The organism is Priestia sp. FW507-14D1A (genome assembly GCF_058781295.1).
In genome coordinates this window covers 139364-196240 of the sequence record NZ_JBYSWQ010000005.1, presented here as the reverse complement: position 1 = coordinate 196240, position 56877 = coordinate 139364, and the positions used below count along the sequence as shown (strand labels likewise).

Genomic DNA, 56877 nt, shown 5'->3' with positions numbered 1-56877 from the left:
TGATTCAAAATAATAAATTTACAATTTTTTTAGCGCGTTGACTTGTTTTTCTAAAGTGGAAATTAACCATTTTCTTCATAAAAATAGTACTATTTTCAAGAGGAATCTTTTATTTCTCCTGAAGATAGTACTACACTATATTAGATAACCTTTATTTTTGTTTTAGTTTTAATTGTATAATATGTATCTGCTACTAGTCCTACTGCAAGTCCACTAATCATCCCGTATGGTAATACACCTGGTACATTTTGATAAAAAGTGCCGATTAACATCGCAGCTAGGATGCCGAAAAGTACGCCTATCACAATATGCGAACCAAACTTCACCTGTTTTGCGGTATACATTCTTCCTCCTCCTCACTTTTTTTCCATTATATCACAACAGTATCGTTTATTTAATGATAACTGAGCGAGGAATGCGAATGTAATAAAACTGTAACCTTATATAACTATTTTAATACTACTCTTTTGGTGAATAAAATGTCATATGAGGCTTTTCTTCTTGATAATACGCTAAACGGTCTTGGAGCGTACCGGTGTGAAATTCAAATTTATGACCGTCCGGATCCGTAAAATAAATAGATTGTTTGTCTCTTTCGTCGTGGTTTCTTCCCGGTAAGATGGTTACATTATGCTGTTTTAACAGTTCTCTTGCTTCGTCAAAGTTTTTAATAGAAATAGAAAACGCTAAATGAGTATACGAATACTGAATGTCTGATCTAGGAATATTTTTTTCTTCATTTAACGCCAGCCACAATCCATTCAGACTAAAGTAAGCGGTGGATTTTCCTTTCACTAAAAGTTCTGCTCCTAGCACTTTCTGGTAAAATATGATAGATTGTTCTAAATTTGACACAGAAAAGCACATGTGATTAATTCCTTGAATCATCTTTACCCCTCGCTTTCTAGAAAAAAGTATTACATAACTTTCCTTTTAGCACCTATTCTACTGAAAAAACATACTTTTTGCCATGTAAAGAGCTACTCCCCAAATCATACATGCAGAAGCCTTATTGACCCAAATCATTATTTTTCCATTTGAATCCATTCTCCCTACTGCTTTTCCTGCAAAAGCTAAGGATAAAAACCATATCCATGAAACGGATATTGTCACCAGCGTAAAAACCCATTTTTCTTTTCCGCTGTACAGTAGAGAATTTGTTCCAATCACGCCCATAATATCCATCAGCGCGTGGGGATTTAGCAAAGATACAGAAGCAGCAAATAAAACTTGCGCTTTTACCGTCATCCCTTCCTTTAATGACGTTTTTGAAGGTTCGCTCTTCCACGTCACAAAGCCCATATACGCTAAGAAAAGAAGACCTATTCCAAAAATAAGCGTTTGAAAAAATGAAAAAGCAGCGGCTGCTGCTGAAACTCCCAGCACTGCTACTAGAATTAAAATCGTATCACAAACAGAAGCCGTTACCACTACGGGAAGCGCCTGTTTGATCGTTCGTTGATTGGCTCCTTGATTAAAAACAAACACATTTTGTACCCCTAAAGGTAAAATCAAACCGAATGCTAACAACAAAGCATGTATAACCACTGTAAACATGTTGCTCTCTCCTTTCTCTTTTATCCTACAATTGACATCCCCTGTTGTCTCCATCCAAATTTTGATTTATAATACCAACCAAATTATAAAAAGGTGGTCTCACATGAACTGGACTCCAGATCCGGCTGATAAAAAGCCAATGCACAAACAAATTCAAGAGTATATGAAAGAGAAAATCATAAATGGAGAGTGGCCTATTGGAACTAAAATTCCTTCGCAGCGCCATTTAGCTGCTAGCTTTTCTGTAAATAGAAGCACGGTGGTGACAGCAACTGAAAACTTAATTGCTGAAGGACTGCTCAGCGGAAACAAAGGCGGTGGCACCAAGGTCATTAACAATACGTGGAGCTTACTAGCATCAGGTTCTCACATGAACTGGAATTCATATGTAGAAGCAGGAATATACCAACCAAATTCCCCGACTATCCGCCATATTAACGAAGCTGAATTTCAACCGGGCATTATTCGTTTAGGAACTGGAGAGTTAGCACCTGACCTGCTTCCTTCCTACCAGCTTTCGGAACTATTTAGCGGAATTAATCATAGAAGCGTACACTTGGGCTACGAGCACCCGAGAGGAAATGATGAACTCCGACAAGAGTTAGTGAAGCATGTAAAAAAACGAGGCATTGAAACTTCTCCTTCATCTATTTTAATTGTATCCGGTTCACTTCAAGCCCTTCAGTTAATTTCAATCGGCCTGCTGCCTCCAGGTGCCAATATATTAGCTGAAAAGCCTTCTTATCTTTATTCTCTACCGTTATTTCAGTCCGCACAAATGAAAATAACGGGCGTTTCGTTAGACGAAGAAGGAATGCATTTAGCTTCATTAAAAGACCAGCATGTAAAAGAAAAAGGCACAGCTTTATATACAATACCGAACTTTCATAACCCTACCAATGTAACGATGAGTGAACAAAGGCGCCAAGCACTGCTTCGCCAGTGTGAAAGAATGCATTTGCCCATTATTGAAGATGATGCTTACGGAGAGCTTTGGTTCCATTCACCGCCTCCACTTTCATTAAAAGCTCAAGATAAAAATGGAATGGTTCTTTATTTAGGAACGTTCTCTAAAACATTCAGTCCAGGATTTCGAATTGGATGGATTGTAGGGCCTGAACATGTAATTGAGCGATTAGCTGATCTTAAAATGCAAGTTGACTACGGAGCCAGTTCCTTATCTCAATGGGCCGCTGCTGAAGCTCTCAAAACCGGACTCTATGACAAGCATGTGGCCAGCGTACGCTATAAATTAAAAGAAAAATCTCAGCAAACACTGGCTATTCTAGAGAAGTATTTGAAGAATCTCGCTGTGTGGAATGCTCCGAGCGGTGGTTTTTATTTTTGGCTTACGCTGCATAAGCCTGTTTCGATGCGGAAGTTATTTAAGCACTGTCTTGACGAAGGAGTTCTTTTAAATCCAGGCGCATTGTATGACCATGAGACTTCACAGCATATCAGAATATCCTTTTCTTATGCGACGCTTGCAGAATTTGAATACGGCATCAAAATAGTCGCAAAAAGCCTTAAGAATCTTTACAAGTGATTCTTAAGGCTTTCTTGTGTTAACGGCAGCTTTATAAAAAAAGTGAGCTTATTATGCTGACGTTCCGCTCGTATCTCTCCTTGATGCAGCTGAATAATTTGTTTTGCAATAGCCAGTCCTAAACCTGAACCATTCGCGTCCGTTCTTGATTCATCACCTCGATAAAATCGATCAAACAACTTTTCTACCTCAATTTTTTCACTGATGTTAATGCTGTTCCTAAAAGAAATAACTATGTAACCCTCGTCAATCTCCTGATTCACCTCTAATACGGAAGGCTTTTTGCTGTATTTCTTGACATTTTCGAGCAAGTTTTGAAATACTCTTACCATTTTTTCTACATCAACAAATGCATTCCATTCACAGGCAAAGTGAGTCTGAACGTCAATGCCTTCTCTTGTTAAAATTGGCTCGTACTCTCCTATTACCTGCTGAAGCAAACGTTTCATATCGACCTCATTTCGTTGAAGCTGAAGATCAGGACTCGTTAATTTTGTATAGTCGAACAATTCTTCTATTAAATCCGTTAAGTATTTTGCTTTTGAATCAACAATATATAAGTAGCTATCTAATGTTTCATCATCCATACTTTCTCTTTTTTTGATTAAATCTAGGTACCCAACGATGGATGTTAACGGCGTACGCAAATCGTGAGATACACTGGATATTAGTTGATTTTTTGCTTGCTCCAGCTCTCGTTCACGATCAAATTTTGTACGAAGTTGCGCAGACATTTTGTTAATGTTTTGACTTAATTCAGCCAGTTCATCTTTTCCTCGTACCTGGATGGTTGCGCCTAAATCTCCATTTGAGATTTTTTGAACTTGTTTAGAGATTTCTTTCAAATAACGAATATGGGAACGAATAAGTGCTAAGAAAACAAAAACAAAGACCACAACGGCGATAAAGAAAAGTCCAAACGCTAATACATTATATGCAGGGACATTCATTTTCTCTTCTTGTATATACCTGCTCAAAACAAGCCTAGCAATTAAAATAAAAATTAAATTGGTAGCCAAAAAACTTATAATGATAGCAAAAAGAAGCTTTACACTTATTCTTCTCATATTCTGTATCCTACGCCCCATATGGTTTTAATATAAATTGGCTTTTTCGGATTATCCTCAATTTTTTCGCGAATCTTTGTAATATGAACCATTACGGTATTATCCGATTTAAACGCATCTTCTTGCCATACGGCTTCATATATTTTCCCCATACTCATCACCGTTCCTTTGTGGCGTACTAGCAGCTCTAAAATATCAAACTCTTTTGGTGTTAAACGAATCTCTTGGCCGCGCACAAAGACAAGCCGGGTGCTGCGGTTAATTTCCAAATCGCCAATTTGAATAATATCGCGCTCAGCACGTTCATTGTATTTTTTATAGCGTCTAATTTGTGATTTTACTCGTGCGATGAGCTCGAGAGGATTAAATGGTTTTGTTAAGTAATCATCTGCGCCTGCTGTTAACCCAGAAATCTTGTCCATATCTTCTGACTTAGCCGACAGCATAATAATGGGCATGTTTTTTTCTTCACGTATTTTAAAAGCAGCATCGATTCCATTCATCTGCGGCATCATAATATCTAATATAATTAAATCTACTTCTTGTTCCTCTAAAAGCGCTAATCCAGATACAGCATTAGAAACTTTCAGCGCTTCAAATCCTTCATTTTCTAAGTAAATAGCAATTAAATTACGAATTTGCTCATCGTCATCTATAATTAAAATTCTGTCTTTCATTTACAAACTCCTTATATCTGATTTTTTTCGCATGTAAAAATATATGCAGGAGGAACATTTCTCCACTCTTTTTCCACTTTAATCTGAGGGAAAAACGAGCGGATCAGCTGTTTTTTAAAATTCGTATACTGAAACGTAATAAATTTCCCTTCCTTCGCTAATACGCTGCGCGTGTTTTGCAAAATACAGTCCGACACTTCAGACGTTAAAGAAGCAAAAGGAAGACCTGATAGTACGTAATCCACTTTTGGAATATCATACTGTATCAAGTACTTTTGAACATGTTCAGCGGATCCGTGTATCACATACACATTTTTTTCATCTCTTACTTGTTCCTTTACTTTTTCGTAAAAATGCCGATTGTATTCGATAAGAAGCAAAGTTGTACAAGCACTTCGTCTTCTTATTAATTCACGGGTAAAAACTCCGGTTCCTGGCCCGTACTCTACTATACAGTCTGCATGTTCAAAATCAATCCCTTTTACCATTTTTTCCGCTAAGTGCGTAGAACTTGGCAAAAGTGCTCCTACCGTTCGCGGCTGGTGAAAATATTGATACATAAAAGCTAAATTCATTTGCTATTCCTTCTTTCTACTCTTTCTTTCTAGAATAGAAAAAAAATCTAAAGAAACGTTAAGTAAATTTCTTAAGAATTCTTAAGAAAACAAAAAGGAGGATGGGACATAACGGAATTAACCCAATCTAAAGACGAACAAATTGGATTAATAAACTCATATGGATTGCTCTTGACACCGCTGTTGATTTCCGTGCAAGACTTCGCTTTCCGCGGGCGGCCGGTAAGCCTTCTCGTCGCTTCCGCTTCTGCGGGGTCTCACCTGTTCCGCTTTTCCCGCAGGAGTCTTCGCCTTGCCCTCCAATCAACAGCTAGAAGCGGTGAAACCAACGTTCATAATAACAGTAAAAAACCCGAATGATCAGTCAACAATATCGATTGATCATTCGAATTTCCCTTTAACTAAAATATTTTTATCCAGCCTCGTTTAAAAGATAATTTATCGTAAATAACATCCGCTATTTAAGTCGAAGGTGGCTCCTGTATAATGTTTTGCTTGAGGGCTCAGTAAAAAAAGAACCGTATCTGCCACATCTTGAGGCGTAACAAAGCTTGGAATCAGCTGATGAGCGATGTATTCATTTTTGCGCCACTCTGGAATATTTTTCATCATATCGGTATTTACCATTGTAGGTGCTACGGCATTCACCCGGATATAAGGAGAAAAATTCATCGCACAGCTCTTGGTTAATCCTAGTATTGCTGCTTTAGACATTCCATATATAGCATCGGAGCTTCCTTCCATTCCTGACACGGACGATATATTAATAATCGCTCCTTCTGTTTCCTTTTTCATTAACAATTCGCCAAAGTACTTGGAAAAATAAACATATCCTTTAATATTAATATCCATCACAAAATCTATTTCGTTTTCTTCATAATCCAATAAATTTTTCCCTAAATACACGCCTGCATTATTAACTAACCCATACAAATTTTTATCTTTTATTTGATAAAAAAGATCTTTTACATCCTTTCCTTTTTTAACATCTACTATGTGTGTTTCAATATGGCCCTTTGTATCTTCAGCCAGCTGTTTCAAAGCTCCATCGTTAATATCACAAGCAATAACTGAATAGCCCTTCGACACACACTCTTTTACAATTTCTTTGCCAATTCCAGAACCTGCACCCGTAACGATTATCCATTTTTCTTTCATCTCGACACCTCTTATTCACTTCTGTTAGACATACTTGTTATGTAAATATTCAAACATTTATTATACCATTTTTTTCTATATAGACATCCCTTTCTTGCGTTCTTTTTTAGCTTGCCTGACAAAGCGCGTATAGTTTTTTATGGGAGTGATAACGATAAGACAGTACATTATTTCAAACAAGAAAGAGATGATAAGACGTGGCAAAAGTACTTTATATTACAGCTCATCCTCACGATGAGTCTCAATCATTCAGTATGGCAACTGGAAAAGCATTTATCGATGCTTACAAAGAGCACAATTCAAGTGACGAAGTTGTACATATTGACCTTTATAAAGAAAATATCCCTCATATTGATGCGGATGTATTTAGCGGATGGGGCAAACTTCAGTCTGGCTCGGAACTTTCTTCTCATGAACAGGAAAAGGTCAATCGCCTTGCAGAATTGAGCGAACAGTTTGTAGCAGCAGACAAATATGTTTTTGTAACGCCTATGTGGAACTTTTCGTTTCCACCCGTTATGAAAGCCTATTTAGACTCTGTAGCCGTAGCGGGTAAGTCATTTAAATACACGGCAGAGGGTCCTGTGGGGCTATTAACGGATAAAAAAGCGCTTCATATTCAAGCGCGCGGAGGCATTTATTCTGAAGGCCCTGCAGCTGATATGGAAATGGGACATCGTTATATTGGGATTATGATGAATTTCTTCGGAGTCCCTTCGTTAGACGGCATTTTTGTGGAAGGGCATAACGCAATGCCAGATAAAGCCCAAGAAATTAAAGAAAAAGGAATAGCAGAAGCAAAAAAACTTGCCCAAACTTTTTAATATAAAGAGGCTGTAACAAAAAAATTTTAATTGAAGGAAGATCCGAACGAGGACTCGAGACTCTTAGTGGAGCATCAACTTTGTTCGGATTTTTCTGTTGGTAAGGTGAACGTAGCTTTCATGCATGGTGGCTGCTTCCAGCAGTTAATTGGAGGGCAAGGCGAAGACTCCTGCGGTAAAAGCGGAATAGATAAGACCCCACAGGTGCGTAAGCGACGAGGAGGCTCATCGGCCGTCCGTGGAAAGCGAAGTCTTGCACGGAAATTAACTTCGATGTAACAAGCCATTCATACTAGACCATTTTCCCCCATTTGTTCATCTTTAGATGGAAGTGATTTTGTTATGTCTAAGTCTCTTTTCTACGCGAAAAAACTTTCTCTTTCCCTTTCGATCCACCTGTCCATTTCTCTATCACTTTTTTCTACAAGTCTGTTAACGAGAATATCATGCCAAATATAATTTTCAAGTAAATTAATGTTGACTGCGTTATTTGTATAGTACGCCATTTCTTTACGACCATAAATCATTTCACTGCTGTCAACAGATATAATAAACCAGTTTTGATTCCCAATGTTTTCGGTATAGCTCGTATGACGGTGCCTGTCAAATTCCTCCATCTCTTCATCTTGTTCAAACACAATTCCTTTTAGTGTGACTCTCTCCCTTAGCTGTAATAAAAGAGGCTTCAACTCATTATAAATATCGGGCCAAAGCGAGATGACAATTTTATTTTTTGCTTTTAACAATAGCGACTCACAAAAAGCAAGAATGGCTGTTTCTCCTTTCATCGTCATAACCCTGCTTTCTTCTATAGACTCTGCAGTTTCAAGACGTTTAAGCGTTGCGCTAACGTCTTCATACGTTTCGTTCCATTTTTTCTGCAGCGAATGTAAAAAAGCATCGACGGGCAATGACGTGTACTGAGTGCCATCATTGCTCTCTTCTTTTAACACCATGCCTTTTTCCTCTAGTGCTTGTAAAATATCGTATACACGTGCTCTTGGCACACCTGAATGTTTACTAATGCTATAAGCAGTGGAAGATCCTTTTTTGACAAGCGTCACGTATACTTTTGATTCATACTGATTAAATCCAAGCGACTGTAGCTGCTGAATAATATTTTCCATAAAGGAAACCTCCCTGTTTTTTAAGTTATTTGAAATTTTCATCATTTACATATTTACAACTGCTTTTTATATAGTTACTATTTAAGTAGTCACTATATATTATGACATGAGGAAGGTGCTTTATGGAAGAATTAAGTTTACAGATTGTTCTTTTGCTTTTACTATTTGGTTTTTTAGCTGCATTCATCGACTCTGTAGTTGGCGGAGGCGGTTTAATTTCAACGCCTGCCCTTTTATTTTTAGGCCTGCCTCCCGCTGCTGCCTTAGCTACAAATAAATTAGCCGGAACGATGGGCGTATTAACGAGTACCATTCGATTTGTCAAATCCGGAAAAGTCGATTTTCGCGTCGTAGGTAAATGGTTTCCTTTTGTATTTATTGGCTCTTTAGGAGGTTCAATCACCGTTCATTTTCTATCCTCTGCTTTTTTGAAACCTGTTATTTTGATTCTCCTTGTTTTAGTTGCTATTTATACAATCTTCAAAAAAAACTGGGGCACCACGTCCACGTATAAGCCGCTGTCTATTAAGAAACTTATTTTCTTTACCGCACTTATTTTTATTATTGGCTTTTATGATGGATTTTTAGGAGCAGGCACAGGTTCATTTATTTTATTTGCTTTTTTATTTATGGGATTTGATTTCCTGCAGTCAGCAGGCAGCGCAAAATTTTTAAATTTCGGCAGTAATTTAGGTGCTTTGCTTGTATTTTTATATTTTGATTCTGTTGTATTTTCTTACGGATTAATTATGGGGTTTGCGATGATTGTGGGTTCTTTCGTTGGATCAAATGTCGCTCTATCAAAAGGCGTGACGTACGTCCGAACGCTTTTTATTCTTGTCACTTTAAGCCTTATTAGCAAAAACATATTTGATTATGTAAATCAGTACAAATAGATCAATAGTTTCTTTAGAACTATAACAATGAACCTATATATCTATTAGATGAATAAAACCACCTCTTACTATTTTCTTATTTTTGGGTAAATGTGTAAAAAAACACTAAAATTGTTGTATACTGGTTCATGTTGTTTTACATAATTTAGAAATATTATACAGAGGTGAACATTTTGTTTAAGAAATTCAGGTTTTTATGGTTTATTTTGCTGATCTTTGCACTTATTTTTGTCAAAAATACGTTCTTTTCTTCTTCAGAGAACGCTGCTGAGACTCTAGCAACGTCAGATGTTCCACAAGCCGCGGCTACTTTCAAAGAGGGAAACAATCAGCAGGACGGAGTCATTATTCAAAAATACCGCAAACAGCTAGATGCAGCGCAGAAAAAAAGCGACGAAAAAGCGACGAAAGAAATACAAGAAAAAATTTATGAAGACGGAAGACAGGCGGCACTAAACTTTTTACCTCGCAATAAATTTCAAAGAACTTTTTCCCAGCCTTCTAAAAAATCGGCCGATGACATTTATAATTTTCTAATTGCCCAAGTGGGGTTTGGAGGATATGATTCTCTTTATCAAGAAGCAATAGCCGCAAAAAAAGAAGCAGCTTCTTCTACTGATGAATTAAATATGAGTGGCATTCAAGCTAAAACCGCTGCACTTACATACGGCACACTAGCACAAAGAGAGCAGCTGCTTGTTACAAGTCTTGCCTATGACTTAAGCAGCGTAGGCGTCATTTCTTCCGATACAGCTAAAGATATTGATAAAAAAGCTACTCATATGCTGGAAATTAGAAAAGAAGGAATAAATGCCGCTATGCAAGAATAGTTTTGCGAAGTGAAAAGCAGCAGGTAAAAACTGCTGTTTTTTTATTCTAACGTTCAGGTATTTCACTATTTTAATAGCCGATCATTTAATAGCACTGGTTAAAGCTTTCATACAATGATATAAAAATGGAGGTAATTTCTATGAAAGAAGCGATTGTTTATCAATACGATGCGTTCAGTACGCGCCCTAATAAAGGAAATCCTGCGGGAATTGTGTTTAACGGAGATGATTTTTCAGCTGAAGAAATGCAGAAAATTGCTTATCAAGCGCAGTTTAACGAAACGGCTTTTATCATGAAGTCTTCCCGGGCTGATTTACGAATTCGATATTTTACACCCGGACAAGAAGCAGATTTGTGCGGTCATGCGACCGTCGCTTCTCTTTATGCTTTACATAGTAAAAACAAACTTCCAAAAACTACATTTACAGTGGAAACAAATGCTGGAATTTTGCCGATGACTGTACAGAATAGAAACGGACGACCTGTTATCACCATGAGTCAAGCTTCTCCGCAGTTTCATCCGTTTTCAGGTTCAAAAGAAAAACTGGCAAAAGCTCTTAATCTTCATATTGACGACCTTGATCAAAGACTTCCTATTGTATATGGAAGCACAGGGAACTGGACGCTTATTGTACCTTTAAAAAATTTAGATGCCTGTAAAAAGATGAAGCCTAATCAAGAAGATTTTCCTCATATTTTAACAGATATGCCAAAAGCATCTATTCATCCCTTTTGTTTTGAAACGATTCACTCAGAAGCTCATATGCACGGAAGACATTTCTCTTCACCATTTTCAGGTACGGTAGAAGACGCCGTAACTGGAACAGCATCAGGCGTAATGGGCGCCTATTATGCGAGATATGTGGACCAGCAAGATAACGAGCGCTGGCAATTTGTGATTGAGCAAGGACAGGAAATAGATAAAGATGGCTTCGTTCATGTAGGAATTAAAAAAAAAGCGAATACGTATGGTGTGGTAATCGCAGGAGAAGCTGCCTATGTAACCAAGCAAATCGTTTCTCTTTCCTAATAAAAACGTGTCCGCCTATTTGGCGAACACGTTTTTTTGTTTAGTAAATAATAGCCTGTACGCTCATTATTGTAACGGTTAAAATAAGAATCACGTTCCCTATAATTAACCACGGCTTTGCGCTTCCCCTTCTACCTTTAATAGCCGTGATTAGTCCAGCAATGGGCAATAAAGCCATAACGATGACCCAAATTTTACGAAGAATGCTGGAATCCAAATAAAAACCAAACTGCATCATCGCAAATAACACGACTGTGATAAGGAAGAAAAGTGTAGGCACAGCTAAATGAATGCCTCTTGGTCTCATTGAGTAGTACACAACATCACTTTCTTTCTATGTAAAATCTTACGTAAAATAACGTTATCATTTACAAAGAGTTTTGACAACTTTTTGAAGGATTTTGTCAACAAATTTTAATAATCCAAAAGAAATTACTTCTCACTCAGCTGTTCGAATACTGCTGGAAGTGCAGAAATAACGTCGCTTGCTAACATATCTATCATTGTATGCCCCTGATCGAGCAGCACATCCGCTGCTTTTCCATGAACATATACCGCATTGCTGATTGCTTCTTGAAGAGAATCATGCTGCATAATAAAAGCGAGGATAATTCCTGTTAACGTGTCACCCGTTCCACCTTTCGCAAGTCCCGCGTTTCCAGTGGTATTTACGTATTGTTTTCCGTCCGGTGTTGTAACAATCGTGTTTGGACCTTTTAATACAAGATACACACCATTTTCCACTGCGTATTGTCTAGCTATTGAAAATCGATTTGCTTCTACTTCGGCGATTGTTGTGTCCACGAGCCTTGCCATTTCTCCCGGATGAGGCGTTAAAATCGTGGCGTGTTCTCTTTCTTTTACTTCTTTGTCTAAATGGGGAAGATGAAAAAGAGCATCGGCGTCCACCACAACAGAAACCGGCTGGTGAAGCACTTGTTCGACGACTTTCTTCGTTTCTTTCGTTCTCCCAAGCCCTGGTCCGACTGCAATTGCATCATACTTACCTTCTTCTAAAGGAATCTCGCCTGCAAAAAATCCTTCTTTGCTTGGACATGGTTTATACATCACTTCCATCATGTGAGCAGCTGCAATCGCATGAATATCGCTCGGAAGCGCAAGCGTTAAAAGTCCCGCTCCGCTTGTGAGCGCTGCTTTTGACGTTAGCATCGGCGCTCCGGGTGTTTGAAGCGAACCTCCTATTACGATTCCTTTTCCATGTGTACCTTTATTGGACGAAGCGTTTCGAATGGGAAAAGATTGTTTAATATGCTGAGTTGACCATACTTCCTTAAGAGATGAACTTTTTTCAATTGCTAGCGGCGGAATACCGATATCTACTACAATCAATTCACCGTAACTTTCTTTACTCGGGTATGTAAATGCCGTGACTTTCGGCTGCTGAAGCGTAATCGTAGCATCTGCACGTACCGTAAGCTCTTGCTTCTGTTCCATTACTCCACTTGGGACATCGATGCTGTATATGTAAGCCTTAGAGTCGTTTATTTTTTTTATAATGTTATCGTAAGGAGATTTGATACTGCCTTTTACGCCTATACCTAATAAACAATCAATAAGAACCGTATACTTTTTCACAGAGAAGTTGTCTCCAGCCGATTGCCACGTGAACCCGGCATTTTCATAGATGATCATGGCTTTTTTAGCCGCGCCTTTTATTTTTTCCCGTGCAGGAACTACCCAGACGTCAACTTCATAGCCTTTTGACTTCAAAGCACGGGCAATAACAAAGCCGTCTCCTCCATTGTTTCCCGTTCCTATAAGCAGCCCTATGTTTTCATGTTTTTTGATTCGCTCACTCAGCGCGTTAGCAGCAGCCTGCCCGGCATTTTCCATAAGGGACTCTTCACTCATCCCAATTGTATTCATCATATAATCATCCACTTGATACATCTCTTGATTCGTTACAATTCTCATTATGCTGCTCCTTACTGAAACGGAAATGGTTCATCTGTATTTACCGTTCCTTTTATTTTCGTTATAGTTAATTGTTCTCCTTTCACCCAATCTTCAAACGAGAAAGTGAGAGGCTTTGCTTTTCGTCCAATCCCCACAATGACTTGCAGCGTCTCCGGTACATATGCTACTGTATGAAGCGTTCCAGCAGAATTCCGGTAATCTTCTTTAAAAATACCGTATTCATCTTCATTAAATAAAGAAAAAGCTTCAAGAGGCGATAGCTTTTTTTCAATATGATCTCGAATATGATCGAGCCTTTCCTTTGACTCTACCAAATGATGACGATTTTCTTCGACCAGCTGATTAAAATGATTCGTACACCCCATCATCGTCCCTCTTTGTACATGAACGCCTCGTCCGGATGCTTCGACTACTGCTCCCTGTCCGCTGCGGTCATAAATGGAATAATTAAACGCATGACGATGCGGTGCTCTTTCTAAAATAGCAACAGCCTCTTCTGTCGTTTCACATGTTTCTAAAATAAACCGAGCGAGCGTACAGCAAATAAATCCGTTTGTTTGACGGCGGCGATTAACAAAATGATAGCCAATTGCAAGTCCTTTTTCATTCATTCCATCCATTCGCCCAATCATTCTCGTTCCAAATCCGACGCTTGCATATCCTTCATTTGGCTGAAAAAGCAAAAATCGGCCTTCGTACGTTTTAGGATGATAATCATAGTTTCGTACATACACGCCGTGCTGCATAAGAGCCGAACATCCCGTTTTTTTCCACTCTTGCTGATATCCGCTGTACTCATGAATAACGTCTTCAAAAGGCCAATCTAAACCTTCTGCTAAGCCCACTAGCTCATCCCACAGTCCCCGAGCAAATAAGTCGTAATAATGACGAGCTTCTTTTGCTATCGTTTGATAGCTTCGTAATGAACGTTTTCTTCTTTTTTGATGATTTTCAAACAGCTTTGTTCCTTTATGTAATTTCCCTTGCATTTCACCAAGCTCTCGGTAAGAGCCTCGTCCTTGAATGACTTCTACCTGTATTTCTTTCACTTCTATCACTCCAATTTTCCAGTACCTTTATTGTGCAGCAAGCGCTCTATTCTTTGCAACTTTCTCCTCTCATAGAACTCTCTTCCTTTGAATACAGTTATAAAGAAACAGGTCGAAAGATTGAAAAGCATTATCATAAGAGGTGATCATATTGCTAAAGGAAGTTCAGCTAGAGATTCAGCGAAGAATCGCCTATCTGCGTCCCACACAAAAAAATGACGGGTCATTTCGCTACTGTTTTGAAACAGGCGTTATGCCTGATGCGTTTTTAATTATGCTTCTTCGCACCTTTGATTTAGATAAAGAAGTGTTGATTAAACAATTAACCGAACGGATCGTTTCCCTTCAAAATCAAGATGGTCTTTGGACGTTGTTTGATGATGAAGAACATAACTTATCCGCCACTATTCAAGCTTATACAGCTCTTTTATATTCAGGGTATTACCAAAAAAACGACCGGATTTTGCGAAAAGCAGAAAGATATATTATAGATTCGGGAGGCATTTCGCGCGCTCATTTTCTCACAAGATGGATGCTTTCTGTTAACGGTTTATACGAGTGGCCAAAGCTATTTTACCTCCCGCTTTCTCTTTTGCTCGTGCCTACCTATGTACCGCTTAACTTTTATGAATTAAGCACCTATGCCAGAATTCACTTCGTTCCGATGATGGTAGCAGGAAACAAAAAATTTTCACTTACTTCTAGACATACACCTTCTCTTTCTCATTTAGATGTAAGAGAACAGAAACAGGAATCGAAGGAAACTGCTCAAGAATCACGCGCTTCAATTTTTTTAGTCGACCATTTAAAACAGCTGGCTTCTTTACCTTCTTACATCCACAAGCTTGGTTATCAAGCAGCCGAGCGTTACATGCTAGAAAGAATTGAAAAAGATGGAACACTCTACAGCTACGCCACCTCTACTTTTTTTATGATTTACGGTCTTTTGGCTCTTGGCTATAAAAAAGATTCATTTGTGATCCAAAAAGCAATTGACGGGATTTGTTCACTACTTAGTACATGCAGCGGCCACGTGCACGTAGAAAACTCCACGTCAACCGTTTGGGATACCGCGCTGCTCTCTTACGCTCTACAGGAAGCAGGTGTACCGCAGCAAGATCCCATGATTAAAGGCTCAACTCGCTACTTAAAGAAAAGACAGCATACAAAGCTTGGAGATTGGCAGTTTCATAACCCAAATACAGCACCTGGAGGCTGGGGATTTTCCGATATTAATACGAATAACCCTGACTTAGACGATACGTCTGCTGCTATCAGAGCTCTTTCTAGAAGAGCGCAAACCGATACAGATTATTTGGAGTCTTGGCAAAAAGGCATTAACTGGCTGCTGTCCATGCAAAACAAAGATGGGGGTTTTGCTGCATTTGAAAAAAATACCGACTCTATTTTATTTACTTATCTGCCGCTTGAAAATGCAAAAGATGCAGCGACGGATCCGGCTACTGCCGATTTAACCGGTCGAGTGCTTGAGTGTCTCGGAAACTTTGCTGGTATGAATAAATCCCACCCTTCGATTAAAGCTGCAGTAAAATGGCTGTTTGATCATCAATTGGATAACGGGAGCTGGTACGGCCGGTGGGGGGTTTGCTATATTTACGGAACGTGGGCCGCTATTACAGGACTCCATGCTGTAGGGGTTTCTGCTTCTGATCCGCGTATCATCAAAGCTATCAACTGGCTCAAAAGCATTCAACAAGAAGACGGTGGATTCGGAGAATCATGCTATAGCGCTTCTTTAAAAAAATATGTGCCACTGTCGTTTAGCACCCCTTCTCAAACGGCTTGGGCTCTCGATGCTTTAATGACAATATGTCCGTTAAAAGATCGATCCGTTGAAAAAGGAATTACATTTTTACTGAATCCAAATCTTACAGAGCAGCAAATTCATTACCCCACGGGAATTGGTCTTCCTGGACAATTTTATATTCAGTACCACAGCTACAATGATATTTTTCCTCTTCTTGCACTTGCCCACTACGCAAAAAAACATTCTTCGTAAAAAGGCTGGGACAAAAGGAGTTTAGCTGAAGGAAGATCCGAACGATGAATCGAGATTCTTGCTTGAGAATCCAACTCGTTCGGATTTTTTTATTTGTAGGGTGAACGTAGGCTTGCTTCATATATGTAGAGCAGTTAATGAGAAGCCAAGTCTTGCACGGAAATCAACCGCGGTGTAACAAGCACTCCATACTAGCACATTAATCCCATTTGTTTGTCTTGAGATTCGATGGACGTAGTTGTGTCTCAATTTCTTTTTATACGTAAAAGCAGGTTTTTTAAGAAACAAGTGGAATACCTTTTTACATGTTAGGAAAGAAAGGATGCATCAAATGAATAATGTTTCACCGCTTTTAAAAGGAAAAAACGTGATACTAAGAAAACCAAAAGACAGCGATGTAAATGACTATCTAGCGTGCAAACAAACAAAAGAACTTATTCGCATGTACGGAGGCGATACCCGAAACTTAAAACCTCTTACATTACAAGATGCCAAGCGGCACGTCGAGTACATAAAGTCTCAAAAGCTCAATTGGTGCATTGAATATAAGCAGCGGTTTGTTGGAGAGGCCCGGCTGACCGTTAACGAGTACGACCGGCGCGCACGGTATGCAATTGGTTTATTTGATTCCTCCGTTTGGAATCAAGGGCTAGGCACTGAAGTTACAAAGTTGGTACTTGCGTACGCATTTGAACACCTTCACTTGCACAGAGTCGATTTACGAGTGCTCGAATACAACCATAGAGCCATTGCTTGTTATGAAAAATGCGGTTTTGTAAAAGAAGGAATAGAGCGTGAAGGTGCTTTTATTGAAGAAACATTTCAGACAGATCTTATCATGAGTATACTCGAACAAGAATATTATCAGCTGTAGAAAAGAGAATCGGCTGTCATCATCCTACTTCTTTAAAAATTCGTATAGCCCAAGCCTTTTGTGAATAAAGTAACATAACGATATAATCAAAGGAGCCAACGATGACAGCTTATGATTCCTCTTCTTTTGTATTTGTAACCATTGATAAACATGACATTGCTGCTTTTTTACTAATTGATATTATTTGCAGCACCACTATTTATGTAGCATGTAAACATTATCTCCACAATGAGCTTGTTTCCATTGCAAGCAGCGCTCTTTTTCCCATGGTATGTAAGAAGGTTTCTCGACGCTAGCTCAGCTTTTTACCGGTTCTTTTAATGACAGCCAAGTGCGTTCCTTCTGCTGCTGAATCTCTACGGCGTGATTAAAAAATTTAGAAAGATGCGGCTCAGTGAGCTGGTCTTTCGTTTTTCCAGAAGAAAACACTTCTCCTTGGCGCATACAAAGCGTATGGGTAAAGCACGGCAAAATTTCTTCTACATGGTGAGTAACGTAAATAAGCGTAGGCGCTTTTGGCTGCTCTGCCATTTTTGCAATCAGCTGAAGAAGCTGTTCTCGGGCCATTATATCTAGACCTGTACATGGCTCATCAAGTATTAAAAGCTTTGGTGAGGCCATAAGAGCTCGGGCAATTAGCACTCGCTGGCGCTCTCCTTGAGAAAGTGTTCCGTACGCCTGGTTTTGTAAATCTGCGCAATTTAGCAGCTGCATTAATTCTATGGCTTGGTTCATATCTTTTTGCTCCACTTGTTCATATAAACCAATAGATGCAAATTTGCCGCTTAAAATCAATTCTAAAACCGTATCGTCATCTCGAAACCGCTGCTGAAGCGAAGAACTTACCCACCCGATTTCTTTTCTGAGCTCAGACAGATTTGTTTCTCCAAATTTCCTTGAAAGAACTTCTACTTGGCCTTTTGTAGGCCAGATATATCCGTTGATTATATTTAAAAGCGTCGTTTTTCCGGAACCATTTAACCCGAGCAAACACCAATGTTCCCCTTTTTCCACTAACCACGACACGTTTTTTAAAATTTCTTTTTCTGCTCGTTTTACCGAAACGTTCTTAATGTTGATCATGCTAACACTCCTATACTCTCATTTTTCATTATATATACTATAAAAGAATAATGATTTGTCCCATTTGTTAACTTGCTTTTCGTTTTTCATGCCAATTCTTTCAGCCACTTTAATCGAGGGGGAATTGTCAGGATCTATTAATGATATAATCTTCTGAAATTTCAGCGTATGAAGTCCATAATCTAAGCAAGCTTTTGCTGCTTCACTCGCATAGCCTTTCCCCCAGCAGCTGCGTAAAAATAAATAACCAAGTTCTGGATCTACCTTTCCGTCTACTTTTTGAAGAACCATGCCGCACTGCCCTAGAAACTCTCCTTTCTTTTTATCCTCAGCGATCCACATGCTAATGCCGTACGTTTGATAATGCTGCTTCATCCATTGAATCCAGCAGCGTGTGTCTTGTGCGCTTTTAGTAGAAGAATAATACTTCATTACTTCAGCATCCTCGAAGATTTTCAGTAAATTTCCTGCATCGCTTTCGGCCATGGCTCGCAGCGTCATTCGTTCTGTCTCAATAATCGTATGAATCCTCTCCTTTCGTACATTCCAACATCTACTATCTTTATTATCCGCTACTATTTTCTTTTCGTAAAGTTTTCCTTTTTTTATTTAAATGAACGAGAAAAAACGCACCAAAAAAGGCTGCTACACACAGCCCTTTAATCTGGATCACACGTTTTCCCGTACCGTAATACGTTATATATAGCACGTCCATCACTTGCAGATGTCTCTGTATATTGAATTGGCAGCAGTGAGAAAATAACATAATAGACTGAAAAATAAACAAATTGATAGCAAAATATATCTTCAGGCAGAATATTAGCCATAATTAATCCATTTATTATAAAAATAGTAAGCAAATTAAACAGTACACCACCCGCATACACCACTGCATGAGAAATGCGACTGTCATTCTTAAGATTTTCATATTTACAAAACGAGTCTAAAAAATAGACTGACTTAATTTTAAACTTCCCCATTTTAAGAATCGTTTTCCCTCGCCCAATAGTAAAATCGACCTTCCCTCCGAAAATAATTGCCATGACGGAATGCCCCAGCTGATGAACAAATGATACAAGTGGCAATACAAGACAGAATGACCACACAAACTTTGGAAGATCATTTAACCCAAACACGTTTATCCCTCCTTTTTGTTTCTTCTCTCTACTTTTCCTCCCCGTTTTCACTTAAAACTACATTTAATTTCTTTTTTAAAACTCGTACGAAATAACCAGCACACATACCATATCTTATGACCTAGAAAAACCCCGATATATGTAGCTTATGAAAAATACATTTTCCGAAAAATAGTTGGCGTAACGTTTTCCTGTTCTTTGAAACGCTTGATAAAGTAGCTTGGATGTTCATACCCTACTTGTCTTGCTATATCTTGTACAGAGATTTGATTGTTTTTAAGCAGCAGTTTCTTTGCTTTTTGAATCCGCACGCGCGTTACGTATTCGAATGGCCGGATGCCAAGAGATTGTTGAAAAAGCAAACACGTATACTGCTCCGTTACGTTGAGCTGCTGCGCCAGTACTTCTAGCGTTAACGGCTGATGATAATATTCCTCGATATAACGAAGGACTGGGTTGAGCTGAGTAATTTGCTGCAGACGACTTTTGCTTTCTATATATACGCTGTCTTGGCGAAGTTTTAAAATGACGCTGTATAGTAGTTCGGAGCACTGCATGGTGCTAGAGGTATGATTTTCTTCTAACCGATCCATTAGTTCTTGAAGCATCCTGTAAAGACTTTCAGCATTTGTAAGGACGATTTTTCCCGAATTAATAAATTGAAGAGAAAGCATGATATCATCAATCACACTTCCGTTAAAAGAAACCCAGCATACTTGCCATTCGCTCGTAACGGGATAGTATTCGTGCGGAACGTGCGGCGTCAGAAACATCCCTTCATTTTCTTTTATAATATAAACCTCGTCATTTACACGAAGCTCGCCTCTTCCTTTTGTGCATTGAATCCATTGATAATCAGGAAACTCTCCCTGACGCTTAATATGCGTTTGGTGTCTCCAGCTTCCAGCGCTTGTAACATAGAATGGCAGTTTCATATCTTCATCTGAAAGAGCCGGAAAGTACATACGGTCCATATTACTTCCCCCTTTTTATGTGAATATAGTTATATTATCATGAAAATAATTAGATTGATAAGGTTTTCAGAAAACGTTATCATTTTCATATAAACTAATAACCTAGTACTTTAGAAATGAGGGATCGACGTGTTAAAAACCGGCAAGAAATTTCATTATACAGCACCTGCAAACGGATACCCTGAATGGAATAACAACCCTGAAATTTTTCAATTGAACCGTTCAAAAGCACACGCTTTACTTATGCCTTATCAAACGGTAGAAGAGGCCTTAAAAAATGATAGAAAATCTTCTGTTTACTATCAAAGCTTAAATGGCAGCTGGTATTTTCATTTTGCTGAAAATGCAAATGGCCGCGTCAAAAACTTTTTCGCACCTGAGTTTTCATATGAGAAATGGGACTCTATTTCAGTTCCTTCACACTGGCAGCTGCAAGGATATGACTATCCTCAATATACAAACGTGACATACCCTTGGGTTGAAAGTGAAGAGCTCGAACCTCCTTTTGCACCGACTAAATATAACCCTGTCGGTCAGTACGTCCGTACTTTCACACCTAAATCAGAATGGAAAGATCAGCCGGTGTACGTCAGCTTCCAAGGCGTTGAATCTGCTTTTTACGTATGGGTTAACGGTGAGTTTGTTGGATACAGCGAAGACAGCTTTACTCCAGCTGAATTTGATATAACTTCTTACCTTCACGATGGTGAAAATACGATAGCAGTAGAAGTATATCGCTGGAGTGATGCAAGCTGGCTTGAAGACCAAGATTTTTGGCGAATGAGCGGCATCTTCCGAGATGTATATCTCTATTCTACTCCGCCAGTTCACATCTATGATTTTAGCGTTCGTTCGTCGCTTGATACCAACTACGAAGATGGTAAACTTATCGTTTCAGCTGATATTTTAAATTACTTTGAGCACGATGCTCAAGATCTAACATTTGAAATCATGCTGTATGATGCGAATGGCCAAGAGGTACTACAAGCTCCCCTGCAAACAAATTTAAGTGTGAGCGATCAACGTACAGTCTCATTGCGTACACACATTAAAAGCCCTGCAAAATGGAGCGCGGAAAGCCCTAATTTGTACACGCTTGTACTCAGCTTAAAGAATTCTGCTGGTTCTATTATTGAAACAGAAAGCTGTAAAGTCGGCTTCCGTACGTTTGAACTAAAGAACGGTCTTATGACAATCAACGGCCAGCGTATTGTACTTCGAGGAGTGAATCGCCACGAATTTGATTCAGTAAAAGGCCGGGCAGGCATCACGCGTGAAGACATGCTTCACGACATTTTGCTGATGAAACAGCATAATATTAACGCGGTGCGTACATCCCATTATCCTAACGATTCAGTATGGTATGAACTATGTAACGAATACGGTCTATACGTTATTGATGAAACCAATTTAGAAACGCACGGAACGTGGACTTATTTACAAGAAGGTGAGCAAAAAGCCGTTCCAGGAAGCAAGCCAGAATGGAAAGAAAACGTATTGGATCGCTGTCGTTCTATGTACGAACGTGACAAAAACCACCCTTCTATCATTATTTGGTCGCTTGGAAACGAATCATTTGGCGGAGAAAACTTTCAGCAGATGTATACCTTTTTTAAAGAAAAAGATTCCACGAGACTTGTTCATTACGAAGGAATCTTCCATCATCGCGACTATGATGCTTCAGATATAGAAAGCACGATGTACGTTAAGCCAGCAGATGTAGAGCGCTATGCACTAATGAATCCGAAAAAACCTTACATCTTATGTGAATACAGTCATGCAATGGGCAATTCATGCGGAAATCTGTACAAATACTGGGAGCTGTTCGATCAATATCCAATCTTGCAAGGCGGTTTTATATGGGACTGGAAAGATCAAGCTCTTCAAACAACAGCTGAAGACGGTACTTCTTACTTAGCTTACGGCGGAGATTTTGGTGATACGCCAAACGATGGCAACTTCTGCGGAAACGGCTTAATCTTTGCTGATGGAACAGCTAGCCCAAAAATTGCAGAAGTAAAAAAATGCTATCAGCCTGTAAAGTGGACAGCAATCGACGCTTCTAAAGGAAAATTTGCCGTTCAAAACAAACACTTGTTTACAAACTTGAACGCCTATGATTTTGTTTGGACTGTTGAAAAAAACGGTGAACTCGTTGAAAAACATGCGTCTCTTTTAAATGTAGCTCCTGATAATACAGAAGAACTGACGCTTTCTTATCCTCTTTATGAGCAAGAAAATGAAACTGATGAATTTGTTTTAACTCTTTCTCTCAGATTGTCCAAAGATACAGCTTGGGCTTCAGCTGGATATGAAGTGGCGTACGAACAGTTTGTACTGCCTGCTAAAACCGCTGTACCTTCAGTAAAAGCTGCTCATCCTGCTTTAACCGTTGACCAAAATGAACAAACGCTTACGGTTACTGGATCTAACTTCACGGCTATTTTTGATAAGAGAAAAGGACAGTTTATTTCTTACAACTATGAGCGCACGGAGCTGCTTGCGTCGGGTTTCCGTCCGAATTTCTGGCGTGCAGTAACCGATAATGACCTCGGAAATAAACTGCATGAAAGATGTCAAACGTGGCGTCAAGCAAGCTTAGAGCAACAAGTGAAAAAAGTAACCGTTCAGCCGCAAATTGACTTTGTTATCATTTCGGTTGAACTAGCTTTAGACAACTCTCTTGCTTCTTGCTATGTAACTTATACGCTATATAACGATGGTGAAATGAAGATTGAACAATCTTTAGCACCTTCTGAGACAATGCCTGAAATTCCTGAAATCGGCATGCTGTTTACGATGGACGAGGCTTTTGATTCTTTAACATGGTACGGAAGAGGCCCTCATGAAAATTATTGGGACCGTAAAACTGGCGCTAAGCTTGGCCTTCATAAAGGCAGTGTAAAAGAGCAAGTCACACCGTATTTACGTCCTCAAGAATGCGGAAACAAAACGGACGTTCGATGGGCCACTATTACAAACGATCAAGGACGCGGCTTTTTGATAAAAGGTTTGCCAACAGTCGAGCTGAATGCTTTATCTTACTCACCTTTTGAACTGGAGGCTTACGATCATTTTTACAAATTGCCGTCAAGCGATTCAGTAACCGTACGGGTTAATTACAAGCAAATGGGCGTTGGCGGAGACGACAGCTGGGGAGCTAAAACACATCCTGATTACACACTATATGCTAACCGCTCGTATACAAACACGTTTACGTTAAAACCTCTATAAAAATAAAAAGGACTTTCATTTGAAAGTCCTTTTTACTTATGATGTCACCTCTGGCTTTCGCTGAGAAAGTAAAAATACCGTAGCGATAATAAGAATCGTACCTAACCATTCCGTCCATCCAAACGTCACATGAAGCCATAGAACAGAGAGCGCCGCTGCTGATAAAGGCTCTGCTGAAGCAAGAACAATGGCTTCAGAAGCGCTAATATGCTTCAAACTTTCCAAATAGCAATAAAATGCAATGAGCGTTCCGAAGATGATTACAAATAACACCGCACACAGCGACAATAGCGACCACTCACCTGCTATATGCCACGGCGGGTGAATAAACGAAAAACTTGCACCACCTATCACCATTCCCCAGCCTACTACTTCAATTGAGCTCCATTTCGCAAGAAGACGCTTAGGCTGAAGCGTATAAAAAGCAGACGTCACAGCTGCCCCAATTCCCCAAAACAACGCCCATCCTGTAATAGACAGCTCGTTAAAATTCCCGCTTGTTGCAAGAAAAAAGGTCCCCGTTATGACGAGCGCAACAGAAATCATTTCTACTTTCACCGGCCACTTTCTTGCTTGCACAGCTAAATAGCCAATAATAAATATTGGCGACGTATATTGAAGCACTGTAGCTGTAGCAGCGTTTCCTGCTTCAATAGCTGCAAAATATGTATACTGCACGCCGAGCATACCGATTACACCAAACAAAAGCAGCGAAGTCCTCTCTTCTTTTGTTTTCCAAATTGCAAAAATATTGCGCTGCTTAGAGGCTATTGCCAAAAGCAGCAATCCGGATACTAACATACGAACGACAACCAGCCACTCTGCGTTAAAACTTTTATGCTCAAATAAATATTGAGCCACCGTGCCAGATACTCCCCACATTGTGGCACCAATGATTACAAGCAGTAGCCCCCATGCTCTTCTAGATGACGTTTGAACTCCTTCCACTTGCCATTCCTTCTCTCTTTTTCATATATATTTAACTTACCTCGCTCCTCTTTAACGGTCAATAGCAAAAAAAGTCGAAGCAATATGCTTCGACTTTTTTAAATGCTTTTATGAAGTAATTTCTTGAGTAAAGGAAATAGCACATCGGGAAGTTCTTCGATGTTTGGTACTAGAATACTATATTTCCCGTACATATTTTGAATGGTTTTCTTTTGTCCTTCATCAATTTCCCCGTTGGATAAAAAGACGTTGATGACTTCAATTCCGTGCTTGCGTGCTTCTAATACCGCTTCGTGCGTATCTACAATACCATTTTGTTCATATCCCATAGCGGCTGGTTCACCGTCTGAAAACACAAGTAAAAACTTCTGCTGTTCAGAACGCTGAAGCAAGCGGCGTGTCATATGGCGAATGGCAAATCCATCACGGTTGTCTTCTTCAGGCTCAAGCTGCATAATTTCAGGACCGCTTTTGCGCTTTAACGATGCTTGAAAGTCCATAACTGTCTGCAGGTAGTTAGGCTGGCTCGTTTCGGTGGCATCATTTGTATCTTCCCAAAACCCTACAATTTGATGAGGCACCATAACGGATTTTAACGCTTCATGAAATAGCGTAATCCCAAGCTTCGTTTCATCCATTTTGTCGTACATTGATGCGGAACAGTCAACTAAAAGAGAAAAGACGGCATCAATTTGCGCAGAATCTTCATCTTTTTTATAAAACAAACGAGGATTGTCATCTGTCCATAGTTTTAGAAGCTTTTTATTTAATCGGCCAAAGTGCAGCTCGCTTCTAGGAAGCGTTTTTTTATGTTCAAGCGTTTTTTCAATCATTTGCTTTAATTTCTTTTGATACGATGCAATGATTTTTTTATTCTCATCATACTGAACAACGTGATCGTCGTTCGGAAGTTTAGAATCTACAAAAACAGCATAGGCATGCTTATTTTCTTTCCCATACTCATAATCCGCTTCCCCGTCTTTTTCCGGGTGCGTTTGCTCCATGGCTTCGATTTGAGAATAATCGTTGCGCGATGTTTTTTGAGAAGACCCTTGCACCATGCCCATTGCTTGATCTCCATCGTCGCCTTCACGAACACCATCGCCTAGCATGTCTGTTTTTGAGCCTTGATCCATATCAAACTGTAGAAAACTTTGCGTCGCTTCGCTTGTCTCTCGATGCCACATTTCCATTTTCTCTTCGTGAATGTCTTCATCTCCGTCTTTTTCATGCTCTAAAATATCATCGTTCACTAATGAATCTTTGCGCTTTAAATCTTCAAATGTTAACCCTTCTTCTAACTGATCATACTGAAGTTCAGCCAAGAAGAAATAAGTATTAAGCATATCTTTTTCAATAATATCATCAAAAACATCTACAAGTTCAAGACAGATGCGCGATACATCTTTTGTTGTTTTAGCTTCATATACGTTTGTTAGCTGTCTGCGAATAAAAGGCATCGCTAAATTAATCGATTCACTCATTGAAGGAATTTCTTCAAAGGGATTTTCGGCCGTCAATAGCAAGTAGATGCCGTTAAAAAGTGCATCCGTATACACGCTTTTTGTTAAATTTGCGCTCATTTGTGTAGCAAAATATTTTCTGTAGAGCTGTCTTCTGACGGCGAAGGCTTTTTTCGTTCCAGGGCGTTCGCGTTTGCATACTTCTTCTAAACGAATATCTTCAAACAGCATAAACAGCTGCTTAGCTAAGCTAGGTACCGAGGTTTTATTTATTTTCTTTAAATATGCATTAATTTCTTTGAAGTTTGAATGCTTATAGCTTCCAATACTTCTTAAAAATACATCACTTTTTAAGCCGTACACTTTGTCTTCTTCTGGACGGTTATCCCAAAAGTGACTGAGATAAATAATGCCGTGTACAGGATCATAATAAGAAGAAACGCGATACTCTACTTCAATTTCATCATTTTTTGTTAATGTTTTCGTTAAATCCGCCAGCTCCATATAGAGAAAGGAATCTACATTTTTGTCGTTAAATTTAATAAATCGCATAGCGCCACTCCTTACTCAAATAATGTTTCAGCAATATTTTGAATGGCGGCTTTTTCCCTTTCATCTTCTAGCTTTTCAATAATACCGCGTCTAATCGCGCGAAGAGGCGGCATATAAAGAGCTAAATCACACGTATCAATAAGCGCACGAATAGACGCAGCTTCTTCTGATACATGGCCGCTTTGAACTTGAGTAATTAAATCTGCAGAGAGCGTGACAAATTTATCAATTAATTTTTCGTCTTTTAACTGAGACTGAGACATCAGAACTTGCTTTAAGCTGCCTCCTTGAATATACGGCACTTCAATAACAACAAAACGATTTTTTAACGCTTCGTTTAATGGAACAGTCCCAACATACCCTTCGTTAATAGCCGCTACTACGCCGAATGTTTGCTGACCGCGCACTACATCTCCAGTGAATGGGTTTGTAATCATTTTCCGGTAGTCAAGTACCCCGTTTAAAATAGGAAGTGTTTCAGGTTTAGCCATGTTAATTTCATCAATATATAGTAAATGGCCTTTTTTCATTGCCTGAATAACAGGTCCTTCCACAAACTCAATACCTGTTTTCTCTTCTTGTTCAGCAATTGTTTTAAAACCAAGCAGCGCTTCTGCATCTAAGTCAACCGAGCAGTTAACGCTATGCATCGGCTGAGAAAATAAATGCGACAGTGTTTCAGCAAGCTTTGTTTTACCTGAACCTGTTGGCCCTTTTAAAAGTACGTTTTTCCCTAGTGACAAAGCAATAATGGCATCTTCTAAAATATCTGCTTCTTCTGCTGTATAGCCGCCTTTTCCAATTAATAGCTGATCAGCATCGGACAAATTTTCATATTTACGATTCGCTAAAAGCGAAAGAACCTCTTGTGGTAATGATAATTGTGATAGTTGAATTGACATAACAAAAATCCTTTCTTTCTGCATACTTTCTATAGTTTACTAAAAAACATTCTTCTTCTCAAAGAATTGCTTTACCTACGCTTTTCTCTAAGGTTTTCGATAGAAAAATCGCGGTCTTCAAACATATATTCAGTAAAAAAAAGTAGGTTATTCACCTACTTTTTTACGATTTTATAGTTTTTATGATTAACAACTGTTTTCATGGATTCGCCCGTTTCAGCATCTTTCCCAAAATCTACGATAACCGAATTGTCTCGCACTACCATAACAATTCCTTTAAATCCTTTATAGTCGCCTTTTTTTGGCTGAATCGTATCGCCAACTTTAGCTGCTTTGACTTTAGGTGCTTGTTCCTCTGTACCTTGTGTATTTTCTACGTCCATCATGACCCCACCTTTTCCAATTTACCGTGTTTTTTATAAGTGAAAACACAATTTAATTTACTTTTTGTTGAAAATACTTAGTTTATTTTCCCACAAACATCTATGGTTAAACACCATGTGTTTGTCCATTTTTACTTTGCAAACAAACGCTGTATTTTTTATTATGTATGTAGCTGTTTTTTGTAAGAGCACATCCTCGTTCTATCATAACATTTTCTGTTTCCTTCGAACACCAATTACCCTTTAGTTTTTTAAAAAAAATGACAAATTACACGGAATTATGTCGAATTTCATATGATTTTCTTTTTAGTATGATAAGCTATATATCGTATTTTAAGCATCTTTTATCTATTACATACGATTTTTGATAAAAAAACCGAAACTTTTATCCACAAATTGCGTTGATTAAATGAAAGGGGGAGAAAATGGCACAACAGCATAACTTTGAACACATTTATAAACAGCACATGCATGATTTGCTGCGCTATCTTCTCTCTCTTACTCGCAGAAAAGAATCAGCGGAAGATTTAATGCAGGAGACCTTTTACCGGGCACTTTTACACTTAGAAACATATAAAGGCGAGGAAGTGAAGCCTTGGCTGTTCAAAATTGCTTATCACGCCTTTATTGACTGGTATCGAAAAGAAAAAAAACGCCCTACTGTCGAAATAGAAGAATGGCACTTTACTCCTCAGCCAAGTGCTGAAGAACAAGTGATGATTCAAAGTGAAATCGACGGCTGGCTTTCTGATGTATCTGCTTTGCCTCCGGCTAAGCAGAATATTGTACTGTTACGAGATTATCACGGCTTCACATATGAAGAGATTGCAGAAATGACTGGCTATACTCTGTCAAAAGTGAAAATGGACTTGTATCGTGGTCGTCAACAATTGAAAAAAAGAAAGGAAGAGGACGGATGAGCTGTCAAGATATGAAGCATCAATGGGAAAAATATAAAAACGGCACTTTGACAGACAAAGAAGCAGAAACACTTGAAGAACATACGGAAAATTGTGAAGCATGCTCAGCTCATTTGGAGCACTTGCTAACCGAAGATGAACCGTTACCGCCAACTTCACCAGCTACTTCACTAAGTGACGATACGATGTTGGATAATAAAAAAGTTAAAAAGTCCATTTATATCGCCAAATGGAAGCAGCGCCTTTCAAATGTGACAACTGTCATTGGCTCTGTCGTTCTGCTATGGATAATCGGCAGCTTTTTATCTATTGTATATTATCATCAATCAAAAACCGAATACATAAACAGCGTGAATCAAGCAGCTATCGAATCTGCTTTTCCGAACGTTCATATACGTGAAACCACTTCTGATACACAGTCCTTTTTCCGCATGCAGTCGCAAATGGAAGCTTATAAGCAAATTGGACGTGAAGAGCAGGCCATTGGGACGTTTACATTTCATCAGCTGTTTGATAAAACAAGCGGTGTAGAAAAAGAGTTTTCCGGCGGCAAATACGATCTTAACCTTTCTTTTGTCTATCCGGATCCAAAAAAATTAAAGCTACATGCAAAAGAGTATAAGGAATGGACGAATGAAACATGGAAAGCATTAGAAAATCTACCAAAAGGAACGGTAAGCGAAGTGGCTATTTCTTTTGATGATACGTATTCGCTAAAAGAAGTTCAGCAAAAAATGAACGCCATCGACAGCCGTGATTTTTCTACCTCTTGGTACGCGCTTAATACAGGGCACGAACAAAAAACAAGTACAAAAGACGAGCCATTAATTGACTTAACATCAACATTTGGCTTTCCAGAGTTTCTAGACTTACCTTACGATCACAAAGGAAATCAAACCCACTCTACTAGCAAGTCGAACGTTTTAAATATGATGAAACTATTAGCCGATAATGAAGAAACGGTCCAAAAAGTTCGTCAGCTAGACCATTCCGATCTGTTGCTAAAGCAGCGATATTCTTATGTAAAAAAACACGGCGTCGATGTGTACGGCGTTGTGATTACCGGGCCTACAAAAAAGCTTCTGAAATTAAAGAATGATCCGTCGATCACATATGCGTCACTTGGAGATGTAGAGCTATGGAATTGGTTCAGTCGTCCCTCGTCAGGTACGTTAATGAATCAGTAGAGGCCGAGACAAAAGTATAGCAGTGGAAGAAAAATCCGAACGATGAATCAAGACTCCTGATGGAGAATCAAATTCGTTCGGATTTTTTTATGAGTAGAGTGAATGTAGGTTTCATATATGCAGTGATTTTGTTATGTCCCGGCCTCTTTTTATTCATTCGTTAATTGTTCAAACCTTTTTACCGCTTCGCTTTTATCAAATGAACTAAACCATCGATAGTCTTGGTCATCTAAAATGCGATAGTGCTGACTAATCATATTTTGCTGCAGACGAAAAGAGCCTTCTTTTTGAATTTCTTTCCACCATACTCTTCCTCCGAGCGTTTTATCTTTTGGAGAAGATACGCCGTTATGAGCAATGATTTCTACTACTTCTAAAGGAACGTCTCCTAAAACCGATTGAAGGATTTCACTGTCACCAAACAAACCGCATACTGCAACAGTGGTCGTCCACCCTGCTTCCGTGCGCCCTTTTTCAATTTGAACCAATGTTTTTTTGGAAATACCAATGACTTCAGCCATTCTGTCTTGTGAATAGTTTCTTTCTAAACGAATTAATCGTATTTTATCCGATACTGATTTAATTACTTTTTGTTTATTCATTTTCACAGCCCTTTCTTTCTATACACGTACATTTCTTTAGTGTAATATTACACCTAATTAAAGAAGAGTTTCAAGCGTTTCCCTTCGTCACAAGACGGGGAAATATACTGAAATGGTTTTTGTAAACTAAAACAATTAAAAGGAGTTGAGAATATGTATATCATTGTATGGGCTGTGCTTGTACTATACGCCTTTCTGCTAGCCCCGGGAGCAAGCGCCTCTGATGATTTACTGTTTAAAAAACTTATCACAGGAAATTTTCAACAGGTAGATCCGCTAGTGGTTATGGTATTCTCTTTTTTGGGACTTTTCCCAATATTGTTTATGGTAATGATCTGTAAAAAAGATACATACAAACTGCCTGGATGGCCATTTTCTCTTCTATCATTTGGGGTTGGAGCTTTTTCTCTTTTGTTCTATTATCATTGGAAAGGACAAAAAGTTCGAAAACATTCGCGTATTCCTTCACGTTTCATTGCTATCATTTCTTCTCGTCTATGGATTGGACTATGCTTAGCGCTCACGATTGCAGGTTACGTATACGGACTATCCGTAGGTTCAATAAAAGCTTATGGAGAAGCTTTTATGCAGTCACAGCTTGTTAGCGTGATGACCGCTGATTTTTTTGTTTTAACGTGGCTTTCTTACTCCGTTATGACAAAAGAAAGGATAGCATCCCGGCCTTACCTTCTTTTATGTTTCATTCCAGTTGCCGGCCCTTTTCTTATTTTGTTACTGCTTCCCCGCCAAGATGTTAGAGAAGAAAAACTTTAAATAAAAGTCTTGCGTTCCATTCATTATTCCGTTATAATCATTTCTTGTACGATGAAAGTTGATTAATTAGAAAACATTTATATATCGGCATCTTATTTACATTTGTTATACATACCTGCGCTGTGCGTATACTCATGTTGTCTTAAACCTTTGAGTGTTAAAAGGGAGCTCAAAATTTAGCTGCAGATAGCACGCCCTTCTTGGGACGCTAAACCCGGCTATGAGGGCACCCACCTAGTAGATCTGGGTATTTAAGACACTTAGGGTTACGGCAGTGCGGGCTTATTTTTTAGTTAGCTGTAGCTAGCTTTTTTATTTTTTATTTTATTAGTTTACATAATTATTTTATTGTTAACTTATATTTTTTTAGACATGTATGTTTTATTTATCTTCGATTGAGGAACATAAAAAGTAATAAAGGAGATGGATAAAATGAATGAACAAAAAATTGCTAAAAAAGTAAACGAAGTATTAGAAGGAAATCGTGTAGGAACATTAGCTACAGTTGTAAACAACAAACCCCACTCTCGCTATATGACATTCTTTAGCGATGAAGATGGTATCGCTCTTTACACACCAACAAATATCAATACACATAAGGCAGAAGAAATCGAAGCCAATCCGAACGTGCACGTACTATTGGGCTACAGCGGCGAAGGATATGGCGATCAATACTTAGAATTATCTGGTACAGCTGTTCTTCGTACTGGTGATCAATTAAAAGGACGTATATGGAATGATCACATGAAAGAATGGTTTGACGGTCCAAATGACCCTGAGTATGTTGTTCTTGAAATTACGCCGAACGAAATTCGCTTTATGAATGAAGGCGAAGAAACTCCTCAAACTGTTCAGCTATAATAAAAAAAGCGCACAGTGTGCGCTTTTTTTATTTTCCTACCGCTTCTTTCAATTGAGCTGCTTTTTCTTTTGGAGACGCTGCTAAGCTAATCGCGGTAATAATAGAAACGCCATCTGCACCTGCTTCTACTACTTGTTTGGCATTTTCAGGCGTGATCCCGCCGATTCCTACAATTGGAAAGTCAATATTCTGGTTTCGCACTTCTTCAATTAACTTTGTACCTTGCACTGCTTTTGCGTCTTTTTTTGTAGACGTAGGAAAAACAGGTCCCATTCCTACATAATCCGCCCCGTCTTTTATCGCTTGCTGCAGCTCTTGTACATTATGAACAGAGACGCCTACAATTCCTTTTCCTATTTTCTCTCGAACAATATGAGCTTTTTCATCTTCTTGTCCAATATGAACGCCATCTGCTTGTAAGCGGATCGCTAAGTCAAGATCATCATTCACAACAAAAGGAACGCTGTGCTGCTGACAAATTTGCTGAAGTTCCTTCGCCAGCTGATATTTCGCTTCTCCTGTTAAGGCACCCTCGCCTTTTTCACGGAATTGAAACACAGTAACGCCGCCTTCAATTGCTTCTTTCAACACTGCTCTCGGATCTTTTGTACAGTTATTGCTGCCCATTATAAAATAAACTTGCAGCAGCTTTTTGATTTCTTTGTTTGTCATTTTCCGGCTCCTTTTAACGTTGATGTACTCTTGCATATGATTCAATATCCTGCCCAGATAAAAGATAAAGCTGGTTTAACAGCTCAATTTGAAAGCTTCCCGGCCCTTCTTCACCTTTTTTCGCTGCGGCGATTTCACCTGCCACTCCGTAAAAACTTAAAGCAGCAACGCTTGCCTCGACATATTCTTTTTCTACAGCAGCGAAAGCTCCTATAATTGATGTCAGCAAACATCCAGTCCCCGTCACTTTCGTAAATAACGGGTGACCGTTGTCTACTGTATACGTTTTGTTTCCATCTGTGATTACATCTTGTTTACCGGTAATAACAATCACTGTATCTAATTTGTTCGCTGCTTTCTCAGCAAGTTCAATGACGTCTCCTTGCCCTTCTAATGAATCAACGCCTTTAATGAGCCATGACTCGCCTACTACATTCGCAACTTCAGCAGCGTTACCACGAATAACTGCCACATTTAATTCTTCTACAAGCTGACGTGCTACTTCTGTACGAAACGGTGTCGCTCCGGCTCCTACAGGATCGAAAATAACCGGCACGCCATTTTCATTTGCTGATTTTCCTGCTATTCTCATCGCTTCTACTTCTTGAGCCGTCAGTGTACCTATATTTAAGACAAGCGCTCCGGCGATTCGTGCCATGTCAGCCACTTCTTCTTTCGCATAAGCCATAACAGGTGAAGCTCCTAGTGCAAGCAGTCCATTTGCTGTAAAGTTGGTTACCACAACATTCGTAATATTATGAACAAGCGGACTTATGTCTCTTACTTTCTCTAATTGAGCTGAAATTTTACTAATATCCATGTTTTTTCACTCTTTTCATTTAGTTTTAACACTGCAAAAAAGACAAAAAAGCACCTTGCATGCGCAAAGTGCTTTGGTATGTACTCACATTCCCTGCGCTGGCATTATCCAACAGGTTCAAATGGTCAACAGGCGTCCCTGTACTCTCAGCCTGCCCCGCGCAAGCTCCCATACTATTCTTGTTACGTTTAAAGTTTACTATTAACCTTTTTTATTTGCAACCATTTCACTGTTTTGCCGATAAAATAAAGCTTCTCTATAGGCTGAGTGGCGCTTTAAAGCTTACACCATTCCTCAAAGAATAATCAAAAGACCTCCAGTAAGCTACTGGAGGTCTTCTATTCCCTAAGAATTCTATCATTTTTCCTTATGGTTATTTCTCTTGAACCGCTTGATTTCTCACAACTGTTTTTCTGTCCTTCCCTGCTCTTAAAGATAAAAGAAAACAAAGAAGCAGTACAAGTGCAGCTGATACGTACGGATAATTAATGTTTATATCAAAGAGAAAGCCTGCTACAACGGGGCCAATAATATTTCCAAGACTTGTATAAGCAGAATTTAGTCCGGCTACATATCCTTGGTCGTCTTGTGCCATCATCGACATTTGCGTGCTGATTGCCGGACGTAAAATATCTGTTGCTAAAAAAACGATAAATGTCACAACAATAATAAGCCAGTACGTGTGCACAAATAGCGTAAGTAAAATAAAAAGTCCCGTCATCATCAAGCAAAACGAAATCACTCTTTTTTCACCAAACTTATTTAAAATCCATCCAAAAATCGTAACCTGCACTACAGCCCCCGCAATAGAGCCGAACGTAATAACAAACGCAATATCTTTTGGCGTAAAGCTAAATTTATGATCAACAAATAGTGAAAAAATCGTTTCATAATTGGATAATCCAAACGATGTCACAAAAACAATAATTAAACTTAAAAAATAAGGTTCTTTATAAGAATTCATAAGCTGCAGTAGCAGCCGCTCTTCTTTTGGATTCTCATTGTTTGAAACAGTATGATTTTGTACAGGACGAGACTCTGGCAAAACAAGAAGCGTAATCACTGCAGCCAAGCCTCCTGCTACTGCGGCCATATAAAATGGTACACGCATGCCGTATTCAGCTAAAAAGCCGCCGATACCGGGTCCAATAATAAATCCTGTTGTAATCGCCGCCGTCACATAGCCCATTCCTTTAGCGCGTTCTTTAGCAGACGTCACGTCCGCTGTATAGGCCATAACAGCAGGCATAATGAGCGCGGCCCCAACCCCGCCTAACATTCTCGATACAAATAATAAAAGAGGTGTACTCACTGAACCAAAGAACCATTCAGACAAGGCAAAAACAATCATTCCCGCTACAATAATTTTCTTTCTCCCTAACGAATCTGATAACCGACCCGCTAAAGGTGAAAACAAAAATTGAGTCAGTGAAAACACCGCTACTAAAAGCCCCATCACGCTGCCGTTGATATGAAGCTCCGTCATATATGTTGGCATAATTGGAATAACGAGACCGATTCCTGTAAAAACAATAAAAATATTTAGCATGAGCAGCAAAATCGCCGCTCGATTTCTTAACAATAATGACATATAAACCTCCTGATTACAAAAATACTGAACGTTCGGTCTATAAAAATACAAAATAATGAGGGATTACTCATTACCGCAATAAGCATCCCCGATTATTTAAGAAGACCTTGCTATGATTCCGTTTAAAAATACATCGATTGCTGAATGGTAAAGCTTCAGGGCATTTTCCGTGTTCGTTTTTCGAGACATGCGGCTCATTCCAACAAACAGCCCTTCTAAAATCACTGCAAGCTGTTCTGCATTTTTAGGAGAAAACTCTCCTTCATCAATGCCTTTTTGCAAAAGCTCCCGGTTAAACTCCACGTGTCGTTTCACCATCTCATCAATTCGCTCTTCGATGTCGCTGCCCTTTTCCTCGTTGTTAAAAAACTCATCGGCGGCTTTCGTAAGAGGATGATTTAAATCATCTAAAATGATTTGCTCCGCAATTCCAAAAAGCTTATCTCTTGTTGTTTTGTAAAGAGACTCTCTTTCTTTCCAGTTGCGTTCCCACTCGAGATCCCATTCGTCTATTAAATAGAGAAAAAGCCCTTCTTTACTTTTAAAGTGATAATAAATATTCCCTTTACTGCTTCCCGTAGCTTCTACAATTTCCTCAATAGATGTAGCTTTATAGCCTTTTTGAGAAAACAATGCTTTAGCGGCATCTGCCACTTTTCTTTTGGTTTGTTCACTTTGAAGCTTTTTTTTATTCAAGCTATTTCCACCGCCCGGCACATTTATTATTTATACTGAACATTCGTTTTGTATTATCTGACACCTATACTACATAGGAAAATCCTTTTTGTCTAGTGAAAAAATCTAGTTTATACCTTTTTATATGAATTATGACAAAACAAAAAACAATGAGGTTGAGACATAACTAAATCGACCGCTAGAAGCCACTGCATATATGAAACCTACGTTCACCATCACCATAAAAAAATCCGAACGAGTTGGATTCTTGATTAAAAATTTTGATTCATCGTTCGGATCTTCTTTGACTAAAATACTTTTGTTCCGGCCTCTTTTAATCAGTCATTCAATTTCTTTGTCATAAATACACTGTATGGATCTTCTTTGTAGGTAGAAAACGGTTCGCACTCGTAAAACCCAAAACTGGCGTATAGCTTTCTAGCCGGTTCAAAAGCAGAAGCGGATCCTGTTTCTAAGCTTAAGCGTCGGTATCCTCGTTTTTTCGCTTCATTTATTATGTACTGCAGCAGCTCCCTAGCAATGCCTTTTCGCAAATGAGCCGCGGCTGTTCGCATCGATTTAATTTCTCCGTGATGCTCATCTAGCTCTTTTATAGCCCCGCACCCTGCTAGCTGTCTGTCTTCCCACACGCTCCAAAACGTAATATCACGGTGTTTTAAGCTTTCAATATTTAGAGCATGAATACTTTCAGGAGGTGAATGTAAGTTCATTCCTTGAAGGTGAGAACTTACTAGTTCAATAACTTCATTGTTCGTTAAGTGGTCTCTTTTTATTTTAATCATTTTCTCTTCCTTCCTGCTACTAACGGGCGGTCAACTACAAACCTACTTATGAATAAATTCACTGTCAACCTTTAAAAATCCTTTTATACACTCCCTTCTTTTTCACAGTTATTAAAATCGACTTTGCCAAGCAGATGTTTCATACATTGTTAAACGGAGGTGAAATTCGTTGAAGAAGGTTTTATTTTGTCTTGTCCCTCTTTTGTTTTTATTATCCGCCTGCTTTAGTGATCCTGTTCAAGATGATTTAATCGACTATAACAATCAAGATTTAAAAAAAGCCGCTCAGCTTGAAAAAGAAGCGATTGACGCATACGATTCTGTTACAGGCGCTAACTACACAAGTGACGCAGTGATGTATGATACGATGACGAGTGAAGTCATTCCTACCTATCGTAAATTTGTCGACGAACTGGAAAACATCGATGTAGAAACCGACGATCTTCGAAAGGTTCATGAAGGCTATATAAAGGCTGCCAATACCCAGTATAATGCTTTCATTAAAATTGTCAGCGCTTTAGAAAAGCAGGACCGCAACCTTATTGCTGAGGCAAACGCTATGCTTGATGAGGCACGAAAAGGGATACGCGATTACAATGCCGCTATTAAAAAGCTGGCTAAAGAACATGATGTAAAAATTGAAGAACTAAAAACACAGCGAGAAAACAGCCTATAGTTTTGATGCAAAAAGAAGGTCTCTAAAAATAGTAAGAGACCTTCTTTCGTATGCTGTTTCAATTTCTCCACGTTCGTTCGATAAACGAAGAAGAGTATTAGGAAATATTGCTTAACGATGCATAATAAGAGGCAATAATTTCTTCATCTGAATGCGGAATTTCGTTTCCTTTTACAAGCTGAGCGCCGTTAATACAGCCGCTTGTAAGTAAAATAATATCATTCGGCTTTCCTAAAGAAAGCGACTTTAATACTCCTTCTGTTCGAGTAGGGGCACGGTGAATATTACTTGCGCTTGGATTTAAAAAACCTGTCATTACTTGATCTACAATCACGTTCGGATCATGATGACCTGGATGATCAACAGTTACGACAATTCCATCAGCTTTTCCTTCAATGACACGCGCCATTTTAGGCATTTTATTAAAATCTCGAATGCCGATCCCTGCAATCATGACAATGAGCTGGTTATACTCCATCTTTTTTACTTCTTCTACTAAACGCGTAAGGGCAACAGGGGTATGGGCATAGTCTAAAATCACTTTTTGGTTATTAGGACCTTCTATCACTTGAAAGCGTCCTTCTGGACTTTCCAATTTAGGAAGCACGCTAATAATATCTTCAATGTGGTATTCAAAATGAAGAGCTGTACCAATGGCCGCTAGCACGTTAGCAATGTTGTAATCGCCATATACAGGCACTGCTACTTTGTATGACTGTCCTTTATAAAGTAAATCAAAGAAAGAGCCCCCTTCTTTGACAGTAATGTTTTTTGCTTGCAGAGTTGCCTCCGCATTATTTAATAAGCTATACGTGACTTTAGGTCCTTCAAATAGCCTGCTCAAGTCTTTACCCATGTCCTGATCATCTATATTAATAACGGCATGTTTTGCCTGCTGAAATAATTTCATCTTGCATTTTTTATAGTGCTCAAACGTTTTATGATACTCTAAGTGCTCTTCTGAAAGATTTGTGTGAATGGCGACATCAAAATAAATATCTTCTACTCGCTGCTGATCAATCGCAATTGAAGATACTTCCATCACTGCCGCTTCATCGCCTCGTGTATACAAATCATAAAAAATTTTATGCAAGTCTACCGATTCAGGTGTTGTAGGCGTACTTTTTTTATAAACTAACTTCTTCCTTGATGACCAAATGCCGGTCGTGCCAATCGATCCTGTCGGCAATTTTAAAAGAGTTAAAAGCGACCTTACGTAAGCTGCTACGGTTGTTTTACCATTTGTACCTGTAACGCCAATTGTCTCAATTTTTTCATCCGTATAATCAAAATACATTTTAGAAAAAGAGGCCATTACTTTGCGAACGTCATCAACAGCTAAAAACGTACAGTGAGAATACTGAGTGCTCAAAAGACGCAGCTCCTCAATGCTTGTCCCAAAGACTGCTACGGCTCCTCTAGCTATAGCTTCTTTAATATATTGATGTCCATCTTCATTTTCACCTTTTATACTAAAAAATACTGATCCGTCGTAAACCTGCTTTGAGTGATATGTCAAATGGTTGATCGTTTGAGATGCAGGCCCAAAAATATGTTTAATTGATAAGTTCATTAATGTATCAAAGTGGATGTTCATAGCTATTCCTCACAGTGTATAAATTTTATTTTTAATATGTTCTAAAATCCCTTAAATACTCTTTGAAGGATATTTTTTCTTTATTTCCATTTATAAAGAACTTTCTACAATTCAATCTTCTTATTTTGCTTTCATGTGTAGAACGAAAATAAAGAAAAGACGGATCACTATTTTTTAAAACTAAAAGTATGTAAAATATGGATGAACTGTGTATATCATACCAGCAGCAAAAGCGAAGCATTGTAGTAAAATATTCCCCCTATACGTGCAAAACGAAACCATTCTTTAAAATAAAATAATTTCATAGAGTAAGTTGAATCATGATCAATACTTGAACGTGGGGTAAGAAAGATTACTGTATGAATCAGTGCCTCTCTTTGCAAAATAACAAAGAAAACATCATAATAAAAGATGCGCATAACAGCGTGAATGACTCTGTTTTGAAAGGATGGACTACAGCAAATGACGCGTTCTCTTTTAGACATTGAACCACTTCCTCTTTTATTTTATCAACAGCCTACACTTGAATTAGCTCAGTCGCTGTTAGGATGTCTTCTTGTTCACGAAACGGCGGAAGGAACTGCATCTGGTTTCATTGTAGAAACAGAGGCTTATAAAGGGCCTTTCGACCGAGCAGCTCATAGCTTTAATAACCGGCGCACAAAAAGAACGGAGGTCATGTTCGGTCCTCCTGGTCATGCCTATACGCATACAATGCATACACATTGTCTACTCAATGTTGTAAGCAGCGACATCGATTGTCCAGAAGGCGTCCTCATTCGAGCTATTGAGCCATTTAGCGGAAAAAATTTGATGAAAAATAGACGTCGAGGGATGGAAAATGAAATAAATTGGACAAACGGTCCTGGGAAACTAACAAAAGCACTAGGGGTTTCAATGGATTTGTACGGTCATGATTTAACCAGCCCTCCTCTTTATATTGCTCGTGGCTTCACTCCTTCAGAGATTTCCGCCGGACCTCGCGTTGGCATTGATAATTCTGGTGAAGCGAAGGATTACCCTTGGCGCTTTTGGGTTACCAATCACCCGTTTGTATCGAAGTTCAGGTGAACAAAAGACGAATTGATTTATTAACGAAAATAAAAGAAGCACCTCTTTTTAGAGATGCTTCTTTTTGCTTACGCCCACCACATTTGTGAGGGAGTTTCTTCAATTAATACACTTTGTAAGTTTGTAACCGCGCGTTTAAATCCTTCTTCAATCGACATGATTGGATCTTCATGCTCGATGCTGACTACATAATCGTATCCGTATGTGCGAAGTGCACTCATCATATCAGACCACTCTTTCACATCATGTCCGCATCCTACGGATCTAAACGTCCATGCACGCGTTTGGACTTCTCCGTATGGCTGCATATCCGTCAGGCCGTACATGTTAATATTATCCTGGTCCAAGTACGTATCCTTTGCATGGAAATGATGAATGGCATTTTCTTTTGCTAAAATTTTAATAGCTCCTACCGGATCAATTCCTTGCCACCATAAATGACTTGGATCAAGGTTAGCGCCAATCGCTGGACTTGTTTTTTCGCGAAGCTTTAGCAGCGTATACGGAGTATGGACTAAAAATCCGCCGTGAAGTTCTAAACCAATTTTCACGTTATGCTCCTCCGCTAGTTCTCCAATTTCTTTCCAATAAGGAACAAGCTTATTTTCCCACTGCCAATTCAAGACGTCTCCATACTCGTTAGGCCAAGGAGTAACAGGCCAGTTTGGGTACTTCGCTTCTTCGTGATCTCCTGCTGTTCCAGAAAAGCAGTTAACCACTGGAACACCTACTAATGATGCTAGTTGGATGGTCTTGCGAAGCGTTTTGTCAGATTCTTTTGCAAAACTTGCCTCAGGTGAAATAGGATTGCCGTGGCAGCTAAATGCACTGATTGTAAGTCCGCGGTCTTTTATCTGCTTCATATAGGCTTCTCTTTTTTGTTCATCTTCAAGCAGCTCATCTAACGGACAATGACTGTTTCCCGGATAGCCCCCCGTTCCGATTTCAACAGCATGAAGACCTGCTGCTTTTACTTTATCTAACATCTCTTCAAAAGAAAGATCCGCAAATAAGACCGTGAATACTCCAAGTTTCATTTTAATTTCCCCCTGTGCGATATATTTCGTCAATAATAGCTGAGACTTGAAGCGCTTCTTGTGGCTTTACCACTAATTCAGCATTTCCTTTACACGCTTCAACGAAATTTTTAGCCTGACTTAGGCTGTAATCATCTTCTCCATCTATCCAAGGTGACGTACTGTTCATGAGCATACCGTTTTTAGACGTGTATAGTTCAAACGGAAACACGCTTAAACCGCCATCTACCCCTGATATGCTTACGTGCTCTTCATCATCTTCGATATTAGCAGCCCAAGAAGTTTCTAAAAGAAGCGACGCTCCATTTTCAAATTTAATATAGGCCGTTACATGATCATCCACGCTGAATGCTTCATGATCAAATGCTCCCCATTGATTTAATTGGTTAGGCGTTTTACTCAGGTCATTATATGTACTTCCCAGCACTTCAGTATGCTTTGGGTTTCCCATCAGCCAAAGCGTTAAATCAAGCAAATGGCAGCCGTAATCAATTAAGCTGCCTCCTCCTTGAAGATCTTTGTTCGTAAATACCCCCCAACCGGGAACCTTTCGGCGACGCATTGCTCTGACACGTGCAACTAATGGGCGCCCTACCTCTGTCATCATTTTTTTCGCTGCCTGCGCTTCTTTCATGAATCGGTAATGATACGCAATCGCTAACTGCTTACCTGATTCTCTAGCAGCAGCAAGCATTTCTTCACCTTGCTCTTTAGACATCGCCATTGGCTTTTCACATAGGACGTGAACGCCTGCTTTTAGCGCTTCTACTGCAAACTCGGCGTGAAATTTATTCGGTGTACAAATACATACAGCATCCACTTCTTTAAACATATCTTTGTAATCAACAAATACGTGAGGGATATTATGCTCATTGGCTACCTCTGTGGCTCTTTCACTATTAATATCGCTAAGCCCCCAAATCACACATTCATCACCCAGTTGTTTGAATGCCGGGATATGCCTGCTTACAGCAATCCCTCCTGCTCCGATTATGCCAATTCTCACGTTTTTCACCTCTTACACGCGCGTAATTTGTTTCGTTTGACTTGATTTTAAAGCTGCTAAAATAACAGCAAGTGATTTTAATCCTTCTTCACCAGGAACAGGAGATTCTTTATCTTCTGCAACTGCATCTACAAATTGTTCAATGACGTGAGAATTACCTTGGCCGCCTTCATCGTTCGACTGAATTTTTCCTAATTCATAGTTCACGACTTCACCCGTTGCATATTGTGCAACTAATGAATACGTCGGGTCGTCCTCCAAACGAAGAATCCCTTTCTCTCCGTAAACAATCGTGGAGTTATCTTCTTTTCCATTGTAAGCCCAGCTTGCCGCAAGCGTACCGATAATCCCGCTTTCCGTTTTTAATACGCACACAGCATTGTCGTCTACATTTGCAAAGTCTTTTGCATTGCTTTCTACAAATGCACCGACTTCTACAATTTCTTCATTCAATATGTAGCGGAGCATATCGGTTTTATGAACGCCTAAATCACCCATAGCCCCAATAAACGCTTCGTCTTTTTTGAAGAACCAGCTGTCTTTTCCGTCCACGCTCCAACCTTCAGGGCCACCGTGGCCAAAAGCCGTACGGAAACTATAAATTTTACCGATTTCCCCTTTTTCAATAAGTTCACGAGCTTTTTGATGAGAAGCTACAAAGCGCTGATTATGTCCGATCATTAGTTTTTTACCGTTTGTTTTTGCTGCTTCAATCATTGCTTTCGCTTCTTCTTCTGATGTTGCCATCGGCTTTTCACACAGGACATGAACTCCGCTGTTTAACGCTGCAACCGAAATAGGCGCATGAAGATAGTTGGGCGTACATACGCTCACTGCTTCTACTGTACCGCTTGCTAAAAGTTCTTCATAGTTTGTGTAAGCTTTTACACCGTACTGCTGTGCTACGCTGTTTGCACGTTCTGTGTTTATATCGCAAACGGCTACTAATTCTACTTGTTCATTCATCTTATATTCTGGTAAGTGACGGTGTTGCGCAATGCTTCCGCACCCAATAACGCCAATTTTTACTTTTGCCATCTTTCCTATCCCCTTTGCTTAAGCATTATTAATTAGTTTTTAACAGCGATTGATTCAAGCGGTTGCGCATTGCCGTAAACCGGACGTTTTCTCTCTGCTGGCTTCGCCCATTTAATCGCATTCATAATGACACGCTGAATGTCTTTGTTATGGTATGTTGGATATGTTTCATGTCCAGGTCTGAAATAAAATACTTTTCCGTTTCCGCGTTTGTACGTGCAGCCGCTTCTGAAAATTTCTCCGCCTTCAAACCAGCTCGTGAAAATCAGTTCATCAGGTGCTGGAATATCAAAGTGCTCTCCATACATTTCTTCGCGCTCAAGCTCGATAAATTCACCAATACCTTCCACAATCGGATGACTCGGTTCTACTACCCACAAGCGCTCTTTTTCATCTGCTTCACGCCATTTTAAGTCGCAGCTTGTGCCCATTAACGTTTTGAAAATTTTAGAAAAGTGACCTGAGTGTAAGACAATAAGCCCCATACCGTCTAGCACGCGCTGCTTTACTTTCTCAACGATCTCATCTTTTACTTCGTCATGTGCTAAATGACCCCACCATACTAAAACATCCGTTTGATTTAATACTTCTTCAGTCAACCCGTGTTCTACTTCTTCTAATGTTGCGGTGTGCGTACGAAATCCTCCTTCTTCTAAAAAAGAAGCGATGGCACCGTGAATGCCTTCAGGGTAAATTTCTCTTACCACCGGATTTTTCTGTTCATGACGATTTTCATTCCATACTGTAACATTAATCATTTTCATATCCCCTTTTTTTGTGAATGCTAACTTATATCCCCTTTTTTTATAAATGCTAAACTTTGGTTAACCGGTTAACTTACTGTGATTCACCCGCGCTTAGCAGTCGAATCTCGAATAATAAGTTCAACCGATAATTTCACATGCTGTAGCGTGCTGAAACGGTGTTCAATTGCTTGAATAACAGACGTCGCGGCGACGACTCCTTTGTTAAATACATCTTGACGAATGGTTGTTAGACTTGGAGATGCATAGCTGCTAAACGTTATGTCATCAAACCCTACGATTGAGTAGTCCTGCGGAATTTTTTTCCCCTTTTCTTGCAGTGCTTTCATAATTCCAAGCGCTAGCGTATCAGAGGATGCAAAAACCGCACGAATATCCTTATGATCTTGCAGCAGCTTGTTCCCTAATTTGTAACCGTTATCAAAGGAACTTTCGTTCACTTCAAAAACAAACGTCTTTGATGGTGTAATGCCTGCTTCTTTTAATGCTTTCTCGTAGCCTATATACCTCTTTTTATCCACTGGACTATTGACGAGGTGATGAGCAACAAAGGCAATTTCTTTGTGCCCCAAATTCACTAAATGTGTTGTAGCTAGATATCCTCCATGCTCATCGTCTACAGAAATATGATGATAATCACGTTCGTACTTTTCATATGTATCTACTAGCACAATCGGATTCGATAACGCTTTCATTTTCTCATACAATCGATGAGGGAAGGCTCCTAAAAACAGAAGACCATCAATATTTCTCGTTCGAATCCATTTTAGGCAATCAGCTGGGCTACTCGCTCCAGATATGACTAGATCATAACCATGCTTGCGGATTACATATTCAATTCCACTAATCATTTCGCTGTAATAATGGTTATCTTTAAATATAGTAGAAAGTGAATCATCTGTAAGCGGGAACATAACGCCAATCATATTTGACTTTTGTTTCGAGAGACTAACGGCGGTTAAATTTGGTTCGTAGTTTAATTCTTTTACCGCTGTTAAGATTCGCTCTTTTGTTTCATCGGATACTTTGTTAATTCCGTTTAAGACGTAAGATACTGAAGCTGCAGACACCCCTGCATGCTTCGCTACATCACGAATCGTTATCTTTTCTCCCATAAAATCTCTCCAGTTAAACGGTTAACTATTTACTCGTTCATTATAATTCACTCCTTTATTATCAGTCAACGTATTTTTCAAATTATCTGTTAACTATTATAATATCTTCCTAGATTGGCATGTTTTAAGCAGTGACAAGATGTATTGACACCTGTTAATCTTTGAAACGTACATATAAAGTTCGGTGCACAGCACGCACCGATCCGTGATAAAAGGGGCGTTCAAAAGGATTTTAGGAGGTACTTACTTTATGTTTAAGAAACTAGCAATTATTGGAGCACTGGCAGTTCCTATGTTCGGCATGAGTCACGGGGCAAATGCCGCTGAAACAACTCATCGCGTAAAATCGGGAGAGACTCTTTACAAGATTGGCGCTGAATACGGCGTTACGGTTAAACAGTTAAAAGAAGCGAATCACAAATCTACGGACTCTATTAATGCAAATGAAACACTAACAATCCCTAACTCTATTAGCGAAAGTGATAAAGAATTGTTAGCTCGCCTTGTACAAGCTGAAGCAAAAGGCGAACCTTACGCTGGCAAAGTGGCTGTAGCAACAGTTGTCTTAAATCGCGTGGATAGCGATTCTTTCCCAAACTCTATTCATGATGTCATTTATCAAGGTACACAGTTTACACCTGTACAAAACGGTGAAATTAATAAAGCAGCGGATGCTGAAGCAAAAAAAGCTGTAAATGAAGCACTAGCTTTTAGAGGTCAAGGAAAAGGTTCATTATTCTTCTTTAATCCAGATAAAACAAGCGACCAATGGCTTCGTCAAAAACAGGTTACGATTACAATCGGAAATCACGTTTTTGCAAAATAAACAAAAAAAGCACTCAGATGAGTGCTTTTTTTTAATATGCAACAAGTAAGCTTAATAGAACAGCTATAATAATAATAGGCAATACGTATTTAACTAGAAAGAACCATGCGTTGAATAATTTAACACCTTTTGTACTTCCTGAAATAAACTCTTCATACACGGCTTCTTTTTTCATTTTAAATGTCACAAAAATCGCAATGGCTAAACTTCCAAGAGGCAGCATTAAGTTGCTCACAAAAAAGTCAGCTACGTCAAATATACTTCTGCCAAAAAGTGAAACATGTTTTAGTACACCAAACGAAAGCGCTGATGGGATACCTACCACAAACACAAGAATCCCTGATAAAGAAGCGTAGCGAGTTCGTTTTGTCTGATCGTCTTTGGTTAAAGCAGCTACGATAATTTCCAGAAGTGAAAAAGCAGACGTAAGCGTAGCAAATAGAAATAAAATTAAAAACAGTGCTAAAAAGACGGTACCAAACGGCATTTTCTCAAATACTGTTGGCAAGACCACAAACAAAAGTCCAGGTCCTTCAGTTGGCTTTAATCCAAACGAAAAAACGGCTGGAAAAATAGCCAAGCCCGCCAGCAGCGAAACAAACAAGTTCAAAATAGCAATAGTGCCAGCTGAACGCGTCAAGCTTACTTTTTTCCCTAAATAAGAGCTATATGTCACCATGCAGGATAATCCCACGCAAAGCGAGAAAAACGACTGACCGAGCGCATAGAGAACAGATGACCCTGTAATGGCTGAAAAATCCGGTTTTAAAAAGAACTTTACTCCGTCCATTGCTCCGTCTAATGTTAGAGAACGCACCACGATAATGATAAAACAAATAAATAACAGCGGCATCATGTATTTATTAGCACGCTCTATTCCTTTTTGTACGCCTTTTGAAATAACAAACACTGTAATTAATAAAAACAGCGCCTGTGCACCTAATACTACATAAGGTTGGCTAATGACGGCATTGAACAACGCGCCGTACTCTTTTCCGCTTAGCATACCGGTTACACTCATAATCGTATATAAAATCACCCAGCCGCCAACGACGCTGTAAAAGGAAAGCAAAACGACACAGCTTAGTACTCCCAGCCTGCCAATCCATACCCAAGCGGATTTTGGAGCAATTGCCTTATAAGCACTAATCGCTTCTTTTCCCGTATGTCTTCCAATGATAAATTCTGCCAACAGAAGCGGCAATCCAATAAAAATCGTAAATAAAATAAACAACGCAAAAAATGCTCCACCGCCACTGGTTCCCGTTACGTATGGAAACTTCCATATCGCTCCTAGACCAATTGCTGCCCCAGCAGATGCTAAAATAAAACCGAGGCGTGAAGACCACTGATTTCCTTTACTCATATAATGTTACTCTCTCCTCTTCTAAACTCAAAACTCACCTGATTAGTACTGTACCATAAATGCAGAAGAAAATCATTCACGTTTTACTTTTTTCTATAAAACGATATCTATATAGAATAGAAAAAATGAAGAAGCAGCTACTTCTTCATTTTAAGGTCGGTGTTTCTATTCAAAATTTATTCTCTGTACGATGATTCATCTCCACGGTAGGCTTCTTGATTTGAAATTTCTTCAATATGCATATGCCCTTCTCTCTCTAAACGAAGGACCGTACGCTCTGCATCTTCATAGCTCTCGCACGTCACTTGTTTATATTCCATATCATCTTTATCTGTGTAAGCGACTAAATATGTTTCCATTTTAACTCCTCCTATATAACCTGTATGTAACGTATGTTGCCTTTTTCGTTTATTTCTAAACATATAGGCTCCAAACATAAAGCCTAGCATACTATAATAGCGGAACTTCAATTTAAAAAAGTTGAATTTTTCATTATGCACCGATGCAACATGGAGGTTACACTTATGACATTTATTTTATCATTCGTACCAATTGTTGTTCCTTTTGGTATTTTAATTAGCTTAATTGCTTTTACAGCTGCTTTTTTACAATCAAAAGAGCATCATAAAAAGCTCTAGCTTACAAAAGCTAGAGCTTCTTTTTAAAAACGTCTATAGCGTTTAATCAGTCCCACAATAATGGCAATTGCTAATAAAACAATCGAAATAATGACAGTCATGACAATTGGCTGATTTCCACTTTGCTTCACTGCAATGGCAATATAAGCCCAAATAAAAACAAGCGGATAAACAGCGTCTCGGTTTTTTAATGTAAACATGATGCCCAGCACAGCTCCTACCAGCAGCATAATAATCGTCCATGCTAACTCGTTTAAGCCAAGCAAGTGCTGTATTCCATTTGCTTGAAATACGACAAACACATTGACGATAGTCGCAACAGAAATCCATCCAAGATAAAGCGAAATTGGCAGACGCATAAACCATGTCGTCATTCGAGAATGCTGAATAATGGAATACACAATCATTAATGTGCCTAGAATAAAGAGCATAACTAAAAGAGATAACTTATAGTAATCGTTTTGGAAAATAAAGATCCACGCACTATTTAACAAACAGTTTAGAAAAAACCAAATGCCGATACGTGCATATATTTCCTTTTGATCTTCTCTTGCAAAAAATTGGCGTATAACCCAAATGGTTAATAACAAATAAATAACGCCCCAGATAGCAAAGGCATAACCCGCTGGTGTAAACAACGTAGGAACTTGCGCAGAAGCTTCTCCCGTTGTTTTGCCTCCTATTGGAATGGCATTTGCTAAATAATTCACAAGCAGTGTAATAGCCAAGCCTACTGTATTTAATACAGCATACAAACGAAATTTCGCCATTTTGTTCTCTCCTTTCTTCTATTTATATGGGAGTGTTTCGGAGACGAAAACGGCTCTTCCCTTCATTAATACCTCTTCTTCCCTAAAAATATGCATTTTTAAACAAAAATGATTAAAAATAGCTTTAAGAAATTTCCTCTTTAAGAAAGAAAAGCGGTTAGCACACAATTTCCCATAACGCTTTCTATTTTTCAGAATATATGGTAAGTTAAACTTAGATTAATAGGAAGTCCACTAGGGGTGCCACCGGCTGAGACAAGTTTTCTTGATCCCTTTGAACCTGATCTGGCTCATACCAGCGTAGGAAAGTGGCAATGTTCAGTTTTTTACTGTCCTTTGCCACTCCGTTTATAAACGGAGTGTTTTTTATTTCCTTTATGTGCTTGTTTGTGACTTCCTCATATTAAAGGAGGATTTTGATGTCATTTTCATCTCAATTAAGACAAGAAGCAAACTATATTTACGAAGCCATTTTTAACCATCCTTTTATTAAAGGAATTGCTGAAGGAAACGTGCCAAAAGAAGCGCTTATTCACTACGTTTCTCAAGATTACGAATACTTAACAGCATTTGTTCGCATTTACGGCGCTGCTTTAACAAAATGCCGCACGCGTACCGAAATGGAAGCCTTTAATGCCGGCATTTCTACGGTATTACATAGTGAAGTACACCCTCACAATAATTTTTGTGAAGTAGCAGGCGTACGTTATGAAGACCTTCACACTGAGACGCTTTCACCGACGGCCAGCCACTACATTAACCATATGACAAGTGTTGCGCATACAGGCAGCTTAGCAGAAATCATTGCAGTGCTTCTTCCATGTCCATGGACGTACGTTGAAATTGGCCAGCGCATTACAGAACAAGTAAATCCATCTCCTTCTCATCCTTTTTATGAATGGATTCAGTTTTATAATAATGAAGAAATGAATGGCACAACACAATGGTTTTGTAACAAGCTTGATGAACTCGCCGAACAAGCGACTGAAGAAGAACGTAACCGTATGAAAGATCACTTCATCAAAAGCTGTGAACTGGAGTATTTATTTTGGGAAATGGCATATACCCAAGAAAAATGGCCGCTTTCTCAGCTTTCCCTTTCAAAATAACGAAAAAGCCTCCTATCAGGAGGCTCTTTTATTTCAATAGTTTTTTGATCATTTTCAAGCTTTGTTTTTCCGAAGGATAGCGGAATGACAAATCAAACTTGGTTGTTTGAGACAGCATGCTTTTAAAATGAGTGAATGTCTGAAAGCTGTCTTTTCCATGATATTGACCCGTGCCGCTTTCTCCCACTCCGCCAAACGGCAAATATGGCGTAGCGATATGCATAAGCGTATCGTTTATACAGCCTCCTCCAAATGAAAGGCGCTCCGTTATGACGTTTTGCACATCTTCACTTTCTGTAAATAAGTAAAGAGCTAACGGCTTAGCTTTTTCTTGAACTTTATGAATGACTTCGTCTAGTGTTTCATATTCAATCATAGGAAGAATAGGCCCAAAGATTTCTTCTTGCATAACGTCTGATGTCCAGCTTACTTCACTTAACACCGTAGGTTCTATTGTTAGCGTGTCCTTATTGTACCCGCCTCCAACTATAGCATTTCCGTCTTTTAAAAACTCAACTAGCCGAGTAAAATGACGCTCACTGACAATACGGCCGTAGCGGTCGCTTTCAAGTGGATTACTACCGTAAAATTGAGAAATTGCTTCGCGAAGTTTCTCTACAAGCGGCGCTTTCACTTTTTTATGCACGAGCAAATAATCAGGAGCAACGCACGTCTGGCCTGCATTCATCCCTTTACCAAACATAATTCGCTTCGCTGCAAGATCTAGGTTTGCGTCTTCATGTACAATGCACGGACTTTTTCCGCCTAGCTCAAGCGTGACGGGGATAAGCTGCTTCCCTGCTTCTTGCATAATAATTTTCCCTACATTTACACTTCCCGTAAAGAAAATATAATCAAGGGGCTGTTTTAAAAGCAGACTTGTCGTGTCTACAGCCCCTTCAACCACCGTCACAAATGCTGGGTCAAAAGCTTCAGCCAGTAATTCTTGTATAACGCGAGATACGCTAGGCGTTAGTTCAGAAGGTTTTATAATCGCCGTGTTTCCAGCGGCAATCGCTCCCACTAAAGGAGACAGTGCTAATTGAAACGGATAGTTCCACGGAGCAATAATTAACGCAACTCCATACGGTTCAGGAACAATTTTCCCTTTAGAGCCCACATGTGTTAAAGCGGTTTTTACTTTTTTAGGCTTCATCCATTTTGCTAAATGTTTAAGCGTAAACCGAATCTCCTCTAGTAAAATCCCGATTTCCGACGTGTAGGCCTCTACTTCAGATTTATTTAAATCTTGTTTTAAAGCATCCATAATTCTCTGCTCATTTTGTTTGACTATTTCTCTTAGCTTATTCAGCGCTTGAATGCGGCTGCTGATACTCTTTGTCTTTTGCGCATAGAAATACTGCTTTTGTGTAGAGACAATATGCTCAATGACCGTTTCATCTGTGATATAAAATTGCTCGTGGTTCATCTCTTTCATCTCCCTATAAACATTCGCTTTCAACTGTAGCAAGCAAGTTTTTTAATAGCTCAACTGCCTCATTTAAAGCTAATGAATAATATCTCTGCGTTCCTTTTTGCTCAATTTGCACAAGCTTTTGATCGCGTAGAATTTTTAAATGATGAGAAATTGCCGGTCGTGATAGCGTAGACTCCTTTGCAATTTCATTTACGGTTAAAGGCTCTTTTTCCGCGAGCAGCAAAATAATATCTTGTCTTGCTGAATCACTTAGCGCCTGAAAAATAGGAATGCTGGCACGAAATAACTCGACTGCTTTTTGACTCATATAGATTCTCCTTTATTTAATTTCTTGTGTTCTGCGGACAACGGATGTAAGCCACTTTCTTGGCACGAAGCGCGGGATGAACGTAGCGAGACGAAACTGCACTCCTGGTACGATAACCGTCTGCCCTTTCATAAATTTTTTATAGCCAACTTTCGTTACTGTTTCTACATCCATTGCACCGCTTTGAAAAAGCTTGGAGTTGCTTAGCTGGGCTCGGTCGCTAAAACCCGTTTTAGTTGGACCCGGGCATAGAGCGCTTACCGTTACATTGGTACCTTTTAATTCATTTTCAAGGGCCTCTGTGAAAGACAATACGTACGCTTTTGTTGCGTAATACACCGTCATAAGCGGACCCGGCATAAATGCAGCAACGGACGCAATGTTCAAAATTTTACCTTGATTTCTTCTGACCATATCCGGTAAAAATAATTTTGTTAAATGAGTTAACGCTCGAATATTTAAATCAATCATGTTTAACTCGTCGTCTAAAGCTGTTTCAATAAATTTGCCGTATAGTCCAAAACCAGCATTGTTCACTAAATAGTCAACGTGTATTTTTTTATTTTTAAGTTCTTCATATAGTGACTGTATCTCTTCTTCTCTTGATAAATCCTTAACAACCGTTATCACGTCAATATTGTAAGTAGATTTTAAATTCTCTCCAATCGCTGTTAGTTTATCAGCGCTTCTGGCAACTAAAATTACAGGATGCCCATCCTTTGCGAATTGATAAGCTAACTCTTTACCTATTCCTCCCGACGCACCCGTGATGAGCGCATAATGCTGTGACATAGTGTTCACTCCTTATGTTTATATGTTCAAGAGCTTAAACATTTAAACTTATCTTATAGGATTCATTTTTTCCCGTCAACTGTTTTCTATACTCTTCTTTTCTTTTATGTTTTTCATTTTTGCCATTTGCGCATTTATGTACATTTTTTTACAAAATATGCGTTTTCTTTACATAGAAGGCTAATGTCGTCTAGTTTTGACAACCTTTGTCACCTAGCAGGAAAACAAGTGAAGATATGGTGAATACAACATACAACAAATAATCCATTACATAGTTGGATGAAAATAGATAAGGGAGGAAATGAAAAATGATGGAGACATATACAATTAAAAAAGTAAGTGATCAATTAGAGGTAGAAAAGAAAACGCTAAAACAATGGGAAAAACTATTGGGCAGCTATTTAACAATTGAACGAGTAGATGGGGCCCGTGTCTATACAGAGGAACAAATTGAATTATTTAATGATATTAAACAGCTGTTTGATGAACAATGTACGTTAGATGAAGTCAAAGAATACGTTCAGCTGCTGATAAAAGAACAAGAAGAACAGGAGCATTTAGTGATGGAATCAGAGGCAGCGGTTTCAAAAGAAGAAGAACCGGCACAGTTGAAAACTGCTAAAAAAGAAAACGTCATTGATTTTCAAGAACATTCCAATAAACAAATGAAGCAAGAAAAGAAAAAAGCTGCTGAAAAGCAGGAAAGCATTTCAGAAAATAAGCAAGAGAAGACCCCTCCTATACCTGAAGCACGATTAGCTACTGAAGAAGAAAAGCAGGCTATTTCTGCTTCTATTGAAGAGCCAAAACCAAACGACCTTGTTGTGAATGAAAAAGAACTGCTTCAAGGGGAATTAGTAGAAGCTGTTCGCCGCTATGAAGATGTGTTTGAGGTACTTGATACATTTAAAGCTGATTTGTTAAAAGAAATGCGGGAAGGTATGCGAAATGAAGTTCGCGAAGAAATTGTCGGAGAAGTAAAAAGAGAGCTTGAAAAAAGTGCTACTCAAACTGTAGAAATGGTGGAGTCGGTCGGGGCATACATCTCTGAGTCTTCAGAACGCAGCGCAAGAGATGTAGAGAATATGTCTAAAAAAATTATCCGTTCTAACGAAAAATCGTTTGATGAAGTCACTTCTTTGATTGAAGATTATTCAACAATCGCTGAAGAGAAAACCGAGGATATGCGCCTGTTCATGAAAGATGTCATGGAGAATGCGGATGAATCCTCTAAAGAAATGCAGTATTTATTAGACCGATTCTCAAGCAATTCCACCGTTGCGATGAATCAAGTAAAATTTATGGTTGAAAAATTAAACAATTCTTCAACTAATACGACAGAAGAGCTTCGTGATTTAATTGATTCAATGAATGAGGAACGAGTCTATTATTTAAAAGAAATGGAGAAAGAACGTAAGCTTCATCGTCAAAGCGTAGCTGAACGCGAAGAGATGTTTAGTGATTTTGTCCAAACCTTTAGACAAACCGCCGCTGCTGATATGAAGCGAAAAAGGAAGTGGTGGAAGCTGTTTCTCTCCTGAAAACACCGGCCCTATGGTAATAGGGCCGGTGTTTTTTAATAGTATGAACAATAGTAGTTTGTATGTAAGAAATGTTAAGGTAACGCGTGGCGATGAGACGTTATACTTTGAAAAACATGATAGCCGCTTACCGATACGCCTATAGTTCCTGCTCCTGGAAATACTGTATCTCCGCATAACCACATTCCTTGTAAGCCAGATCGATGTGAAATGCTGTTGAACAAGGCATGATCTAACGTTTGCGGAAAGCCTCCCACTCCGCCGCTTGGGCGAGAAGTGAACCTTTCCCATGCTTTAGGAGCTCCCGAAATTTGATGCTCTGCTTTTTCAATGCCAGGAATAATGGTTTTAATGCCTGCTACCATTTTTTTTTCAAGAACTTGTTTTTGAAGATCATAGGCTTCTTTGGTACTCCACTTGCTAAGATCAATGTGAGTAGACGCTGTAATTGTACGCTTGCCTTCAGGCGCTCGAAAACGATCGTCAGGATGAGAGACTGAGAGAAACAAATGATTTCCTTCCGTCATTTCCCCTTGTTCGGATTGAAGTACTTGCTGAAACAACTCTACCTTTTGCGGCAGATCTCTTTCATCAATCGCAAAATACATCGAAAACGTTCCCCACTGCGGAAGCTCGCTTTTTTCTTTTGCCCGCTTATGAATATGCTGGTAATCTTCATCATGCAGCAAAGACTTTAAGCTTTGAACCGGCGCGTTGCATACAACGTCTGATGCACGGTAATGGTTACCTCTATGATCATGCACGATCCACCCGTCATTATCACGCTCTATCTTTACCACTTTCCTTCCTAGAATCGTTTTTCCTCCGCTGGCTTTAATCGATTTTTGCAGCGCTTCTGCGACTTTGTATAAGCCGCCATTCACATAAAAAGCACCTTCGTGATAAATATCTAACGCTAAACATCCAATAAGCATTGAACAGTTCTCACTCGTTGTCTGCATGCTGTCTATTAATTGACCATCAACAAAATGAAGAAAGTCCGCTTCGTCTAGCAAGCTGTGTTTTTTTAGTAAATAACTAAACGATTGATGGAAATAAGGCAACAGCTTCACAGAACCAAAATTCAACGAACTTACCAGCCTGCTCCACTCACCGACTGTTAGAGGAGGAAGAACCGGCAGAGACTGCATAAGCTTGCGAATTTCTTTTGCAATTCTAAAAACATTTTCATAAAAGCTCCTAATATTTTTTGCTTTATGAGGAAATTGTTTTTGAAGATAGGAAATATGCTGATACCGGTCTTGATAATAAATCAGTGTACGATGAGGAAGATGAACTTTCATGATTTTCTCAAGAGAAACCTTTTCAATTTCTAGGCCAAGGTACGTGCCGATTCGCTCATGTATCCCTCCGTGCTCAAATCCCATTCCAAGCGTCGCCCCAACAGGAAACGTATACAAATGACGCTGAAATTTCCCTGCACAGCCTCCCCATTCTCGAGAAGCCTCTAAAACCGTCACTTGATAGTCATGTTTAGCTAAAAGCGCTCCCGCTGTTAAACCACCTATTCCTCCGCCTATTACGACAACTTGCTTATGCATGTTTTCACCTTCTTTAGCTCTTTCTTCTATTGTGCAAAAAAAAGAGGCTCACCGCAATTTAGAAGCGGCTCGTTACTGAAATAAAAAAGCCGTGAATGATCTCACAGCTTTTTGGCTTATTTCGTAATCACTCCACAAACAATCCGATCTCCTGAGTTTCCTGAAGGATCCGTTGTGTAATCGTCGACTTTATCATGTATCACTAATGCTGATCCATCCATATCCAAAAGAGAATTCGGCTTTCCTTCTTGCAGAGTGACAAGAGAAGCAAAAATTTCTGTATCTACTTTGCCATTTGGAGCAACTTCTAGATTGGGCAAATCACCTGCATGCGGGCCTTTTGTATTTTTTAAGCCGTGTTCACGTTTAAAAGGATTAAAATGGGCACCCGCTGTTTTAAAATCCGGCACCTCACATTTTCCTATTTCATGAATATGAAATCCATGTCTCCCCGGTGAAAGACCTTGAGCAGTTAATTTAATGTGCACGCCGTTCTTTGCTTCTGACAGGGTAGCCTCTCCTACTTTTTTACCCGATGTATTTGTTAAATCCACTTTAACAGGTTCTACAGATACTTCGCTTGTTTCTTTTGCTTCCTCTGTTTTCAGGTGGTTTTCATGAGCGTTATTTTGCTCTTTTACCATGCTGCATGCTCCTAACAATAACAGAACAAAGACTACGCATCCGTTCATTATCAACTTTTGCATCCGTGATTCCTCCTTTTTCTTATTTATCACCATCCTTTCACTATTTTCCTTTTTTTAGACATCAAAAATAAGATTGAGACATACGTTCACCTTACCAATGAAAAAATCCGAACGAGTTGGATTCTTAATAAAGAATCGATTCATCGTTCGGATTTTCCTTCAACTAAAATACTTTGCTTTAACGTCTTACTTCTGTTTAAAGTTGTACTCTTTTTCCGTTCCGTTTGAAAAACGAACTTCTAATTCAAACGACTGAAAATCTTTTTTTAGACCAAACGCATCGATTACTTCTTTTTTTACATCTTCATCGGGCGTGCGCTGATCAAAATTTAACTTTTTAAATTTTGAAGATAATTTATTAAAAGCTTTGTCTCCGTTCAAGTGCTCATCGTTAATATTATCATCCACTTTGGCTTCTATCTCATCATTTTCATTTTCGTAGTCGGCTTCATAATCATTGTTGAGCCCCTTATAGTCTACTTCTAAATCAAATTTTGAAAAGTTAAAAGATGTGTTTTCGCTTTGATTATCATAGCTCATCGGCGTTCCGCCATTCGTCACGCCTTGTTTATTTTGAGCTTCTTTTGCCGGCGCTGCATCATCATTGTGGCACGCTGAAAGCACGCTAATACTTATAAGGGAAAAGAATATGAAAAAGGGTCGTTTCTTCACTGTATTTCCTCCTTTGACTTCACTCTTCCTTCCCTTTATGTCCACAAATTTGATTTTTATACGCCTTCACTAGAAAACCCCGCTCTCTAAAAAGA

61 protein-coding genes, 1 other RNA gene and 2 riboswitches are annotated in these 56877 nt (G+C 39.1%); of the genes, 20 read left to right on the top strand and 42 right to left on the bottom strand.

Going from position 1 to position 56877, the window contains the following annotated elements:
- Nucleotides 1–140 precede the first annotated feature (140 nt).
- The 3 genes from AC3WJG_RS18595 to AC3WJG_RS18585 form a co-directional block, all read right to left on the bottom strand.
- Nucleotides 141–344 (bottom strand): hypothetical protein, encoded by a 204-nt coding sequence (locus tag AC3WJG_RS18595; protein ID WP_098249809.1) that lies wholly within the window; start codon nt 342–344, stop codon nt 141–143.
- Nucleotides 345–459: 115 nt separating this feature from the next.
- On the bottom strand, nt 460–888 hold the full coding sequence (fosB, locus tag AC3WJG_RS18590; protein WP_337134025.1) for a metallothiol transferase FosB: 429 nt from the start codon (nt 886–888) through the stop codon (nt 460–462).
- Between the two features lie 57 nt (nt 889–945).
- The gene (locus AC3WJG_RS18585; RefSeq protein ID WP_221840455.1) at nt 946–1557 is read right to left on the bottom strand and encodes a LysE/ArgO family amino acid transporter; all 612 of its coding nucleotides are present in this window, start codon (nt 1555–1557) and stop codon (nt 946–948) included.
- 103 nt (nt 1558–1660) lie between these two features.
- Between AC3WJG_RS18585 and AC3WJG_RS18580 the strand changes: the two genes are divergently transcribed.
- Nucleotides 1661–3103: an aminotransferase-like domain-containing protein gene (locus AC3WJG_RS18580; protein ID WP_028408660.1), complete on the top strand. Its 1443-nt coding sequence runs from the start codon at nt 1661–1663 to the stop codon at nt 3101–3103.
- Here the strand turns inward: AC3WJG_RS18580 and AC3WJG_RS18575 are convergent.
- From AC3WJG_RS18575 to AC3WJG_RS18555, 5 genes are all read right to left on the bottom strand, one after another.
- Nucleotides 3094–4170, bottom strand: a complete 1077-nt coding sequence (locus AC3WJG_RS18575; RefSeq protein WP_028408661.1) for a HAMP domain-containing sensor histidine kinase — start codon at nt 4168–4170, stop codon at nt 3094–3096. The genes AC3WJG_RS18580 and AC3WJG_RS18575 overlap by 10 nt on opposite strands.
- On the bottom strand, nt 4167–4847 hold the full coding sequence (locus AC3WJG_RS18570; RefSeq protein ID WP_028408662.1) for a response regulator transcription factor: 681 nt from the start codon (nt 4845–4847) through the stop codon (nt 4167–4169). The genes AC3WJG_RS18575 and AC3WJG_RS18570 overlap by 4 nt, the downstream gene beginning before the upstream one ends.
- An 11-nt stretch (nt 4848–4858) precedes the next feature.
- Complete coding sequence (locus AC3WJG_RS18565; RefSeq protein ID WP_098249813.1) at nt 4859–5422, bottom strand: class I SAM-dependent methyltransferase; 564 nt, start codon at nt 5420–5422, stop codon at nt 4859–4861.
- Between the two features lie 127 nt (nt 5423–5549).
- Nucleotides 5550–5729 (bottom strand): hypothetical protein, encoded by a 180-nt coding sequence (locus tag AC3WJG_RS18560; RefSeq protein ID WP_081085237.1) that lies wholly within the window; start codon nt 5727–5729, stop codon nt 5550–5552.
- Nucleotides 5730–5860: 131 nt separating this feature from the next.
- Nucleotides 5861–6580: an SDR family NAD(P)-dependent oxidoreductase gene (locus AC3WJG_RS18555; RefSeq protein ID WP_098432723.1), complete on the bottom strand. Its 720-nt coding sequence runs from the start codon at nt 6578–6580 to the stop codon at nt 5861–5863.
- Nucleotides 6581–6777: 197 nt separating this feature from the next.
- On the opposite strand from AC3WJG_RS18555, the gene AC3WJG_RS18550 reads away from it, so the two are divergent.
- On the top strand, nt 6778–7404 hold the full coding sequence (locus AC3WJG_RS18550; RefSeq protein ID WP_050688737.1) for an FMN-dependent NADH-azoreductase: 627 nt from the start codon (nt 6778–6780) through the stop codon (nt 7402–7404).
- Between the two features lie 66 nt (nt 7405–7470).
- Complete coding sequence (locus AC3WJG_RS18545; RefSeq protein WP_180976332.1) at nt 7471–7683, top strand: hypothetical protein; 213 nt, start codon at nt 7471–7473, stop codon at nt 7681–7683.
- Between the two features lie 80 nt (nt 7684–7763).
- On the opposite strand, the gene AC3WJG_RS18540 is transcribed toward AC3WJG_RS18545, so the two are convergent.
- Entirely contained in the window at nt 7764–8531 is a 768-nt protein-coding gene (locus AC3WJG_RS18540) for a TrmB family transcriptional regulator (RefSeq protein WP_102813180.1), read from the bottom strand.
- Between the two features lie 122 nt (nt 8532–8653).
- Here AC3WJG_RS18540 and AC3WJG_RS18535 point away from each other — a divergent pair, with 122 nt between their 5' ends.
- The 3 genes from AC3WJG_RS18535 to AC3WJG_RS18525 all read left to right on the top strand — a co-directional run bounded on the left by AC3WJG_RS18535 (nt 8654) and on the right by AC3WJG_RS18525 (nt 11288).
- A complete protein-coding gene (locus AC3WJG_RS18535; protein ID WP_013056888.1) occupies nt 8654–9427 on the top strand; it encodes a sulfite exporter TauE/SafE family protein in 774 nt (257 codons plus the stop codon).
- A gap of 164 nt (nt 9428–9591) precedes the next feature.
- Nucleotides 9592–10257 (top strand): hypothetical protein, encoded by a 666-nt coding sequence (locus AC3WJG_RS18530; RefSeq protein ID WP_231504500.1) that lies wholly within the window; start codon nt 9592–9594, stop codon nt 10255–10257.
- A 140-nt stretch (nt 10258–10397) separates the two neighbouring features.
- On the top strand, nt 10398–11288 hold the full coding sequence (locus AC3WJG_RS18525) for a PhzF family phenazine biosynthesis isomerase (protein WP_337134026.1): 891 nt from the start codon (nt 10398–10400) through the stop codon (nt 11286–11288).
- A 40-nt stretch (nt 11289–11328) separates the two neighbouring features.
- Here AC3WJG_RS18525 and AC3WJG_RS18520 read toward each other — a convergent pair whose 3' ends face one another.
- From AC3WJG_RS18520 to AC3WJG_RS18510, 3 genes are all read right to left on the bottom strand, one after another.
- Nucleotides 11329–11607, bottom strand: a complete 279-nt coding sequence (locus AC3WJG_RS18520) for a hypothetical protein (protein ID WP_223268911.1) — start codon at nt 11605–11607, stop codon at nt 11329–11331.
- 113 nt (nt 11608–11720) lie between these two features.
- A complete protein-coding gene (locus tag AC3WJG_RS18515; RefSeq protein ID WP_102813178.1) occupies nt 11721–13223 on the bottom strand; it encodes an NAD(P)H-hydrate dehydratase in 1503 nt (500 codons plus the stop codon).
- Between the two features lie 11 nt (nt 13224–13234).
- Complete coding sequence (locus AC3WJG_RS18510; RefSeq protein ID WP_337134027.1) at nt 13235–14275, bottom strand: C45 family autoproteolytic acyltransferase/hydrolase; 1041 nt, start codon at nt 14273–14275, stop codon at nt 13235–13237.
- Nucleotides 14276–14417: 142 nt separating this feature from the next.
- Between AC3WJG_RS18510 and AC3WJG_RS18505 the strand changes: the two genes are divergently transcribed.
- The 3 genes from AC3WJG_RS18505 (at nt 14418) to AC3WJG_RS18495 (ending at nt 17465) form a co-directional block, all read left to right on the top strand.
- Nucleotides 14418–16295, top strand: coding sequence for a terpene cyclase/mutase family protein (locus tag AC3WJG_RS18505; RefSeq protein WP_102813176.1), 1878 nt, complete (start codon nt 14418–14420; stop codon nt 16293–16295).
- 331 nt (nt 16296–16626) lie between these two features.
- On the top strand, nt 16627–17169 hold the full coding sequence (locus AC3WJG_RS18500) for a GNAT family N-acetyltransferase (protein ID WP_098250012.1): 543 nt from the start codon (nt 16627–16629) through the stop codon (nt 17167–17169).
- 101 nt (nt 17170–17270) lie between these two features.
- Nucleotides 17271–17465 (top strand): hypothetical protein, encoded by a 195-nt coding sequence (locus AC3WJG_RS18495; RefSeq protein WP_013056879.1) that lies wholly within the window; start codon nt 17271–17273, stop codon nt 17463–17465.
- A 1-nt stretch (nt 17466) separates the two neighbouring features.
- On the opposite strand, the gene AC3WJG_RS18490 is transcribed toward AC3WJG_RS18495, so the two are convergent.
- The 4 genes from AC3WJG_RS18490 to AC3WJG_RS18475 all read right to left on the bottom strand — a co-directional run bounded on the left by AC3WJG_RS18490 (nt 17467) and on the right by AC3WJG_RS18475 (nt 20362).
- Nucleotides 17467–18252 carry an ABC transporter ATP-binding protein gene (locus tag AC3WJG_RS18490; RefSeq protein WP_060745744.1) on the bottom strand — a complete coding sequence of 262 codons (786 nt, stop codon included), beginning with the start codon at nt 18250–18252 and terminating at the stop codon, nt 17467–17469.
- 18 nt (nt 18253–18270) lie between these two features.
- Nucleotides 18271–18753: a GNAT family N-acetyltransferase gene (locus AC3WJG_RS18485; protein WP_034275877.1), complete on the bottom strand. Its 483-nt coding sequence runs from the start codon at nt 18751–18753 to the stop codon at nt 18271–18273.
- Nucleotides 18754–18911: 158 nt separating this feature from the next.
- The gene (locus AC3WJG_RS18480) at nt 18912–19388 is read right to left on the bottom strand and encodes a site-2 protease family protein (RefSeq protein WP_028408675.1); all 477 of its coding nucleotides are present in this window, start codon (nt 19386–19388) and stop codon (nt 18912–18914) included.
- A 146-nt stretch (nt 19389–19534) separates the two neighbouring features.
- Nucleotides 19535–20362 carry an AraC family transcriptional regulator gene (locus AC3WJG_RS18475; protein ID WP_060745745.1) on the bottom strand — a complete coding sequence of 276 codons (828 nt, stop codon included), beginning with the start codon at nt 20360–20362 and terminating at the stop codon, nt 19535–19537.
- Nucleotides 20363–20491: 129 nt separating this feature from the next.
- On the opposite strand from AC3WJG_RS18475, the gene lacZ reads away from it, so the two are divergent.
- On the top strand, nt 20492–23596 hold the full coding sequence (lacZ, locus tag AC3WJG_RS18470) for a beta-galactosidase, LacZ type (protein WP_102813175.1): 3105 nt from the start codon (nt 20492–20494) through the stop codon (nt 23594–23596).
- A 36-nt stretch (nt 23597–23632) separates the two neighbouring features.
- Here the strand turns inward: lacZ and AC3WJG_RS18465 are convergent, their stop codons facing one another.
- From AC3WJG_RS18465 to AC3WJG_RS18450, 4 genes are all read right to left on the bottom strand, one after another.
- The gene (locus AC3WJG_RS18465) at nt 23633–24544 is read right to left on the bottom strand and encodes an EamA family transporter (RefSeq protein ID WP_337134028.1); all 912 of its coding nucleotides are present in this window, start codon (nt 24542–24544) and stop codon (nt 23633–23635) included.
- Between the two features lie 98 nt (nt 24545–24642).
- Nucleotides 24643–26559, bottom strand: a complete 1917-nt coding sequence (locus tag AC3WJG_RS18460) for a vWA domain-containing protein (RefSeq protein WP_098333258.1) — start codon at nt 26557–26559, stop codon at nt 24643–24645.
- Nucleotides 26560–26570: 11 nt separating this feature from the next.
- Nucleotides 26571–27485: an AAA family ATPase gene (locus tag AC3WJG_RS18455; RefSeq protein WP_492588462.1), complete on the bottom strand. Its 915-nt coding sequence runs from the start codon at nt 27483–27485 to the stop codon at nt 26571–26573.
- 131 nt (nt 27486–27616) lie between these two features.
- A complete protein-coding gene (locus AC3WJG_RS18450) occupies nt 27617–27847 on the bottom strand; it encodes a YkvS family protein (RefSeq protein WP_013056869.1) in 231 nt (76 codons plus the stop codon).
- Between the two features lie 422 nt (nt 27848–28269).
- On the opposite strand from AC3WJG_RS18450, the gene AC3WJG_RS18445 reads away from it, so the two are divergent.
- Entirely contained in the window at nt 28270–28764 is a 495-nt protein-coding gene (locus AC3WJG_RS18445) for an RNA polymerase sigma factor (RefSeq protein WP_016763958.1), read from the top strand.
- Nucleotides 28761–29951: an anti-sigma factor gene (locus AC3WJG_RS18440; protein WP_337134029.1), complete on the top strand. Its 1191-nt coding sequence runs from the start codon at nt 28761–28763 to the stop codon at nt 29949–29951. Before AC3WJG_RS18445 ends, AC3WJG_RS18440 begins: the two co-directional genes overlap by 4 nt.
- A gap of 149 nt (nt 29952–30100) precedes the next feature.
- On the opposite strand, the gene AC3WJG_RS18435 is transcribed toward AC3WJG_RS18440, so the two are convergent.
- Nucleotides 30101–30553, bottom strand: a complete 453-nt coding sequence (locus AC3WJG_RS18435; RefSeq protein WP_176524092.1) for a helix-turn-helix transcriptional regulator — start codon at nt 30551–30553, stop codon at nt 30101–30103.
- A gap of 153 nt (nt 30554–30706) precedes the next feature.
- Here AC3WJG_RS18435 and AC3WJG_RS18430 point away from each other — a divergent pair, with 153 nt between their 5' ends.
- The 3 genes from AC3WJG_RS18430 to AC3WJG_RS18420 all read left to right on the top strand — a co-directional run bounded on the left by AC3WJG_RS18430 (nt 30707) and on the right by AC3WJG_RS18420 (nt 32188).
- Entirely contained in the window at nt 30707–31327 is a 621-nt protein-coding gene (locus tag AC3WJG_RS18430) for a hypothetical protein (protein ID WP_098333260.1), read from the top strand.
- A 109-nt stretch (nt 31328–31436) separates the two neighbouring features.
- Nucleotides 31437–31614: non-coding RNA, 6S RNA (ssrS, locus tag AC3WJG_RS18425), on the top strand.
- A gap of 145 nt (nt 31615–31759) precedes the next feature.
- A complete protein-coding gene (locus tag AC3WJG_RS18420) occupies nt 31760–32188 on the top strand; it encodes a pyridoxamine 5'-phosphate oxidase family protein (protein ID WP_013082985.1) in 429 nt (142 codons plus the stop codon).
- A 28-nt stretch (nt 32189–32216) separates the two neighbouring features.
- On the opposite strand, the gene thiE is transcribed toward AC3WJG_RS18420, so the two are convergent.
- The 5 genes from thiE to AC3WJG_RS18395 all read right to left on the bottom strand — a co-directional run bounded on the left by thiE (nt 32217) and on the right by AC3WJG_RS18395 (nt 36750).
- Entirely contained in the window at nt 32217–32861 is a 645-nt protein-coding gene (gene thiE, locus AC3WJG_RS18415; RefSeq protein WP_098333261.1) for a thiamine phosphate synthase, read from the bottom strand.
- Between the two features lie 13 nt (nt 32862–32874).
- Nucleotides 32875–33681 carry a hydroxyethylthiazole kinase gene (gene thiM, locus AC3WJG_RS18410; protein WP_337134030.1) on the bottom strand — a complete coding sequence of 269 codons (807 nt, stop codon included), beginning with the start codon at nt 33679–33681 and terminating at the stop codon, nt 32875–32877.
- 73 nt (nt 33682–33754) lie between these two features.
- Nucleotides 33755–33863, bottom strand: a riboswitch (TPP riboswitch).
- A gap of 191 nt (nt 33864–34054) precedes the next feature.
- The gene (locus tag AC3WJG_RS18405; RefSeq protein WP_337134031.1) at nt 34055–35272 is read right to left on the bottom strand and encodes an MFS transporter; all 1218 of its coding nucleotides are present in this window, start codon (nt 35270–35272) and stop codon (nt 34055–34057) included.
- A gap of 96 nt (nt 35273–35368) precedes the next feature.
- The gene (locus AC3WJG_RS18400; protein WP_028408685.1) at nt 35369–35968 is read right to left on the bottom strand and encodes a TetR/AcrR family transcriptional regulator; all 600 of its coding nucleotides are present in this window, start codon (nt 35966–35968) and stop codon (nt 35369–35371) included.
- Between the two features lie 317 nt (nt 35969–36285).
- Nucleotides 36286–36750: a GNAT family N-acetyltransferase gene (locus tag AC3WJG_RS18395; RefSeq protein WP_060745754.1), complete on the bottom strand. Its 465-nt coding sequence runs from the start codon at nt 36748–36750 to the stop codon at nt 36286–36288.
- Nucleotides 36751–36919: 169 nt separating this feature from the next.
- Between AC3WJG_RS18395 and AC3WJG_RS18390 the strand changes: the two genes are divergently transcribed.
- On the top strand, nt 36920–37426 hold the full coding sequence (locus AC3WJG_RS18390) for a hypothetical protein (RefSeq protein ID WP_098249829.1): 507 nt from the start codon (nt 36920–36922) through the stop codon (nt 37424–37426).
- A 97-nt stretch (nt 37427–37523) separates the two neighbouring features.
- On the opposite strand, the gene AC3WJG_RS18385 is transcribed toward AC3WJG_RS18390, so the two are convergent.
- Both AC3WJG_RS18385 and AC3WJG_RS18380 read right to left on the bottom strand, forming a co-directional pair.
- Nucleotides 37524–39023 (bottom strand): UDP-N-acetylmuramoyl-L-alanyl-D-glutamate--2,6-diaminopimelate ligase, encoded by a 1500-nt coding sequence (locus AC3WJG_RS18385; RefSeq protein ID WP_253352781.1) that lies wholly within the window; start codon nt 39021–39023, stop codon nt 37524–37526.
- A 215-nt stretch (nt 39024–39238) separates the two neighbouring features.
- A complete protein-coding gene (locus AC3WJG_RS18380) occupies nt 39239–39508 on the bottom strand; it encodes a hypothetical protein (RefSeq protein WP_098967283.1) in 270 nt (89 codons plus the stop codon).
- Here AC3WJG_RS18380 and AC3WJG_RS18375 point away from each other — a divergent pair.
- The gene (locus AC3WJG_RS18375) at nt 39486–40094 is read left to right on the top strand and encodes a DNA-3-methyladenine glycosylase (protein WP_098249831.1); all 609 of its coding nucleotides are present in this window, start codon (nt 39486–39488) and stop codon (nt 40092–40094) included. The genes AC3WJG_RS18380 and AC3WJG_RS18375 overlap by 23 nt on opposite strands.
- Before the next feature lie 68 nt (nt 40095–40162).
- Here AC3WJG_RS18375 and AC3WJG_RS18370 read toward each other — a convergent pair whose 3' ends face one another.
- The 5 genes from AC3WJG_RS18370 to AC3WJG_RS18350 all read right to left on the bottom strand — a co-directional run bounded on the left by AC3WJG_RS18370 (nt 40163) and on the right by AC3WJG_RS18350 (nt 45054).
- Nucleotides 40163–41131: a sugar phosphate isomerase/epimerase family protein gene (locus AC3WJG_RS18370; RefSeq protein WP_221840446.1), complete on the bottom strand. Its 969-nt coding sequence runs from the start codon at nt 41129–41131 to the stop codon at nt 40163–40165.
- 1 nt (nt 41132) lies between these two features.
- Entirely contained in the window at nt 41133–42137 is a 1005-nt protein-coding gene (locus AC3WJG_RS18365) for a Gfo/Idh/MocA family protein (protein ID WP_034275886.1), read from the bottom strand.
- Between the two features lie 12 nt (nt 42138–42149).
- Nucleotides 42150–43175, bottom strand: a complete 1026-nt coding sequence (locus AC3WJG_RS18360) for a Gfo/Idh/MocA family protein (protein WP_098249833.1) — start codon at nt 43173–43175, stop codon at nt 42150–42152.
- Between the two features lie 32 nt (nt 43176–43207).
- Complete coding sequence (locus AC3WJG_RS18355) at nt 43208–43933, bottom strand: ThuA domain-containing protein (RefSeq protein WP_060745759.1); 726 nt, start codon at nt 43931–43933, stop codon at nt 43208–43210.
- Nucleotides 43934–44022: 89 nt separating this feature from the next.
- Nucleotides 44023–45054 (bottom strand): LacI family DNA-binding transcriptional regulator, encoded by a 1032-nt coding sequence (locus tag AC3WJG_RS18350; RefSeq protein ID WP_060745760.1) that lies wholly within the window; start codon nt 45052–45054, stop codon nt 44023–44025.
- Between the two features lie 250 nt (nt 45055–45304).
- Here AC3WJG_RS18350 and AC3WJG_RS18345 point away from each other — a divergent pair, with 250 nt between their 5' ends.
- Entirely contained in the window at nt 45305–45880 is a 576-nt protein-coding gene (locus AC3WJG_RS18345) for a cell wall hydrolase (protein ID WP_050688712.1), read from the top strand.
- A 31-nt stretch (nt 45881–45911) separates the two neighbouring features.
- On the opposite strand, the gene AC3WJG_RS18340 is transcribed toward AC3WJG_RS18345, so the two are convergent.
- The 3 genes from AC3WJG_RS18340 to AC3WJG_RS18330 form a co-directional block, all read right to left on the bottom strand.
- Complete coding sequence (locus tag AC3WJG_RS18340; RefSeq protein WP_098249835.1) at nt 45912–47246, bottom strand: sodium-dependent transporter; 1335 nt, start codon at nt 47244–47246, stop codon at nt 45912–45914.
- A gap of 176 nt (nt 47247–47422) precedes the next feature.
- Nucleotides 47423–47605, bottom strand: coding sequence for a hypothetical protein (locus tag AC3WJG_RS18335; protein WP_013056847.1), 183 nt, complete (start codon nt 47603–47605; stop codon nt 47423–47425).
- 302 nt (nt 47606–47907) lie between these two features.
- Entirely contained in the window at nt 47908–48654 is a 747-nt protein-coding gene (locus tag AC3WJG_RS18330) for a TspO/MBR family protein (RefSeq protein ID WP_060745764.1), read from the bottom strand.
- Nucleotides 48655–48880: 226 nt separating this feature from the next.
- Nucleotides 48881–48978: riboswitch (TPP riboswitch) on the top strand.
- 95 nt (nt 48979–49073) lie between these two features.
- On the opposite strand from AC3WJG_RS18330, the gene tenA reads away from it, so the two are divergent.
- On the top strand, nt 49074–49763 hold the full coding sequence (gene tenA, locus AC3WJG_RS18325; protein WP_013056845.1) for a thiaminase II: 690 nt from the start codon (nt 49074–49076) through the stop codon (nt 49761–49763).
- Nucleotides 49764–49791: 28 nt separating this feature from the next.
- Here the strand turns inward: tenA and AC3WJG_RS18320 are convergent, their stop codons facing one another.
- From AC3WJG_RS18320 to AC3WJG_RS18310, 3 genes are read right to left on the bottom strand one after another with little or no spacing between them, the layout of a single operon-like run.
- Entirely contained in the window at nt 49792–51192 is a 1401-nt protein-coding gene (locus AC3WJG_RS18320; protein WP_098249837.1) for an aldehyde dehydrogenase, read from the bottom strand.
- Between the two features lie 13 nt (nt 51193–51205).
- Nucleotides 51206–51508 (bottom strand): ArsR/SmtB family transcription factor, encoded by a 303-nt coding sequence (locus AC3WJG_RS18315; RefSeq protein WP_028408698.1) that lies wholly within the window; start codon nt 51506–51508, stop codon nt 51206–51208.
- 12 nt (nt 51509–51520) lie between these two features.
- On the bottom strand, nt 51521–52300 hold the full coding sequence (locus AC3WJG_RS18310) for an SDR family NAD(P)-dependent oxidoreductase (RefSeq protein WP_028408699.1): 780 nt from the start codon (nt 52298–52300) through the stop codon (nt 51521–51523).
- 308 nt (nt 52301–52608) lie between these two features.
- On the opposite strand from AC3WJG_RS18310, the gene AC3WJG_RS18305 reads away from it, so the two are divergent.
- Complete coding sequence (locus AC3WJG_RS18305) at nt 52609–53841, top strand: helix-turn-helix domain-containing protein (protein WP_025752150.1); 1233 nt, start codon at nt 52609–52611, stop codon at nt 53839–53841.
- Between the two features lie 74 nt (nt 53842–53915).
- Here AC3WJG_RS18305 and AC3WJG_RS18300 read toward each other — a convergent pair whose 3' ends face one another.
- From AC3WJG_RS18300 to AC3WJG_RS18290, 3 genes are all read right to left on the bottom strand, one after another.
- A complete protein-coding gene (locus AC3WJG_RS18300) occupies nt 53916–55403 on the bottom strand; it encodes an FAD-dependent oxidoreductase (protein ID WP_098432705.1) in 1488 nt (495 codons plus the stop codon).
- Nucleotides 55404–55519: 116 nt separating this feature from the next.
- Nucleotides 55520–56110, bottom strand: coding sequence for a superoxide dismutase family protein (locus tag AC3WJG_RS18295; protein WP_216141901.1), 591 nt, complete (start codon nt 56108–56110; stop codon nt 55520–55522).
- 186 nt (nt 56111–56296) lie between these two features.
- Nucleotides 56297–56782: a YusW family protein gene (locus AC3WJG_RS18290; protein ID WP_016763933.1), complete on the bottom strand. Its 486-nt coding sequence runs from the start codon at nt 56780–56782 to the stop codon at nt 56297–56299.
- Nucleotides 56783–56877 lie beyond the last annotated feature (95 nt).

Bases quoted from the DNA above. Each gene is read 5' to 3' on its own strand.
- AC3WJG_RS18315 (WP_028408698.1), bottom strand. From the start codon at position 51,508: ATGAGTCAAAAAGCAGTCGAGTTATTTCGTGCCAGCATTCCTATTTTT.
- AC3WJG_RS18435 (WP_176524092.1), bottom strand. From the start codon at position 30,553: ATGAATAAACAAAAAGTAATTAAATCAGTATCGGATAAAATACGATTA.
- AC3WJG_RS18395 (WP_060745754.1), bottom strand. From the start codon at position 36,750: ATGATTAAAATAAAAAGAGACCACTTAACGAACAATGAAGTTATTGAA.
- AC3WJG_RS18355 (WP_060745759.1), bottom strand. From the start codon at position 43,933: ATGATTAATGTTACAGTATGGAATGAAAATCGTCATGAACAGAAAAAT.
- AC3WJG_RS18460 (WP_098333258.1), bottom strand. From the start codon at position 26,559: ATGCGATTTATTAAATTTAACGACAAAAATGTAGATTCCTTTCTCTAT.
- AC3WJG_RS18335 (WP_013056847.1), bottom strand. From the start codon at position 47,605: ATGGAAACATATTTAGTCGCTTACACAGATAAAGATGATATGGAATAT.
- AC3WJG_RS18525 (WP_337134026.1), top strand. From the start codon at position 10,398: ATGAAAGAAGCGATTGTTTATCAATACGATGCGTTCAGTACGCGCCCT.
- AC3WJG_RS18475 (WP_060745745.1), bottom strand. From the start codon at position 20,362: ATGGACCGTATGTACTTTCCGGCTCTTTCAGATGAAGATATGAAACTG.
- AC3WJG_RS18565 (WP_098249813.1), bottom strand. From the start codon at position 5,422: ATGAATTTAGCTTTTATGTATCAATATTTTCACCAGCCGCGAACGGTA.
- thiM (WP_337134030.1), bottom strand. From the start codon at position 33,681: ATGGATATTAGTAAAATTTCAGCTCAATTAGAGAAAGTAAGAGACATA.
- AC3WJG_RS18420 (WP_013082985.1), top strand. From the start codon at position 31,760: ATGAATGAACAAAAAATTGCTAAAAAAGTAAACGAAGTATTAGAAGGA.
- AC3WJG_RS18515 (WP_102813178.1), bottom strand. From the start codon at position 13,223: ATGAGAATTGTAACGAATCAAGAGATGTATCAAGTGGATGATTATATG.
- AC3WJG_RS18555 (WP_098432723.1), bottom strand. From the start codon at position 6,580: ATGAAAGAAAAATGGATAATCGTTACGGGTGCAGGTTCTGGAATTGGC.
- AC3WJG_RS18595 (WP_098249809.1), bottom strand. From the start codon at position 344: ATGTATACCGCAAAACAGGTGAAGTTTGGTTCGCATATTGTGATAGGC.
- AC3WJG_RS18495 (WP_013056879.1), top strand. From the start codon at position 17,271: ATGACAGCTTATGATTCCTCTTCTTTTGTATTTGTAACCATTGATAAA.
- AC3WJG_RS18450 (WP_013056869.1), bottom strand. From the start codon at position 27,847: ATGATGGACGTAGAAAATACACAAGGTACAGAGGAACAAGCACCTAAA.
- AC3WJG_RS18535 (WP_013056888.1), top strand. From the start codon at position 8,654: ATGGAAGAATTAAGTTTACAGATTGTTCTTTTGCTTTTACTATTTGGT.
- AC3WJG_RS18570 (WP_028408662.1), bottom strand. From the start codon at position 4,847: ATGAAAGACAGAATTTTAATTATAGATGACGATGAGCAAATTCGTAAT.
- AC3WJG_RS18360 (WP_098249833.1), bottom strand. From the start codon at position 43,175: ATGGCAAAAGTAAAAATTGGCGTTATTGGGTGCGGAAGCATTGCGCAA.
- AC3WJG_RS18585 (WP_221840455.1), bottom strand. From the start codon at position 1,557: ATGTTTACAGTGGTTATACATGCTTTGTTGTTAGCATTCGGTTTGATT.
- AC3WJG_RS18300 (WP_098432705.1), bottom strand. From the start codon at position 55,403: ATGCATAAGCAAGTTGTCGTAATAGGCGGAGGAATAGGTGGTTTAACA.
- AC3WJG_RS18380 (WP_098967283.1), bottom strand. From the start codon at position 39,508: ATGTCTAAAAGAGAACGCGTCATTTGCTGTAGTCCATCCTTTCAAAAC.
- AC3WJG_RS18485 (WP_034275877.1), bottom strand. From the start codon at position 18,753: ATGACGCTGCGAGCCATGGCCGAAAGCGATGCAGGAAATTTACTGAAA.
- AC3WJG_RS18370 (WP_221840446.1), bottom strand. From the start codon at position 41,131: ATGAAACTTGGAGTATTCACGGTCTTATTTGCGGATCTTTCTTTTGAA.
- AC3WJG_RS18455 (WP_492588462.1), bottom strand. From the start codon at position 27,485: ATGCAGAAAGAAAGGATTTTTGTTATGTCAATTCAACTATCACAATTA.
- AC3WJG_RS18310 (WP_028408699.1), bottom strand. From the start codon at position 52,300: ATGTCACAGCATTATGCGCTCATCACGGGTGCGTCGGGAGGAATAGGT.
- AC3WJG_RS18430 (WP_098333260.1), top strand. From the start codon at position 30,707: ATGTATATCATTGTATGGGCTGTGCTTGTACTATACGCCTTTCTGCTA.
- AC3WJG_RS18575 (WP_028408661.1), bottom strand. From the start codon at position 4,170: ATGAGAAGAATAAGTGTAAAGCTTCTTTTTGCTATCATTATAAGTTTT.
- AC3WJG_RS18490 (WP_060745744.1), bottom strand. From the start codon at position 18,252: ATGATCAACATTAAGAACGTTTCGGTAAAACGAGCAGAAAAAGAAATT.
- AC3WJG_RS18345 (WP_050688712.1), top strand. From the start codon at position 45,305: ATGTTTAAGAAACTAGCAATTATTGGAGCACTGGCAGTTCCTATGTTC.
- AC3WJG_RS18580 (WP_028408660.1), top strand. From the start codon at position 1,661: ATGAACTGGACTCCAGATCCGGCTGATAAAAAGCCAATGCACAAACAA.
- AC3WJG_RS18540 (WP_102813180.1), bottom strand. From the start codon at position 8,531: ATGGAAAATATTATTCAGCAGCTACAGTCGCTTGGATTTAATCAGTAT.
- AC3WJG_RS18350 (WP_060745760.1), bottom strand. From the start codon at position 45,054: ATGGGAGAAAAGATAACGATTCGTGATGTAGCGAAGCATGCAGGGGTG.
- AC3WJG_RS18305 (WP_025752150.1), top strand. From the start codon at position 52,609: ATGATGGAGACATATACAATTAAAAAAGTAAGTGATCAATTAGAGGTA.
- AC3WJG_RS18445 (WP_016763958.1), top strand. From the start codon at position 28,270: ATGGCACAACAGCATAACTTTGAACACATTTATAAACAGCACATGCAT.
- AC3WJG_RS18330 (WP_060745764.1), bottom strand. From the start codon at position 48,654: ATGGCGAAATTTCGTTTGTATGCTGTATTAAATACAGTAGGCTTGGCT.
- AC3WJG_RS18500 (WP_098250012.1), top strand. From the start codon at position 16,627: ATGAATAATGTTTCACCGCTTTTAAAAGGAAAAAACGTGATACTAAGA.
- AC3WJG_RS18295 (WP_216141901.1), bottom strand. From the start codon at position 56,110: ATGCAAAAGTTGATAATGAACGGATGCGTAGTCTTTGTTCTGTTATTG.
- AC3WJG_RS18385 (WP_253352781.1), bottom strand. From the start codon at position 39,023: ATGAACATCCACTTTGATACATTAATGAACTTATCAATTAAACATATT.
- AC3WJG_RS18320 (WP_098249837.1), bottom strand. From the start codon at position 51,192: ATGAACCACGAGCAATTTTATATCACAGATGAAACGGTCATTGAGCAT.
- tenA (WP_013056845.1), top strand. From the start codon at position 49,074: ATGTCATTTTCATCTCAATTAAGACAAGAAGCAAACTATATTTACGAA.
- AC3WJG_RS18375 (WP_098249831.1), top strand. From the start codon at position 39,486: ATGACGCGTTCTCTTTTAGACATTGAACCACTTCCTCTTTTATTTTAT.
- AC3WJG_RS18405 (WP_337134031.1), bottom strand. From the start codon at position 35,272: ATGTCATTATTGTTAAGAAATCGAGCGGCGATTTTGCTGCTCATGCTA.
- AC3WJG_RS18440 (WP_337134029.1), top strand. From the start codon at position 28,761: ATGAGCTGTCAAGATATGAAGCATCAATGGGAAAAATATAAAAACGGC.
- thiE (WP_098333261.1), bottom strand. From the start codon at position 32,861: ATGACAAACAAAGAAATCAAAAAGCTGCTGCAAGTTTATTTTATAATG.
- fosB (WP_337134025.1), bottom strand. From the start codon at position 888: ATGATTCAAGGAATTAATCACATGTGCTTTTCTGTGTCAAATTTAGAA.
- AC3WJG_RS18340 (WP_098249835.1), bottom strand. From the start codon at position 47,246: ATGAGTAAAGGAAATCAGTGGTCTTCACGCCTCGGTTTTATTTTAGCA.